Raw genomic sequence first — 57,671 nt, 5'->3', positions numbered from 1 at the left:
GCCGAGAACCGACAGGCTGAGGGACGGTGCGATGGCGACGCCGGCATCGATGCCGAAACCGCCGCCGAGATCCGGCAGGACGGTGACGTGCAGCGACCCGCTGGCCTGTACCGCCGCCAGACCGGCGATCGTGGCTGAGGCCGTCACCGTCAGGGTAAAGTCGTCGAGGCTGTCGGCCGGCGGGGTCAGGCGCAGACCGAGCAACTGGGCGGCCGTCAGGGTCCAGCTGCCGTCCTGGTTGTGGATGCCGGCCGACAGGCTCGCCCCGACCGGCAGGCCCGCGACGGTGAGGCTGACGTCGGCGGCGAGGCCGACCCCGGCCAAGCCGACCCCGAGGTCGAGCAGGGCCGAGCCATGTTCGACCACCGTCAGGTCGGGCAGCGAGAGGTTGGGAGGGGCGATCTCCGGCTGGATATGGACGGTCAGGGCGGCGCTGGTTTCCGCCAGCGACTGGTTGCAGGGACCGATGCCGCCGTCGAGGGCATGGGCGGTGACGGTCAGGTGGAGGTCGCCGGAGACGCTCCCCGCGGTGTGGAGCTTCAGTCCGGTGAGCTGGGCGGCGGTCAGGGTCCAGCTGCCGTCGCCGTTGTTCAGCCCGGCCGACAGGCTCGCCCCCGCCGGCAGTCCGGCGATGGTCACCGACAGCACTTCCGAGCCGTCGGTGTCGCCGAGCGCGGCGGTGATGCCCAGCGCGATGTCGTGGCCCTGGTGGCCGTTGCAGTCGGCGACCGTCAGCAGCGGCGCGTCGGCGACTGGCTTCACCGTCACCGACAGCGACCCGCTGGCCGAGGCCGGCGCGGCGGTGCCGTCCTTGGCGGTGGCCGTCACCGTCAGCGACAGCGTGCCCGCATAGTTGGCCGGCGGTGTCATGGTCAGGCCGACCAGATCGGCCTTGGTGAGGGCGTAGGCGCCGTTGCCGAGCGCGGTGCCGTGGTTGAGCGTCGCCCCGGCCGGCAAGCCGGAGATCTGCAGGCTGGTGATGGTCTCCGACCCGTCGATGTCGCCGGCGGCGGCGCCGATGGTCAGCGCGATCGGGCTGTCCTCGGCCCCGACCGCGGCGGGTAGGGCGAGGATTGGAGTGTCGGTGACCGGGGCGATGGTGATCGTCACCGGCTTCACCGTCACGCCGGCTCCGCCCAGCAGTTCGCTGGAGACGGCAGCGACGGTCAACGAGATCGTGCCGCTGAAATCCGGCGGCGGCAGGATGGACAGCCCGACCAGTTCCGCGGCGGTCAGCGTCCAGGCCCCGGTCAGCGGGTTGACGTGTCCGGCGCTGAGCCGGGCGCCGGCCGGAACGCCGGCGACGGTGAAGGAGAGGGATTCCGACCCGTCAAGGTCGATGAGGCTGCCGGAAATGCCGAGCGAGACCGGCTGGTCCTCGGTGCCGGAGATCGTCGCCCCGACGGTGAGGGTGGGAAGGTCGGCGACCGGGGTGACATGGACCGCCAGCGTCTTGTTGATGGTGATCAGTCCGCCGACCAGCTTGACCGTCGCACCCAGCTGGAAGTCGCCGGAATAGTTGGCGGGCATGGTGAGCGTCAGGCCGCTCAGCAGGCTGGCGCTGATGCTGCCGGCGCTGACGGCGACCCCGCCCGACGTCAGGGTGGCCCCGGACGGGATGCCGGTGAGAGCCACGGTGGCGATGCTGCCGAGGTTGAGCGACAGCAGCGTCGCTCCCAGGTTGATGCCGACGTCTTCGGTCCCGGTCGCCGCCACCTGCGAGGCGAGCGTGGCCAGAAGGGCGGCGCTCGGCGCGGCGACGCTGACGGTCAGCGCCTTCTGGACCGAGGCGACGGCGCCGTTCGCCTCCTGCGACACGGCGGTGACAGTGACCGGCAGGCTGCCGGAGAAACCGTAGGGCGGCGTCACCGTCAGGCCGGAGAGCTGGGAGGGCAGGACGGTCCAGGTGCCGTCGCCGTTGTCGATGCCCGCCGACAGGTGGGCGCCGGTGGCGACGCCGATGACGTAGTGGAGATGCTCGGTCCCGCTGGTGTCGGTCGGCGCGCCGGCGATGGTGAGCGGGATCGCCAAGGCATAGGCGCCCGCCGAGCCGGACACCGACAGGGTCGGCGCGTCGGCGACGCCGGCGACCTGGACGCCCAGCGTCGCCGAGACGCTCGCCCCGAGCTGGCTGCCGCCGAGGTTGACGGTGGCGCTCAGCGAATAGCTGCCCGAGAGGTCGTGCGGCGGGATCAGCGCCAGGCCGGCCAGCTGGGCCGGCGTCAGCAGGTAGGAGCCGTCCGCCAGCTTCACGCCGGCGCTGAGCGTGGCGTTGCCGACGCCGGTGACGACCACCGAGTCGATGGTGGCGGAGCCGAGCAGGGCGGTTAGCCCACCCAGCAGGTTCAGCGCCACCGGGGTGTCCTCGACCCCGGCGACGACGCCGAGATTGAGGGCCACGCCGGCGGAGATGCCGCCGCCGCCCGATGCGGTCACCGTCACCGGCACATGGACCGCGGCGCTCGCGGCGCTGTCGCCGTCGGCCTCGGTGGCGACCGCCCGGACCGTGAGGTCCATCACGCCGGTGTAGTGGCAGGGCGGGGTGATGGTCAGGTCGGCCAGCTGGTCGGCGCCGACCGTCCACACGGTGAAGCCGCCGGCCGAGCTGGTCAGAACGCCGTGCGACAGCCGTGCCCCGGCGGGGATGCCGGAGATCCGGACCGACACCGTTTCGGAATGGTCGATGTCCTGGCTGAGCGCCGACAGGTGGAGCGGGATGGCGGTATCGGCCGCTCCGCTGGACGCCGAAGTGGTGAGCAGCGGCGTGTCCGCCACCCCGGTCACCGTCACCGGCAGGCTCAGGCTGGTGCTGGCGCTGGCCCCGGCGGCGCCCGTCTCGGTCGAGCGCGCGGTGACGGACAGGGTGAAGCTGCCGCTGAAGTCCTTGGGCGGGGTGAGGGTGAGGCCGGAGAGCTGGGCGGCCGTCAGCGTCCAGGTTCCGTTGCCGTTGGCGGTCCCGGCCGAGAGCGTCGCCCCGGTCGGAACGCCGGAGACGATGACGCCGAGCGTCTCGGAACCGTCGATGTCGGCGAGATGGGCGGCGATGGTCAGGCCGATCGGCTGATCTTCGCGGCCGTAGGCCGGCAGCAGGGCGAGGCTGGGGGTGTCGGCTTCGGGAGCGAAGGTGACCGTCAGGGCTTCGGTCCGGCTCGCCTGGGTGCCGTTCACCGACGCGGTGGCGGTGACCGCCAAATTCAGGGTGCCGGAGAAATTGGCTGGCGGGGTCAGGGTGAGGCCCGAAAGTTGGGCGGGCGTCAGCGTCCAGCTGCCGTCGCCGTTGTCGGTGCCGGCGGAGAGCATGGCGCTGGTGGGCACGCCGCTGACGATGACGCTCAAAACCTCGCCGGCCGCTGGATGGGTCAGGCTGCTGGCGATGGTCAGCGCGATGGCATGATCCTCGATGCCGGCGGCGTTGGTGACGGAGAGGCTCGGCGTATCGGCTTCCGGAGTGACGGTGACCGTCAGGAGTCTGCTGCTATTCGCCTGGGTGCCGTTGATCGAAGCGGTGGCGGTGACCGTCAGGGCAATCGTGCCGGAGAAATCGGTCGGCGGGGTCAGCGTCAGGCCGGTGAGCTGGGCGGGCGTCAGCGTCCAGGTTCCGTTGCCATTGTCGGTGCCGGCGGAGAGCGTCGCTCCGGCCGGAACGCCGGCGATCACGACATTCAGCACTTCGCCGGCCGCCGGACTGGTCAGGGCGGCGGACAGGGTCAAGGCAACCGGATGATCCTCGCGGCCGACGGCGTTGGCGACCGAGAGGCTTGGTGCATCGGCTTCCGGAGTGACGGTGACCGTCAGGGCTTCGGTCCGGCTTGCCTGGGTGCCGTTGACCGACGAGGTGGCGGTGACCGTCAAGGCAATCGTGCCGGAGACATTGGCCGGCGGCGTCAGGGTGAGGCCTGTGAGCTGGCCCGGGGAGAGGGTCCAGGTGCCGTCGCCGTTGTCGGTGCCGGCGGAGAGCGTGGCGCCGGTGGGCACGCCGGAGATGAGGACGCTGAGCACTTCACCGGCGGCGGGGCTGACCAGACTGCTGGACAGGGTCAGCGCAATGGCATGATCCTCGACGCCGGCAGCATTGGTGACCGAGAGACTTGGTGCATCAGCTTCCGGAGCGACGGTGACCGTCAGGGCTTCGGTCCGGCTCGCCTGGGTGCCGTTCACCGATGCGGTGGCGGTGACCGTCAGGTTCAGCGTACCGGAGAAGTCGGCGGGCGGGGTCAGCGTCAGGCCGGTGAGCTGGGCGGACGTCAGCGTCCAGGTTCCGTCGCCGTTGTTGGTGCCGGCGGAGAGCATGGCGCCGGTGGGCACGCCGCTGACCGTGACGCTCAGAACCTCGCCGGCGGCCGGATGGGTCAGGCTGCTGGAGACGGTCAGCACGATGGCATGGTCCTCGATGCCCGTGGCGTTGGTGATCGAGAGGCTCGGCGCATCGGCTTCCGGGGTGACGGTGACCGTCAGCGTCTCCGTCCGGCTTGCCTGGGTGCCGTTCACAGACGCGGTGGCGGTGACGGTCAGGCTCAGGGTTCCGAAGAAGTCTGCCGGCGGCGTCAGGGTGAGGCCGGTGAGCTGGGCAGGCGTCAGCGTCCAGGTTCCGTCGCCGTTGTCGGTACCGGCGGAGAGCGTGGCGCCGGTGGGCACGCCGGAGATGAGGACGCTGAGCATCTCGCCGGGCATGGGGGTGGCGAGGGAAGCGGCGATGGCCAGGGCGACGGCATGGTCTTCGCTGCCGCTCGCATCGGCGAGGTTCAACAGCGGGGGCTCGGCGACTGCCGCTTCGGGAGCGATGGAGACGGTCAGCGTCTCCGTCCGGCTGGCCTGGGTGCCGTCGATGGCAGAGGTGGCGGTGATGGTCAGGGCAATCGTACCGGAAAAGTCGGCTGGCGGGGTCAGCGTCAGCCCGGTGAGCTGGGCGGACGTCAGCGTCCAGGTACCGTCGCCGTTGTGGGTACCGGCGGAGAGCGTCGCACCGGCGGGGACGCCGGCGATGACGATGTCCAGCACCTCGCCGGCCGCCGGATGGATCAGGCTTCCGGCAATGGTCAGGACGACCGGCTGATCTTCGGTGCCGAAGGCGTCAGCCACGGTCAGGTTCGGCGCGTCGGCCTCTGCCGTCACGGTGACGGCAAGCGTCTCTGTCCGGCTGGCCTGGGTGCCGTTGACCGATGCGGTGGCGGTGACGGTCAGGTTCAGCGTGCCGGAGAAGTCGGCCGGCGGGGTCAGCGTCAGGCCGGTGAGCTGGGCGGCCGACAGAGTCCAGGTACCATCGCCGTTGTCGGTACCGGCGGAGAGCACGGCACCTGCGGGGATACCGGCAATGACGACACTCAGCACCTCCCCGGTTGCTGGGTTGGTCAGGCTGCTGGAGAGGGTCAGCGCGACGGCATGATCCTCGACGTCGGCGGCGTCAGCCACGGTCAGGCTCGGTGCGTCGGCGTCCGGAGTGACGGTGACGGTCAGCGCCTCCGTCCGACTGGCTTGCGTGCCGTTGACCGACGAGATGGCGGTGATGGTCAGAGCCAAGCTGCCGGAGAAATCGGCGGGTGGCGTCAGCGTCAGGCCGGTGAGCTGGGCGGCCGACAGAGTCCAGGTACCATCGCCGTTGTCGGTACCGGCGGAGAGCGTCGCGCCAGCGGGGACGCCAGCGACGACGATGCCCAGCATTTCACCGGCCGCTGGAGCGGTCAGGCTGCTGGAAAGAGTCAAGGCGACGGCATGATCCTCGATGCCGACAGCATCAAGCACAGACAGGCTCGGCGCGTCGGCGTCCGGAGCGACGGTGACGGTCAACGTCTCGGTCCGGCTGGCCTGGGTGCCGTTCACGGACGAAGTGGCGGTGACCGTCAGGGCAATCGTGCCGGAGACGTCGGCGGGCGGAGTCAGCGTCAGGCCGGTGAGTTGGGCTGCGGACAGGGTCCAGGTTCCGTCACCATTGTCGATACCGGCGGAAAGCATGGCGCCGGTGGGCACGCCGGCGATGACGATGCTCAGCACTTCTCCGGCCGCCGGGTTGGTGAGGCTGCCGGAGACGGTCAGGGCGATGGCATGATCTTCGATGCCGGTGGCGTCGGCGACCGAAAGGCTCGGTGCATCCGCTTCCGCAGCAACCGTGACGGTCAGTGTCTCCGTCCTGCTGGCCTGGGCGCCGTTGATCGAAGAGGTGGCCGTGACGGTCAGAGCGATCGTGCCGGAGAAATCGGCCGGCGGGGTCAAGGTGAGGCCGGTGAGCTGGGCTGCGGAGAGTGTCCAGGTACCGTCGCCGTTGTCGATGCCGGCGGAGAGCATGGCACCGGCGGGTACGTCGGCGATGACGACGCTCAGCACTTCGCCGGCCGCCGGTGTGGTCAGGCTGGCGGACAGGCTCAAGGCAACGGGCAGATCTTCGGTTCCTGCAGCATCGGCGACCGACAGGCTCGGCGTATCGGCGTCCGGATTGACGGTGACGGTCAACGTCTCCGTCCTGCTGGCCTGGGTGCCGTTGACCGAGGAGGTGGCGGTGATGGTCAGAGCGATCGTGCCGGAGAAATCGGCCGGCGGGGTCAGCGTCAGGCCCGAGAGCTGGGCGGACGTCAGCGTCCAGGTGCCGTCGCCGTTGTCGGTACCGGCGGAGAGCGTTGCACCGGCGGGGATGCCGGCGATGACGACGCTCAGCACCTCGCCGGCCGCCGGATAGATCAGGCTTCCGGCGATGGTCAGGGCGACCGGCTGGTCTTCGGTGCCGACGGCATCAGCCACGGCTAGGCTCGGCGCATCGGCCTCCGCCGTCACGGTGACGGTCAGTGTCTCCGTCCGGCTGGCCTGCGTCCCGTTCACCGATGCTGTGGCGGTGACCGTCAGGTTCAGCGTGCCGGAGAAATCGGCCGGTGGCGTCAGCGTCAGGCCGGCGAACTGGGCAGCGGACAGAGTCCAAGTGCCATCACCGTTGTCGATTCCGGCTGAGAGCATCGCACCGGCAGGCACATCGGCAACGACGACACTCAGCACCTCGCCGGTTGCTGGGTCGGCGAGGCTGGAGGACAAGTTTAGGGTGATCGGCTGATCTTCGCTGCCGGTGGCGTCGGCGACCGACAGGCTCGGTGCGTCGGCCTCGGGAGTGACGGTGACGGTCAACGTCTCGGTCCGGCTGGCCTGGGTGCCGTTGATCGTGGAGGTGGCGGTGACGGTCAGCGCCAGGGTGCCGGAGAAATCGGCCGGCGGGGTCAGGGTCAGCCCGGTGAGATGGGCGGGTGACAGGGTCCAGGTACCGTCGCCGTTGTCGGTGCCGGTGGAGAGCGTTGCACCGGCGGGGACACCGGCGATGACGACGTTCAACACCTCGCCGGCCGCCGGAACGGTCAGGCTGCTGGCGATGGTCAGGGCGATCGGCTGGTCTTCGCTGCCTGTGGCGTTGCCGACCGACAGGCTCGGTGCGTCGGCGTCTGGAGTGACGGTGACGGTAAACGTCTCCGACCGGCTGGCTTGCGTGCCGTTTACCGAGGAAGTGGCGGTGATGGTCAGAGCCAAGCTGCCGGAGAAATCAGCGGGCGGGGTCAGCGCCAGGCCGGTGAGTTGGGCGGGCGTCAGCGTCCAGGTCCCGTCGCCGTTGTCGGTACCCGCCGAGAGCGTCGCACCATTGGGCAGGCCGGCGATGACGACGTTCAACACTTCGCCGGCTGCCGGATTGGTGAGGCTGCTGGAGACGGTCAGCGCGACGGCATGATCCTCGATGCCGGTGGCGTTGGTGATCGAGAGGCTCGGCGCATCGGCTTCCGGGGTGACGGTGACCGTCAGCGCCTCCGTCCGGCTTGCCTGGGTGCCGTTCACAGACGCGGTGGCGGTGACGGTCAGCGTCAGGCTTCCGGAGAAGTCTGCCGGCGGCGTCAGGGTGAGGCCGGCGAGCTGGGCAGGCGTCAGCGTCCAGGTTCCGTCGCCGTTGTCGGTACCGGCAGAGAGCGTCGCACCGTTCGGGAGGCCGCCGACGACGATGCTCAGCATCTCGCCGGGCATGGGGGTGGCGAGGGAAGCGGCGATGGTCAGGGCGACGGCATGGTCTTCGCTGCCGCTCGCATCGGCGAGGTTCAACAGCGGGGGCTCGGCGACTGCCGCTTCGGGAGCGATGGAGACGGTCAGCGTCTCCGTCCGGCTGGCCTGGGTGCCGTCGATGGCAGAGGTGGCGGTGATGGTCAGGGCAATCGTACCGGAAAAGTCGGCTGGCGGGGTCAGCGTCAGCCCGGTGAGTTGGGCGGACGTCAGCGTCCAGGTCCCGTCGCCGTTGTCGGTTCCGGCGGAGAGCGTCGCACCGGCGGGGACGCCAGCGATGACGATGTCCAGCACCTCGCCGGCCGCCGGATGGATCAGACTTCCGGCAATGGTCAGGGCGACCGGCTGGTCTTCGGTGCCGAAGGCGTCAGCCACGGTCAGGTTCGGCGCGTCGGCCTCTGCCGTCACGGTAACGGTCAACGTCTCGGTCCGGCTGGCCTGGGTGCCGTTCACTGAGGCGGTAGCCGTGACGGTCAGGGCAATCGTACCGGAAAAGTCGGCTGGCGGGGTCAGCGTCAGCCCGGTGAGCTGGGCGGACGTCAGCGTCCAGGTCCCGTCGCCGTTGTCGGTACCCGCCGAGAGCGTCGCGCCATTGGGCAGGTCGGCAATGACGACACTCAGCACCTCCCCGGTTGCTGGGTTGGTCAGGCTGCTGGAGAGGGTCAGTTCGACAGCATGATCCTCGACACCGGCGGCGTTAGCCACGGTCAGGCTCGGTGCGTCGGCGTCTGGAGTGACGGTGACGATCAATGTCTCCGTCCGGCTTGCCTGGGTGCCGTTGACCGACGAGGTGGCGGTGACGGTCAGAGCAAAGCTGCCGGAGAAATCGGCCGGCGGTGTCAGGGTCAAGCCGGTGAGCTGAACGGCCGAGAGAGTCCAGGTTCCGTCGCCATTGTCGGTGCCGGCGGAGAGCATGGCACCGACGGGAACGCCGGCGATGACGATGCTCAGCGCTTCACCCATTACCGGCGAGACGAGCGCTGCGCCGATGGTCAGGGCAACAGTGTGATCCTCGACACCCGTTGCATTGGCGATGGACAGGCTCGGTGCGTCGGCCTCCGGAGTGACGGTGACGGTAAGCGCCTCCGTCCGGCTGGCTTGCATGCCGTTCACAGACGCGGTGGCGGTGACGGTCAGGTTCAGCGTGCCGGAGAAATCGGCCGGCGGGGTCAGGGTGAGGCCGGCAAGCTGGGCTGCGGACAGAGTCCAGGTGCCATCGGCGTTGTCGATTCCGGCGGAGAGCATCGCACCGGGGGGCACGCCGGTGATGACGACGCTCAACACCTCGCCGGCCGCCGGGTTGGTCAGGCTACTGGCAATGGTCAAAGTGATCGGCTGGTCTTCGGCGCCTGCGGCACTGGCAACCGACAGGTTTGGCGCGTCGGCTTCCGGGTCGACGGTGACGGTCAATGTCTCCGTCCGGCTTGCCTGGGTGCCGTGGACGGAGGAGGTGGCGGTGACGCTCAGCGTCAAGCTGCCGGAGAAATCGGCCGGCGGGGTCAGGGTGAGACCAGCGAGTTGGCTGCTGGAGAGTGTCCAGGTTCCATCGCCATTGTCTGTACCGGCAGAGAGCGCCGCACCGGTGGGGATGCCGGCGATGACGACGCTCAGCACCTCACCGACCGCCGGAGCGATCAGGCTGCTGGAAAGAACCAGGGAAACGGCCTGATCCTCAAGGCCGGCAGCATCGAGCACAGCCAAGGTTGGCGCGTCGGCTTCCGGAGTGACTGTGACGGTCAGCGTCTCGGTCTGGCTGGCCTGGGTGCCGTTGACCAAAGCGGTGGCGGTGACGGTCAGGTTCAGGGTTCCGGAGAAGTCTGCCAGCGGCGTCAGGGTCAGGCCGGTGAGCTGAGCTGCGGACAGGGTCCAGGTGCCATCGCCATTGTCGGTTCCGGCGGAAAGCATGGCACCATTCGGGATGCCGCCGATGACGATGCTGAGCAATTCGCCAGGGGACGGGCTGATCAGGCTACTGGAGATGGTCAGAGCGACGGCATGGTCCTCGACGCCGGTGGCATCAGCCACAGAAAGGCTCGGTGCGTCGGCCTCGGGAGTGACGGTGACGGTCAGCGTCTCCGTGCGGCTGGCCTGGGTGCCGTTGACGGTGGAGGTGGCCGTGACCATCAAGGCGATCGTGCCGGAAAAATCAGCCGGCGGGGTCAGGGTGAGGCCCGAGAGCTGAGCCGGCGTCAGCGTCCAGGTCCCGTCGCCGTTGTCGGTTCCGGCGGAGAACATCGCACCGGGGGGCACGCCGGCGATGACGACGCTCAACACCTCGCCGGCCGTCGGGTTGGTCAGGCTGCTGGCAATGGTCAAAGTGATCGGCTGGTCTTCGGTGCCGGTGGCACCGGTAACCGACAGGTTTGGCGCGTCGGCTTCCAGATCGACGGTGACGGTCAACGTCTCGGTCTGGCTGGCCTGGGTGCCGTTCACCGATGCTGTGGCTATGACCGTTAGGTTCAGCGTACCGGAGAAGTCGGCCGGCGGCGTCAGAGTGAGGCCGGCAAGCTGGGCGGCCGACAGTGTCCAGGTGCCGTCACCATTGTCGATGCCGGCGGAAAGCATTGTACCGGCGGGCATACCGGCGATCACGACGTTCAGCACTTCGCCGGCCGCCGGATGGGTCAGGCTGCTGGCAATGGTCAGCGCGATGGCGTGATCCTCGACACCCGTTGCATCCGCGACCGACAGGCTCGGGGCATCGGCTTCCGGAGCGATGGTGACGGTCAGTGCCTCCGTCCGGCTTGCCTGGGTGCCGTTGACGGCGGAGGTGGCCGTGACCGTCAACGCGATCGTGCCGGAAAAATCGGCCGGCGGGGTCAGGGTCAGGCCGGTGAGCTGGGCGGGGGTCAGGGTCCAGCTGCCGTCGGCGTTCTGGGTTCCGGCGGAGAGAGCCGCCCCGGCGGGCACGCTGCCGATGACGATGGTCAGCACCTCGCCGGCCGCCGGGGTGGCGAGCGACGTGGCAATGGTCAGGGGTACGGCATGGTCCTCGGTGCCGGTGGCATTGCTCACGGCGAGAGCCGGTTCATCGGCCGCCGCCGGCGGAGCGACGGAGACGGTCAAGGTTCCGCTGCGGCTGACCTCGGTGCCGTTGAGGGACGAGGTTGCGGTGACGGTCAGGGCAAGCGTGCCGGAGAAGCCGGCGGGCGGCGTCAGGGTGAGGCCGGCGAGCTGGCCGGCGGACAGGGTCCAGGTTCCGTCGCCGTTGTCGGTGCCGGCGGAAAGTGTCGCCCCGGCTGGCACGCCACCGATGACCACGCCGAGCGTTTCTCCGGCGGCCGGGCTGACCAGACTGCTGGACAGGGTCAGCGCAATCGCCTGGTCGCCGGTGCCGGCGGCATCAGCGACCGACAGGTCGGGCGCGTCGGCCACGGCCGTCACGGTGACGGCCAACGTCTCCGTCCGGCTGGCCTGGGTGCCGTTGACCGTGGAGGTGGCGGTGACGGTCAGGTTCAGCGTGCCGGCGAAATTGGCGGGCGGGGTCAGGGTGAGACCGGCCAGTTGGGACGGGGAGAGGGTCCAGGTGCCGTTGCCGTTGTCGGTGCCGGCGGAAAGCACCGCACCGGCCGGGACGCCGCCGATAACGATGGCCAGCGCCTTGCCGGCTGCCGGGTTGGTCAACCCGGCGGACAGCGTCAGGGTGACCGGCTGGTCTTCGGCGCCGGTGGCGGCGGTGACCGACAGGCTCGGCGCGTCGGCTTCCGGAGCGACGGCGAGGGTCAGCGTGCCCGTCCGGCTTGCCTGGGTGCCATTCACGGAGGACGTGGCCGTGACGGTCAGTGCAAGCGTGCCGGAGAAGTCGGCCGGCGGCGTCAGGGTCAGGCCGGCGAGCTGGGCGGCGGACAGAGTCCAGGTTCCGTCGCCGTTCGCGGTCCCGGCGGAGAGGGTCGCACCGGCCGGAACGCCGCCGATCACCATGCTCAGAACCTCTCCCGCGGCGGGCGTGACCATGGCGGCGGCGATGCCCAGGGAGATCGGCTGGCCTTCGCCGCCGGTGGCATTGGTCAGGGTCAGCGTCGGGGCATCGGCCTGGGGGGAGACGGTGACCGACAGCACGCCCGAGGAGGTCGCCTGGCGTCCCGAGCCGTCGGTGGAGACGGCGGTGACGTTCAGGCCGATCGTGCCGGCGTAGTCCGGCGGCGGCAGCAGCATGAGGCCCGGCAGATCGGCCTGAGACAGGCTCCAGGTGCCGTTGCCGAGATCGACGCCTGCCGACAGCGACGCTCCCGGCGGAAGGCCGGCGACCGTCACGGCGGTCGTGGAGCCGGCGGTGCCGGCCGAGAGGCCGATCGTCAGGGCCAGCGGCGAATCCTCGGCACCGCTGCCCGCGGTGATCTCCAGGGTCGGCGCGACCGGTGCCGGGTCCGCGCCGGAGGAGCCGCCTCCGGAGGGGCCGGTTCCCGTGGAGCTGTCCCCGCCGGAACCGCCGCCGGTCGGTGTGGTCGCCGGTCCGTCGGTCGTGCCGCCGCCTGTCCCGCCTCCCGTCCCGCTGGAGGGCGGAGCATCGGTGATCGGCCCCTCGGTCGTGGAGGGCGAGGACGGGGCGGTGGTGGCCGTGGTCGTGGGAGTGGTCGTTGCGGGTGTCGGTCCCGGGCCGGCCGGGCTGTCGACCGTCGGCGTGACCGTGCCTCCGGTGGTGCCGGTGCCGCTGTCTGTGCCAGTGCCTGTTCCGGCGGTGCCCGTACCGGTGATGACCGTTCCAGTCGTATCCCCGCTGCCCTGGTTCGTCGTGGCGGTGACGGGCGCGGTCATCTGGTCCTGGTTCGCTACGACTGTGTTCGCCACGACCGCGTTCGTCATGGCCGGATTGGTCATGGATTGCATGGCGGCGGTGAGGGCGGAGGCGTCGGCGGAAGCCACTTCGTTGCCGGAGGCGCCCGTGCCGGCGGGGATGCTCGCCGCGGCCTCGCCGGAGGTGGCCCGGGACACGGCCTCCTCCCCGGCGCCGCCGAACTCGGGCATGACGGCGACCGGCACCGCGATGGGGATCGCCGACAGGGACGCTGCGATGCCGTCGGCAGACGGAGCGCCGAACTCCGGGGCGATTGCCGAGGGACCATCGGCAACCTGCCGGGTCTCCGCCGCCGGCGCCGTCTGCGCCCCGCCGCCGGCCGCGGCCGCGGTCCAGGGCCGTGCGGAACCCGGCCCCGCGCCGGCGGAGACTGCCTGGGCGGCGGTCGTTCCGGCGCCGACGGACCTCAGGGTGTCGGCGGCCACGGCCTGGGGGTTGACGGCCTCCTGCCCCGCGGTGACCGGATCGGTCCGGCTGCCGCTGTGCAGGTTGGTCAAGGCGTCGGGGATGTCGCGGCGGGGTTCCGCCGGCGGGAGGTTGGGCCGCTCCAGGGCGCCCAGGCGCTGGGGGGCGAGCGCTTCCGCCGCCGTGCTTTCGGTCGCCGCGCGGGCCGCTTCTCCCTGGGTCGGGGAGGAGGCCGGAGTTGCGGAGGGAGAGGCCTTGTCGGTGGTGGTCTCGGCCATGACGGGTCCTGTGCGGCGAAAGGGCGGGGGAGAAGGCGGTGCGGCGTGGGCGGGAAGCCGGGGCGGGGGGTGCCGGGATCAACGTTCGCGCAGCGCGCCATCCAGGGTGGTGTAGATCGGCTTCAGCAGATACTGGAGGACGGTCTTCTCGCCGGTGCTGACGTCGGCCTCGACCGTCATGCCGGGCAGCAGCAGATGCTGGCGTTCGCCGTCGCCGACATGGTTGGCGGCGAGCGTCACCCGGCCCTGGTAGTAGGGATTCTTGTCCTTGTCGAAGAAGGTCGTCGGCGACACCGACTTAAGCGTCCCGTCCAGCCGGCCGTAGCGCGCATAGTCGAAGGCGGCGATCTTGACCTTGACCGGAAGGCCGGGGGTGACGAAGCCGATGTCGCGGGGGGAGACGCGCACGTCGACGACCAGCTCGTCGTCGATCGGCACGATCTTGGCGACCATGCCGCCGGGGACGATCACGCCGCCTTCGTTCTTGACCGGCAGCTCCTGGACGATGCCGCGGACGGGGGCGGTGGACACCAGCCGGTCCACCCGGTCGCTCTGGGCGACCAGCTGCTTGTCCAGCTCGGCCAATTCGGCGCTGACGGAGCCCAGCTTGTCGAGGGCCTCCTGCCGCAGCCTGCCGGTCAGCTCGCGGATGCGGGCCTCGGTTTCGGCAATGCCGTCCTTGGTTCCGGCGATGACGCCGTCCAGCCGGTGCAGCTCGCTGCGGGCGGCGGCCAGCTCGCGCTGCGCCTCGATCACCATCAGCTTGGAATTGAAGCCCTTGCTGGTCAGGTCGTTGCGCATGCCGACCTTCCATTCCAGCAGGGGCACGTTGCCGGCGACCTGGTCGCGCTGGCTCTTGGCGGCGGCGAGCTGCGAGCGCTGCTCGGCGATCTGGCCGTTCAGCACGCGGCGCTGGTTCTCGCGCCCCTCGATCTGCGCCGCCAGCATGCGGGCCTGATCGGCGGCAAGGTCCGGGATGCCGGCGAAGGGTGCGAAGTTGGCGGGCCGGTCCCCGGCGAAGGCGGCCAGCCGCTCGGCCTGGATCGACAGGGAGGTGCGGCGGGCCTGCAGCTGGTCATGACCGGATTTGGTGCTGACGCTGTTGAAGCGGACCAGCGGCTGGCCGGCCTCGACGACCTGGCCCTCGCGCACCAGGATCTCCTGGACGATGCCGCCTTCCAGATGCTGCACCGTCTGCACGGCGCTGACCGGGACGATCTCGCCGAAGGTGACGGCCATCTCCTGCACCGGCGTCACCGCGCTCCAGGCGACGGCGCCGACGACCAGGCAGCCGACGATCAGGGCGGTCGCCTGGACCAGCGGGCTGACGCCGGGATCGCCGGCCAGTTCCTCGGTCGCGAAGTCGGTGGCGGCGATGCCGCCGCCGAACAGGGCGCGCAGGCCGCGGCGGCCGATGGCGCCGCTGCTTGTCATCTCGGTCATCATCTCGGTCATCAGATCATCCCCTTCGGAATGCGGTCGCGGACCTTTTCCGCCGGACCGAAATAGCGGGTGGTGCCGTTCTCGATGATGAGCACCTTGTCGGCCATGGCCAGATGGCCGCGGCGGTGGGTGACGAAGAACACGGTGGAGCGCCCGCGGAAGGCATGCACCGCCGAGGTGAAGGCGAACTCGCCCTCGAAGTCGACGCTGGCCGCCGGTTCGTCGAGCAGGACGATCGGCGCGTCCCGCAGATAGGTGCGGGCCAGCGACAGCCGGGCCAGCAGACCGGCCGGCAGGGCGGCGTCGCGCGTGTCGAACCGTGTTTCCAACCCTTCCGGCAACTCGTCCACCGCGTCTAGCACGCCGGCGCGGTCGAGCGCGTCGCGCAGGTCGGCCTCGCCGGCGGCCGGGGCGAGCAGCCGCAGATTCTCGGCCAGCGTGCCGTCGAAGAACTGGGGCACCTGCGGCACGAAGGCGATGGAGCGGCGCAGCGCCATCGGGTCGAACTGGCGGATGTCGCGCCCGTCGATGCGGACCGAGCCGCCCTGCGGGCTGTAGAGGCCGGAGATCAGTTTCAGCAGGGTGGATTTCCCGCCGCCGTTGCGGCCGACGATGGCCACCACCTCGCCCGGGGCGACGTCGAAGGCGAGGTTGGCCAGCACCGGTTCGGCTTCCCGGCCATAGCGGAAGGTGACATGGGAGAAGGTGACCTGGCCGCGGATGTCGGCGGCCCGCTCGGCCCGGACCGATTCGCTGCGCTCGGGCGGCGTCGCCATCAGCGTCTCGACCTGCTTGAGCGAGGCGCGGAGCTGGCCCAGCCGGGTGCTGGCGAGGAAGGCGCTCTGCACCGGGGCCAACGTCCGCCACACCAGCATCATGGTGCCGATCAGCCCGCCGGTGGTCAGCGACCCGGACAGGACCTGGCCGATGCCGAGCCCGAGCGTGCCGAGGCCGGTGAGGGTGGTCAGCGTCTGGCTGAAGGTGGAAATCAGGGTCGCCGTCTGGGCGTTGCGGAAGTTGGCTTCCGCCATCCGGCCGGCGACGGCGTCGTAGCGGCTGCTCCAGGTCGCGGTGGCGCCGAGCGCCCGGATGGCCGGCATCCGCTCGACGATCTCCAGCAGCAGTTCCTGGCGGCGCGCCCCGGCGGCGGCGGCGCTGGCGACGCGGGACCGGGTCATGGCGTTGCCGAGCCAGGCGGCGGCGGCGTAGAGGACGATGGCGGCCAGCGGCACCAGCACCAGCCAGCCGGACAGGACGGCGATGGCGACCAGGAAGATGACGGCGAAGGGAAGGTCCAGGCAAGCCTGTGCCGGCGGACCCGTCAGCAGGTCGCGGACACGGTCCAGGTCCTTCACCCGGGCGACCTGGGCGGCAACGGCGACGCGCTCGGTCATCTGGCTCGGCAGGTGCAGCAGGCGGGCCAGCACCGCGTTGCCGACGACATAGCCGAGCCGGGCACCGCCATGGGCCATGATGCGGCTGCGCAGGCGGCGCATGACCAGTTCCAGCAGCAGGGCGCCGACCGCGCCGATACACAGCGCGACCAGCAGCCGGAGCGATCCGGCGGCGACGACCTTGTCGTAGATCGTCATCACGAACAGCGGGCTAGACAGCGACAGCAGGTTGGCGGCCAGCGTCAAGGCGAGGGCCGATCCGACCAGCGGTGTGGCGGCGGCCATGCGGCCCCGCATCCAGGCCCGGCGTTCGCCGGCGGGCGGCGCCCATTCGGCGTCGGTGGCATCGGCCACGATCAGGCTGCCCGCCGGCAGGGCCTCGCCGACCGGCTCCGGCGCCCGGTTCGGGCGCTGCAGCTGCAAGCGGCCGTCGACCGTATCGAGGAGACCGGCTTCCCCGGCAGGGTCGTTCCCGCCGCCTGCTGTGCTCGGGACGTAGAGCACGGCGCCACCGCGGCCCGCGGCTTCCGCCAGGATGCGGCGCAGTTCGGCGGCGGGAAAGCGGCGGGGGCCGTGGATGCGGCTGCCGAAGCCGAGGCGGGCGGCCACGTCGCGCAGGTCGGCGACCGGATCGCCGCCGGCCGCCCAGGGCAGCGCCTCGGTGACGTCCTGCGGCCTGCCGACCCAGCCCAGCCGCCGCAGCAGCAGGAGCAAGGCCGTAGTCAGGTCGGGGCCGGCCCGGTCCGGCGCCCGGAGCGCGGGAGGAAGGGGGCTGCCGGCCGGGGCGGATGGCGTGATCCGCCCGTTCATGCCGCGGTCGAGCAGGTCGGGATCGAGGATGTCGGTCATGCGGCAAGCTCCGGCTTGCGGTCGAGATGGCCGTCGGACAGACGGAAGATCGAAGTGGCGTGCTTCAGCATCAGCGGGCGATGGCTGACGAACAGCATGGCGCAGTCGGCGCGCATCTCCGCCATCAGCGAGAGGAGGACACGGTCGCCCTCGTCGTCGGCGGCGGCGTTGGCGTCGTCGAACAGGACCAGCCTGGGCTTCTGCACCAGGGCGCGGGCAATGGCGATGCGCTGGGCCAGCCCGCGGGGCATCGGTTCGGTGGCGCCGTCGCCGACGATGGTGGCGAAGCCGTGCGGCATGGCGTTGATCGCCCCGACGATGCCGACCCGCTCCGCCGCGGCCATCGCCGCCGGCAGGACGTCGGGCCGGAACATGGTGATGTTGTCGATCACCGTGCCGCGGAACAGGGTCTCGCGGTGGGACAGCAGGGCGATGCTGCGGCGCAGGGTGAGGGGGGCGTAGACCTCCAGCGGCAGCCCGTCGAGCAGCACCCGGCCGGCGGTGGGGCGGTAGAGGCCGGTGGCGAGCGCCAGCAGCGTCGACTTGCCGCCGCCGGTCGGGCCGACCAGGGCGACGGCCTCGCCCTGGCCGACGGCGAGGTTGATGCCGCGCAGCACCGGACGGTCGGCGAAGGCGAAGCCGACCTCCTCGAAGCGCAGGTCGGGCCGGGCGGTGGCGGCGTCGAGAATGCCGGTGGACGGCGGCTCGACGGGGAGGGCGAAGAGTTCCTCCAGCTTCTTCGTCGCCACCTTCATCGGCTGGCGGCGCGACCACAGGGCCATCAGCCCCTGCGCCGGCGCCAGGGTGCGGCCGACCAGCAGGGTGCAGGCGGACAGCCCGCCGACGGTCAGCGCGCCGTCCAGCACCAGCAGGCTGCCGAAGGCCACCGTGGCGAAGCTGCTCAGCTGCGCGACGAACTGTCCGGCCTCGGTCAGGTGCTGCGCGTCCAGCTCGGCCGTGGCGTGGGCGGCAAGGCGGCGCGCCTGCAGGGCCTCGTAGCGGCGCAGCAGCGGCAGCTCCAGCGCCATCGCCTTGACCGACTGGATGCCGGAGAAGACGCTGATAATGAAGCCCGACCGCTCGTCTTCGGCGCGGGCGACGTCCGCCTGCGCCAAATGGGCCGACCGGCCGACCGCCACCGCCAGCAGGGCCATCGCCAGCAGGCCGCAGCAGGCGACCGAGACGAGAAGGCCACCGAAATAGGCGATCAGCACCAGCGAGGCGACGGCAAAGGGAATGTCATAGAGCGCCAGCAGGGTCTGGCCGGAGGCATGGTCGCGCAGGGTGGCGACGGCGCCCAGCCGTTCCAGATGGGTGCCGGTTGACTGCGACTGGAAGGTCTTCAGGTCGGTGGCGAACAGATGGGCCACCGCCCGGCGGTTCATCACCCGCTCGAACCGGGTGGCGATCCGTCCCAGGATGTGCGAGCGCGCAATGCGGAGCACCGCCTCGGCGAGGACGGCGAGCGTCACCCCCGCCACCATCACCGCCGCCGTCTGTTCCGAATGGTTCGGGATGATGCGGTCGTAGACCTGCAGGACGGCCAGCGGCATTCCCAGGGCCGCCAGGTTCACCACGGCCGACATGGCGACCACCTGCGCATGGAGCGTTGCCTTGTTGCCCTTGGCGACCGGTGCGGTGTCCGTTGCTGTCATCGGCATGGCGATCCTGTTCAGCCGGAGGGAAAGACCGTGACCATGGCCTCGGGTCCGGCAGACCGGGGGCGTTCACGCCCGGATCCGTCCGGGCGCGGCATGGCCATGTGAGGCGGCGTGGTGGTCGGGTCGACGTTGCCGGTGTTGTGCCGGCGGAGGGCGGGCGGCCAGTTGGTGGAGAAGACGATTTCCGCTCCGATTGATACCCCTTCCGGATGGGCTGCGTCGCGGGCGGCAGGGGATAGCGCGGTCGGGAAAACGGATAGGTGGTGGATAGTTGCGGGTCTACGCAATCGCCTGCCGGCCCCATGCGACGGGTCAGGAGCGCTGCAACTCGCGGCGGATCACCTTGCGCAGCTCGTGCAGAGATACCGGCTTGCCGAGCAGGGTGGCCCTTGCGTCGGCGGCGGCGGCCCTGGCGGATGCCGAAAAATCGGCGCTGATGATCACCGCCGGCAGATCGCTGCCGTACCGCTCCCGAACGGCGGTGATGGCGGCATTGCCGCTTTCGCCGTCACCGAGCCTGTGCTCGGCGATGACCATGCCCGGCCGGCGGCCGGCGAGCGACTGGAAAGCCTCCTGATGCGACGCGGCCTCGACCACGTCGAATCCCCATTCGGTCAGCACGGTGCACATCGCCGTGCGGACGTAGAGTTCATCGACGATCACCAGCAGCGGATTGCGCGTGCCTTCCGCATCGGGGACGAGAAGGGCCTGCAGATCGGCGCCGGGGCTGTACCGGGCGGCGGATCGGCGGCCGGAAGGCAAGCGTCCGGCCTCCATCGCCGCGACCGAAAAGCGGGAGCCGCGGCCGGGGCGGGAGGACACCTCTATCGGGTGTTCGAGTGCGGCGGCCAATCTCCGCACGATTGCGAGCCCCAGCCCGGTGCCTCGCTTGCGGTCGCGGCCGGGGTTCTCGATCTGGAAGAATTCCTCGAAGATGGCCTCCAGATGGTCTTCGGCGATCCCGTGACCGGTGTCGACAACGTCAATCCGGATCATCGCGCCCCGGCGTCGGCAGCCGACGAGAACCCCGCCCCTGTCGGTGTATTTCAGTGCATTCTCAACCAGATGCCGCAGGATGCGCGTCATCAGCAGGATATCAGTGCGGATGGTGACGTCGCAGGCCAGGACGCGCAACGAAAGACCGCGGGCGGCGGCCTGATCCTCGAATTCAGCCTTGATGTCCCGCAGGATCGAGCCAAGCTCGACCGACACCAGATCGGTGCGGACGAAGTTCGCGTCGATCTTCGAGATGTCGAGGATGCCGTTCAAAAGGATGTGCAGCGAATCCGCCGCCTGCTGCAGGGAATCGACGAGCGGGGCGGCGGGATGTCCGCGCAGCTTCATCTTCAACAGCTCGACGAACAGCAGCATCGACTGTGCCGGCTGCCGCAGGTCGTGGCTGGCCGCGGCGAGGAAGGCGGTCTTGGTCCGGCCGGCCCGTTCGGCTTCGCGCCGGGCAGCCTCCACCTCGCTCCACGCTTTGCGGAGCTGCTGCTCGGTGCTGCGCTGCTGCTCTTCGCGGTTCCGCAGGTGCCGCTCCGAAGCGAGCAATGCATCGCGGGCGGTCCTCAGCTCTTCGACGGTGAAACGCTCCTGGCGGGCCGCCCGCCCGGCATCGCCGGAGGCCCAGGCACCGAGCGCCCTGGCTTCGATGTCCAGCCTGCGGATCGGCGGCAGCGCCATCGCCATCGCCGTTGCGAGCGCCGCAAGAACCATGACGAAGGCGAGGGCGTAGGAATGGCGCAGGATCGGGTCCGGATCGCCGGACGGCGCCAGGCAATAGACCCGCCAATCCGGCATCGCCAAGCTTTCGAACGCCGCAAGGTCCCGGCCGATGGCCGGAAGTTCGGCGAAACCGATACCGCCGTCACGATAGCTCGCGGCGTCGATCCGTTGGTCGAGGGTATCTGTCCCGTCGGACCGCGCGATGACGGTACCCCGGCGGTCGGCGACGGCGATGACCCAGCCATCGGGCCGATCCTGTGCGCGCAGCAGCGTCGATAAGGCCTGCACCGGAATCGTGGCGGACAGCGAGCCGACCAGCTGGCCGTTCGACTGCAGCGGAACCGTTACCGCCAGGATTTTCTCGTTTTGGACCAGTCCGACGAAAGGGTCGGAGATCATCGGCCGCGGATCGTTGCGGATCGCTTCGTAGAGGCGGAGGGAGCGGTTGAAAGGCAATTCCATGTGCGGGGATGCTGCCGTGTGCATCAGCATCTTTCCGAACGGGTCCGCCAGTACCACGGCGGTCAACAGACGCTGTCCCTTTATCAGCAGCCCGGCGACACGGCGCATCTCGTCAGGATTGATGATCCCTGATGTTTGGGCCACCCGCAAATAATCCAGCAACGATAAAGTGTCGCCAAGCTCCTGCGCGATGGTCGCTGACGCCGTACTTGCGACGCCATGCAATCTTTCGTCGAAATTTTGCTGCTCCTGTGCAATCAAAGAGCTGAAAAGGTAAGAAATGAGAACGAGCAAAGGCAAAGTTGAACCGAGAAGGGCCAGAGTTATTCTGGATCGAATTTTCATTTTTACCAATATCCTTGCAGAATATCGTCAAATTTTTCCGGATTACGCACTCCATACCGATATCGGCATCATGGGAGAAAGGCTTGGAACGTTAAAGCTTCCTCCACAAAGGATTTCTGGACATTCCTGTGCGCTGGGCCGAGGATTCGCAGATCCTGAGATCCTCAATCATCTGATGCGTAGGCGTCTACCGCGGCAAGGTCATATCACCGCAGAAAGAAGGTCGCGATATTGAAGTATGATATAGGCGGTAGAAGTGAATGACCCAGTCATTTTGCAGCGCAACGCATGCGCTGCCATGACTGCCGCCTACCGCTGCCCAATGCGCACGATGCATACTATTGTATGCAACGGGATGTCGCCTTCGTCCCGCTTTGCTTCCGTTCGGCGTATTTGTCTGGAAAATACTGAACTTCCCTTTGTATGATGATCCGGCAGCCTTTTGCATAAATACCAGAGTCCAGCCGACGGAAGAGAGGCGCGGATGAATGATCGGGATCCATATATCGACCACAACATCCATGTTTATGGCTCTGGTCCACAAACTGTCGTATTCGCGCATGGTCTTGGACTTGATCAGAATTGCTGGAATTCGATAACGAATAATTTCAAACAATTCCGTGTTGTCGTCTATGACTTGATAGGGTTTACGGAAAAATCCAGCCAACACTTCGATCATCATAAATATCGATCAATGGAGAATTATGCGGAAGATCTGGTAAGGATCATTAGGCATACGAATTCGAGGGATTGCTATTATGTCGGGCATTCAGTCAGTGGAATGATCGGTCTCCTGGCCGCGATAGAGCATCCCTCATTGTTCCGGAAAATCGTGACCATCGGGCTGTCGCCCTGCTACATGAACAAGGACAATTACGCAGGCGGCTTTGACAAGAAGGACATCGACGAGCTGATCGATGCCATATCATCCAACTATGTGGAATGGGCCGTCGAATTCTCGAAAGTGGCAGTGGCGAAGCCCGCCAATCATCCGGCCGTGCAGAGGTTTGCCGATGGACTTATGGGGATGCGGCCGGATATCGCCCTGTCCCTGGCCCTGATGATCTTTTCCTCCGACTTCCGCGATGTTCTGGGCAAGGTTACCGTGCCCTGCCACCTGATCCAGACGGTCGGCGATCCTGCCGTTCCCGTCAGGGTCGGCGAGTATGTGCAGTCCCGGATATCCGGAAGCACTCTGGAGATCATCGATGCTGAAGGACATGTTCCGCAATTCACTCACGCCGATGTGCTTTCAGACGCAATTCTGCAGGCGTTGCAGGGCTGATCCGGTTTCGGGATAGCGGATTGGCCCATGAAGGTCATTGGCTGGCGGCATCCGCTTCGCGAGCGGTTCCAGTATGCTCCCCCCGAAGCACGCCGAGGCCTGCGGCGACGGTTGCGCCGCGAGGTGCGTCATCCGACCAGGCTGTGGGAGATTACCTTCACCTTGTGGGTGGCGTCGTTCGCCACGCCGGTCGCGATCGCGATCTCGTTCATGCTGTCGCGAATGCCGCCGACGCCCGTCGCGGCCTCCTGCATGTTGGCGGACATCGCGCGGGTGACGATCGTCTGCTCTTCCACCGCCGAGGCGATGGCCGCGGAAATCTCGTTCATGTGGGCAATGACACCGGACACATCGCCGATCGACGTCGCCGCGTCGCTGGTCGCCTTCTGGATGCCGGCGATCTGGGCGGTGATCTCCTCGGTCGCCCGGGCGGTCTGGCCGGCCAGCGTCTTTACCTCGCCGGCGACCACCGCGAAGCCCCGGCCAGCCTCGCCGGCCCGGGCCGCCTCGATCGTCGCGTTCAGCGCCAGCAGGTTGGTTTGCTTGGCGATCTGCTGGATCAGGCCGACCACGTCGCCGATGCGGGACGCCGCCTCGGTCAGGCTGGCCATGATGGCGGCGGTTCGGTTCGCCTGCTCCACCGCCCGCACGGTGACCTCCGCCGCATCGTTCATGCGCCGGCCGATCTCGTCGATCGCCGCCGACAGTTGCTCCGCACCCGCCGCCGCCGCCTGAACGTTTGAGGACACCTGAGTCGAGACCGTGGCGGCATTGGCCGCCTGCCCGTTGGCGGTGGAGATGGCGCTGGTGATCGCGCCGAGATCGGTATCGATCTCCGTCTGGAGTTCGCAGCGCTGCAGGCGATCCCTGACCTGAGCGGTGATGTCGGTGGCAAATTTCACGATCTTCACCGGCCGGCCGTGAGGGTCGAAGATCGGATTGTAGGTCGCTTGGATCCAGACCTCCACCCCGTCCTTGCCGATCCGCCGATATTCGGCGGTCTGGAAGCGGCCCTGGCGCAGATCCTCCCAGAAGCGGCGGTAGGCGGGGCAGTCCCGTTCGGCCGGATCGACGAACAGGCTGTGGTGGCGCCCCCGGATTTCCGCCAGGCTGTAGCCGAGGGTCTGCAGGAAGTTGCCGTTCGCGTCGAGGATGGTTCCGTCCATCGCGAACTGGATAACCGCCTGGGACTTGTTGATGGCGTCGATCTGACCCTGGAAATCGGCGGCCTTGACCTTCTGCTCGGTGACGTTGGTGGCGAACTTCACCACCTTGGTCGGCTTGCCGTTGCGCCCGACGATCGGGTTGTAGGTCGCCTGGATCCAGATGTCCCGGCCGTTCTTGTCGATCCGCCGGTATTCGGCGGCCTGGAAGCGGCCCTGGCGCAGATCCTCCCAGAAGCGGCGGTAGGCGGGGCAGTCCCGTTCGGCCGGATCGACGAAGAGGCTGTGGTGGCGTCCCCGGATTTCCGCCAAGCTGTAACCGACGGTTTCGAGGAAGTTCTGGTTGGCTGTGATGATGGTGCCGTCGAGATTGAACTCGATGACCGCCTGGGACTTGTCCAGAGCATTGAGCTTGGCCGTCCGTTCCAACCCGCTTTGGAAGCCCATCATGACCCAACCCTTTCCACTGTGAATGCCGTCGAATGGGGAAAGGCCGTCGATCGGCCTATCATATGCAGCAGCCGGAGCCTTTGTCGGGCAGGAGAGGCTCACCGCTGCACGGCTGGCAGTGTCGCCCCCTGGCGTAAGCTGCTCGTGGGGCAAGTTAAACGTTCGTACTACAACCGTGGCAATAAGGGTTGCCCCGCATCTTCGGGACGGTACCTATCCCATGGCATCGCAATGCGGATCGGCTCCCCAAATTTTTCCAGCGAATGCGGAAACGGTATTTTTCCGTCTATAGTCAAAGGCTTGTGGCGGATGGCGATGGTCATTCCCGCACCAGTCCGGCATCATCCCTTTCCGTCGGTTCGATCAGAGCGACGACATACACCTATCCTATTTTTCGCACCCTAACTGATCAGATAGTTCCCTTCGTCGAAGTTCTGTGGCAAGGCTCCGTTACTTATCCATTTTTCCGGCATTGCCATACCGAGGCGCAGGAAGGTGGGCCGATCGTCTCCGGGGTGTTGCCCATCACCTCGATGGCCGAGCGGAGGATCGCCCCGGCGGCAGTCTGATCGCGGTACAGACACTCAGTCAGTGCCTTGGGCCGTATCTTCCCTCGAAACTGATGAATGGGGAGGCAGCCTTCTGGGCGCGCAATCGTATTGTTGAGTTACCCATGATAACAGAGTCAATGCCATCCCAGCGAGTGCGTCAAACCTCCACCGCCGGCAGCCGCAATTCTCGGTGGTTGCGCGCCCCCGCAACCAACGACAGTTGACAGCCCGCCTCCAACGAGGCGGGCTGTCGGCGTTTCGGGTCCGCTTCGGCGCACGCCTCCAGGATCGCCAGCAGGTCGCCATGAAGCTGGGCCTCCAGCCCGGCGCCCGAGGGGCAGGGGGACAGCACGACGCGGTCGACCATGGACCGGATCATCTCCATCGCGGCCATCCCCTCGTCGCCATCACCGAGCACGGACTCGAGCTCCGCGATCTTCCGCCGGTACAGCTCCGGCAGGTTGGCCGGCAGCAGCATCTCCGGCGCCTCCGTCCCCAGGGCGCCGATCTCGGTGGCGAGCGCGGCACGCTCAGCCTCCAGTGCAGACAGCCGCGCGTTCAGCGATGGGCTGTACAGTCCCTTCTCCACTGCTTCCAAAATCGACGCGATCTTCCGGTCAACCTCGGCGAGGGCGCGCTCCCGATCCCCGCGCCGGTTCCGCGCCTCGGCCTGATCACGCCGTTGCGCCACGACCATCTCCTCAATGAAGGCGGCGACCACGTCGGCGCCGAGCAGGCGCTCCTTCAGCCCGGCAAGAACACGGCCCTCGATCGCCTGCCGGGTGATGGTGCGGTCGTTCGGGCAGGTGCCGGAATTCCGGTGGCCGGCGCAACCGTAGCGGTCCTTGCCCATGATGGTGTAGCGGCCACCGCAGACGCCGCATACCAGCACGCCGGACAGAAGGAAGCGCCGCCGATGTCCGCGGTTCAGAGCGTTGCCCTGCTCATCCCGACCGATCTCGGTGGCAACCGTCTCCTGTCGCACCTTGACGCGGTTCCACAGAACGTCGTCGATTGTCAATCGGCTTGAGATTGGGACCCTGGATCGGCGCGGAAAAGGGACCCCGTTGAGCTGGTGAGGACTTGTCGCCCAGGTCGTCCATGGAGGGGACCCGCGCGTGCCGCGCAGTGCCCTCATCTGCGACGGAGCGGCACGCGCGGGGAGGCGCTGTGGGCGACCTGGGCGACCCAGGTCAGGCGCGGTTTTTGAAGCGCCAGCTTTCGTTTCCGGTCTCAAGGATCTCGCAGTGGTGGGTAAGCCGGTCGAGCAAGGCGGTGGTCATCTTGGCGTCACCGAAGACGGACGGCCATTCCCCGAACGCCAAGTTGGTGGTGACGATCACGAAGCTGCGCTCGTAAAGCCGGCTGATCAGATGGAACAGCAGCTGACCGCCGGACTGGGCGAAGGGCAGGTAACCGAGTTCGTCGAGGACGATGAAATCCATCCGCGCGAGATAATCGGCCAGGCGCCCCTGCCGGCCGGCCCTGGTTTCAGCCTCCAACCGGTTGACGAGATCGACGACGTTGAAGAAGCGTCCCCGGGAACCGGCCCGGATGCAGGCCCGGGCGATCGCGATGGCGAGATGGGTCTTGCCGGTCCCGGTGCCGCCGACCAGCACGACGTTGCGCTGCTGGGCCAGGAAGGCGCCGCCGGCGAGATCGCGCACCAGGGTTTCGTTGACCGGCGTGTCGTCGAAGGCGAAATCGTCGATGTCCCTGGCGCGCGGCAGCTTGGCGATGGTGATCTGGTACTTTATCGAGCGCGCCTGCTTCTCGGAGATCTCGGCGGTGAGCAGGTCGCCGACGACCCGCTGCGGCTCGTGCTGGCGCTTGACGGCGGTGGCAATGAGTTCATCGTAGGCGGCCTTCATGCCGTAGAGCTTGAGTTCGCTCATGGTGGCCAGGATCTCGGCACGCTCCATCACAGGGGTCTCCTCAGGCTGTCGTAGCGGGCGCAATCGGCGGCCGGCTCGTGCCGGAGCCGCAGGGCATCGGAGGTCATGATCGTGATCGCCGCCGCCGGTTCCCGGCGCCGCGCGAGGATATTGAGGATGACGGCGGCGGAATGAACGCCCTCGCGCAAGGCCTCGGCGCAGGCCGCCTCGACGGCTGGCAGTCCGTCGCTCAGCACGGCGCCGAGAATGTCCACCATCTGCCGGTCGCCGTCCTCGACGGCGGCGAGTTTGCGCCGGACGCGTTCCAGACCGGCCGGCAGGACCCAATCCTTGAACGGTGCCCCATTGCGCAAGGCCCCCGGTTTGCGCGCCAGGACCGGGACATAGTGCCAGGGATCGAACACCGTTCTGTCGCGCCCGAAGCACCGGGCGTGTTCACCGACGATCCGTCCATCCTGGCGCAGTTCGATCCGCTCGGCATAGGCGCGGATTTCCACCAGACGGCCCACCGCGCCGGCCACGACCGAATACTTGTTGTTGTCGAAGCGCACCAGACAGGTCTTGGACACCGAAGCCGGTACGGCATGGAAGCCGTCGAAGCGCCCGGCATAAGGAACCAAGCTCGGCCGCTCTGTCTCGAACATCTCCCAGACCGTCCGCTCCCGCATTTCAGGATGGCGATATGCCTTGGCGTGGGCGACGCAGCGGTCCAGGAGCAAGCCGTTGAGTTCGTCGTAGCTCTTCACCCGCAGCCGGGGGGTGAAGAAGCGCTCGCGGACCAAGCCGACCTGGTTCTCGACCTGTCCCTTTTCCCAGCCCGATGCCGGGGTGCAGGCGACCGGATCGACCAGATAGTGGCTGCACATCTGCAGGAAGCGCCGGTTGTAGACACGCTCTTTGCCGGCGAAGATCGTGTCGACCGCCGTCTTCATGTTGTCGTAGATGCCCCGCGTACAGGCTCCCTTGAAGAAGGCAAAGGCCCGGTCGTGGGCGTCGAACACCATCTCCTGGCTTTCGCGCGGATAGGCCCGTACGAACAGCATCCGGCTGTGGCACAGGCGGACATGGGCCACCTTCACCGTGACCGTCGTTCCGTTGATCAGGACGACCTCATGGCTCCAGTCGAACTGGTAGGCCTCGCCTGGCGCAAAGCTCAACGGCACGTAGGCTTGGGCGACGGAGGGGCCCTGCTCCTGCCGCCAAACCCGGGCATAACGACGGACAGCGTCGTAGCCGCCTTCATAGCCGCGGGACCGTAACGTTTCGAACAGCCGGACCAGCGTCAGGCGCTCGCGTGATGCTTTCCCCTCGTTGGCCAGCAACAGAGCATCCAGCTCTTCACGCCAGGGGCCGATCTTCGGCAAAGGCTGGTTCGTGCGCGTGTAGCGGAACTCCGTGGCCTCCGACCGGATCACCTTCCGCACGACCTTCCGGGAAAGCCCGAACTCCCGGCAGATCACCTTGATCGGCTTCTGCTGCACGAAGTAGGCACGACGGATCTTCGCGATCGTTTCCACAATCAGCATCCCTCGACAGGCCTCCATGTCCTCCATGGCGGCCAGTGTGGACCCAAAGCATCGGGGGTCCCGTTTGGATGCCGATCACCCCCTATACGGGGTCCTTATTCCATGCCGATTTACAGTCAGCGAGCAGGAGGGCGGTCGCCTTGGCCTTCATCGGGCCGCCACGATCGGCGTGCAGGGTCAGCCGACCGGGCGGAACGGCGTGTTTGGCCAGCGTCTCCTCGACCAGCGCCTTGAACAGGGTGGCGCTCTCGGCATCGGCGACGCACCAGCCGATCACCCGGCGGCTGAAGATGTCGAGGATGACGTAGAGATAATAGTAGGACCACTTCATCGGTCCCATCAGCTTGGTGATGTCCCAGGACCAGACCTCGTTGGGAGCTTTGGCCAGCAGTTCAGGCTTCCGGTAGGCCGGATGGCGGAGCTGGTCGCGGCGTTCCCGGACCTCATCATGCTCGGCCAGCAGGCGGTACATAGTGCGGATGGAACAATGATAGACGCCCTCATCGAGCAGAGTGGCGTAGACTTCCGCAGGGGCAAGATCGACGAAGCGCGGCTCACGCAGAAGGGCGAGCACCGTCTGGCGCTCCTGAACCGCGAGCGCTCGCGGCGGGCGTGGCCGGGGGCGAGGCGCCGGTTCCCGGCCGGCCAGCCGAACCCGGCGTCGCGTTGCCGGCGCCAGTCGGTCAGGGCCGACGAATAAAGACCTTCCCGCCGCAGGATCGCGGCGATCCCGCCGGTGTCCGCCGCCCGATCCGTCTCGGCCAGGATCCGAAGCTTTTCCGCCGCCGTGAAGGTGCGACGTTTGGGACGCGCCGACATCTCCGGGGAGACTGCAGCGGGCGCAGCAACAACCCGCGGCGTCTCACCAGCGTCTGCAACTGCCTCCGATACGGTGGGCATCTTGTTGGGCATGACCACGAAATCAATTTCCTACGCCCTCAAGCTTAAACTTCCGGAGGGTTGATGTCTCAGCGTCATTGGCACAGAGGGGGCCTCGACGTTCCGGGTTGGGAAAGTCCGACAACTCATCGCGATCAGCCGAACGGCTTCTCGCTTGAACTCTTTGGTCACCTTACGACGTTGACCATTACCCATGCCAAACCTCCCAGTCTCTCAGGCTATGGATGGAATTGCAGGAGTTGGAATATCTTTCCCCTGGTCGTGTCCCGAGGCGTGGTGTAGGAGCCGGGGCGCTCATCTGGTCTCCGGCAGTTCTGGCCGGGACGGTCACGCGGCCGCAGCGGGCAACGTGAGGGCAAGATCATCGCGCAGCGGGGCGATGGTTTCCAGGGTCATGTAACGCGCCCGCTGCACCGCCCATTCGTCGTTCTGTTCGAGCAGGATGGCACCGATCAACCGGGTGATCGCCGCCTCGTTGGGAAAGATGCCGACCACCTCGGTGCGCCGCTTGATCTCGCCGTTCAGGCGTTCCAGTGGGTTCGTGCTGTGGATCTTGGCGCGGTGCTCCTTGGGGAAGGTCATGAAGGCCAGCACGTCGTCCTCGGCCTCGTCGAGCAGGGCGGCCAGCTTCGGCAGCTTGGGGCGGACCTGATCGGCGACTTGGCGCCACTGCGCCTTGGCGGCGCCGGCGTCGTCCTGGGCAAACGCCGTGGCAATGAAGGCCGACACCACGCGCCGGCCGCTCCGGCCGGCATGCGCCAGCACGTTGCGCATGAAATGCACCCGACAGCGCTGCCACGTGGCGCGGAACACCTTGGACACGGCGGCCTTGATGCCCTCGTGGGCGTCGGAGATCACCAGCTTCACGCCGGCCAAGCCGCGGCGCTTGAGCTTACGCAGGAAGTCGATCCAGAAGGTCTCCGCCTCCGAGGCGCCGATGTCCATGCCCAGCACCTCGCGCCGGCCATCGGTGTTCACCGCCACCGCGATGGTGACGGCGACCGAGACGATGCGGCCATTCTGGCGGACCTTCACATAGGTGGCGTCAATCCACAGGTACGGCCAGTCGCCTTCGATGGGGCGCTCCAGGAAGGTCTTCACCCGCTCGTCGATCTCTTCGCACAGCCGGCTGACCTGGCTCTTGGAGATGCCGCCCATGCCGAGCGCCTTGACCAGGTCGTCCACCGAGCGCGTCGAGATGCCGTGCACGTAGGCTTCCTGGATCACCGCGGTCAGCGCCTTCTCGGCCATCCGGCGCGGCTCCAGGAAACCGGGGAAGTACGAGCCCTTGCGCAGTTTTGGGATGCGCAGCTCGACGGTGCCGGCGCGGGTTTCCCAGTCGCGCTCGCGGTAGCCGTTGCGCTGGACCAGCCGCTCGGCGGAGCGCTCGCCGTGGGCAGCACCAGTCAGGCCCTGCACCTCCAACTCCATCAGCCGCTCGGCCGCGAAACCGATCATCTCGCGCAGAACGTCGGCGTCAGGGCTCTTCTCCAGCAGCGCGCGAAGCGCCATCATCTCGTCGGTCATCGTGGTCATCCTTCGGTCGGGTTGAGGTGTGGTGACCAGACTCTACCGAAGATCCACGATGACCGCCCCGCTGTGGGGAACCGGCCCGCCTACGCCAGCCATGTGAAGGCGCTTCGGCGGGCCGCTTACCCACAGTTCCTACACCACGCTCTGGGACGTGACCTTTCCCCTTCCAAATCGGAAACGCGACCGGTTGTAGTGCTTCCATATGTTGGCGCTACCAATATGAGAAAACTGACTCCCCGTCAGCGTGCATAGCCATTGCTTTTGTCCAACTGCAAATCGCTGGCCAAAAGCTCATGCTCTACGGGAAACCTGATTAAAGGGAGCGGCGGATGTCCCAAAAGCTGCTGAACGACCGTCGTGTCCTCATCGTTGAGGACGAGTTCCTCGTCACCGTCGTTCTGGAGACGGCGGTCCAGGAGGCAGGAGCCAGTGTGGTTCGGCTTGCCGCTTCGACCGTGGATGCTCTTGCGCTGATTGAAGCCGAGCCCTTCGATGTTGCGCTTCTGGACGCCCGATTGGATGAAGAGCCGGTCTCTGACGTTGCCGAAGCTTTGGAAAAACGAGGCATTCCATTCGTTTTCCATTCGGGATATGGCCCAGAACATCTTCCAAGCAGCCATCGTCATCGCCCCCTGCTCCGTAAGCCATCACTTTCATCCAGTGTCGTCCATGCACTGTACGAGGCAATGGAATAGCTGGAACCGGGCGGAAGGCCCATTGCAGCGAAAGACGCCGACTCTCTGCCGGCCTCTTATGGTTCGGTTATGTCCCCCATCATCGTTGGGTCGACGGTGGACACGGCCATCCGGCGCCGTGCCTTTCACGGTTTTCCATTTTGATGGGCTCGTCGGTGCCCGTTCATGCCATGGCGGTGCACAACATGCGAACGATGGCAGCGGGGGCGCAGGGCTTCCGAAGCAACGGTCTGTGTCGGTGTTGTTGCGGAAGGAGTTCCACCCCGTATCCCGAGTGGAAGACAAATGGCTTCGCGCCGGCTTCGAGCGCGTCGGCGACGGCAGTCACCCGCTCATCGTCGAGCCGGACATCCAGGATGGCGGCATCGAAATCTTCCCGTTCGATCAGCGCCAGGGCATCCGCCACGCAGCTGGCCATGCCGATGATGGTGGCTCCCGCATCCTGCAGGATTTCCTCCAACGCCATGGCGATCAGCAATTCGTCCTCGACGATCATGATCCGGCAGCCTTCCAGATGCTTTCCGGTCATGAAGCATTCTCAAGGGGGGGCGGGGCTTTCGTCGTCGCTCCTCGTCTGGGCGACCGGTACGGTGAACGTCGCCTGGAGACCGGTCGGATCGTAATCCACCATGACATCGCCGCGCAGTTCATAGCGGATTTGCTGGGTGATCAGCTTGGAGCCGAAGCCATGATGGGTGGGAGGCGACACGGGGGGACCGTCCATCTCGCGCCAATGGACAAGCAGCACCGCATCGGCATCCCTTTGCCCGAATTCCCAGGTCACGACGACGCGCCCTTCCGCCACGGACAGTGCGCCGTATTTCAGCGCGTTGGTCACCAACTCGTGGATCACCATGCCGAGCGCCAACGCGGCCTTGGGCCGGAGTTGAACGGCAGGTCCGTCAACGGCAAAGCGTCCTTCGCTGGTGGCATAAGGCTTCACCTCATTGAGCACGACGTCGCTGAGGAGAACGTTTCCCCAACCGTCACGGGTCAGCAGATCGTAGGTGCTGGCGACCGCCTGCAGGCGCCCGAGAAACGCCGTGCATTCCGGTGCCTCGGCAATCGCCTTCAGAGTCTGCTGGGCCAGGGCGGTGACGACGGCCAGCATGTTCTTGACGCGGTGGTCGAGTTCACCGATGAGCTGGCGCTGCTGCTCCTCGGCCTCCTTGAGTGACGTCACGTCGACGAAGGTCAACAACAGGCCTTCCAGATCGTTGCGGGCCTTCCGGTAAGGCAGGATGCGCATCATGTAGTGCCTGGTCCCGTCCCTGGACCGAACCGCCTTTTCCACGGTCGCCGGGTCGGTTAGCGCATGTCTCAGATCCCGATCCAGATCGACCTGGTCGAGATGGCTGACGATATCGGTCAGCGGACGACCGCGGTCGGTCGCGATCAGATTGAAAATCTGGGTGATCGCCGGCGTGAAACTCCGGATCAGCAGGGATCGGTCCAGGAAGATGATCCCGATCTGGGTGCTGTTGAACAGATTCTGGAGATCGCTGTTGGACTGGTCCAGCTCCTCGACCTTGCTGTTGAGTTCGATATTGACTGCGTGAAGCTCCTCATTGACGGATTGCGTTTCCTCTTTGGCTGTTTCCAGCTCCTCATTGGTCGATTGCAGTTCCTCGTTGACCGAGATGAGTTCCTCGTTGGCGGACTTCAGTTCCTCCAATGAGGTTTCATACTCTTCGATCGTGCTCTGGAGACGCTCCTTGGTATCGCGAAGTTCACGTTCCAGCTGCTCCACCGCACCGGGATCCTGGCCCCAGTGACGCTCCTTGCCGTAGATTTCCTCCGCAGGACTTGGATCTCCGACATCGGAAAACAGGACCAGGAAGAAGGGTTCCCCGTCGCGGTCGAACGGCTCGATCGTCAGATCGAGCATTTGGACACGATCGTCCACCTCCACCGCCAGGTGCTTGCGGGTTACCGGCTTGTGGGTCTGCATCGCCTCGTGCAGGGCGCCGCGAAGATCGAGCCGAAGTCCCTTGCGGGCCATCGCCAGAAGCTGGCGGTTCGGGGCGCCGGGCGGCGCCTGAAGGTATTTGCCGGTGTTGGCGGAATAATAGACCACCTCACTGTTTTGATTGACGACGACATGGGCCGGAGCGAAACGCTCCAGCACGCGCGCCTCCACATGCCCACGCAGATTGGCGGCATTGGACTGGATCGAGCGGGGGGTCTCGGCCGATCCGCGAGGCGTGCGGCCGCCATGCTCCGCCATGGCGAAGGGAATGGTCACGGAAACCGCATCCTGCCGGCGGAACAGGCGATGTTTTTTGTCTATGGGCACGAACAGCGTCTGATGTTGCCCGATGGTCTCGGCCACGCCGAGGAAAAGATAGCCGCTGGGGCGCAATGCATAGTGGAACATTGGGATCACCTGATCCTGAAGTCCCATCCCCAGGTAAATGAGCAGATTGCGGCACGAAATCAGGTCGATGCGTGAAAATGGCGGGTCACGGACGACGCTGTGCGACGAGAAGATGCACAGGTCGCGCACCTCCTTGCGAACGAGATAGCTGGTGCCGTTTTCAGTGAAATGGCGTTTGAGACGGTCCGCCCGCACATCCCGCACCAGATTGGCGGGATAGCGCCCGGTGCGTGCCACTTCCAGGGCATGCTCGTCGATGTCGGTGGCGAAGACCTGGATCTTCGGCACGCTGTGGAGGGTTCCCGCATATTCGGACAGCAGCATGGCGATGGAGTACACCTCCTCGCCGGTGGCGCAGCCCGGCACCCAGACGCGCACCGCATCGCCGACGCTTTTCCCGGCGAACAGATGCGGGATGACGAGTTCCTCCAGCGCCCGGAAGGTCTCGCCGTCGCGGAAGAAGGTGGTGACACCGATCAGCAGATCGCGAAACAGTGCCGCGGCTTCGGTACGGTCCTCACGCAGGTGTTCGACATAGCTGTCGATGTCCGTCAGCCGCAGGGCCTGCATCCTGCGTTGGACACGGCGCAGGAAAGTGTTGTGCTTGTAGCCCTGGAAATCGTGCCCGATCTGATTGCGCAGAATGGTGGTGATGCTTCTGCGTGCCGATTCCAGCCGCGCATCCTCTTGAACATCCTTCTCACCCGTCAGATCGCCCAGCGACGTGGCGGTTCGCGCGTAGTCCACCAGCGTCGCCGCCATCGTTTCGACCGGCGCGACAAGGTCGACGACGCCGGTGGCGATGGCGCTGTTCGGCATGCCGTCATGGCGGGGAATTCCGTCATGCCCCTGGGCGATGGTGAAGCCGCCCCGTTCCTTGATCGCTTTGACGCCCAGGGTGCCGTCGCTGCCGCCGCCCGACAGGATGATGCCCACCGCTCTTTCACCGCAGTCGCTGGCGAGCGAGCTGAGGAAGAGGTCGATGGGGTTGCGCTCGCGGCGGGAGGCGCTGTCCGGCCGGACATGCAGCCGGCCGCTGTCGATGGTCAGCAGGGTTCCCGGCTGCAGGGTGTAGATGCGGTTTGGCTCGACCAAATCCCCGTCGCAGGCCTGATGCGCCGGCGTGGGCGTGCATCGGCCGATGATGTCGGCCAGCAGGCTTTCGTGTTCCGGTGACAGATGCGTCACGACCACGAAGGCCATGCCGCTGTCGGCAGGAACGGCGCCGAACAGCCCCTCCAAGGCCTCCACCCCGCCAGCGGATGCGCCGATCCCGACGATTGGGAAGGATGCCTTGTCGCTCATGCTGCTGCCCTTCCACAGATCCTGACGATCCGGATCGATGTCGTTTGAGGATGCCGGGGATGGCGCTCTTGTCGGCGATGAGCTTTTCTACAGTTCAACTGGAGCAACCCCTCGGGACGATGGCCGGCCGTCCCTGGTGGCGTTCTTCCTCACAGTCGATGCCAAATTCTGACGCGGACGGTCAACTCACTCTCTAGCACCTTCCTTTGGTTGGGCACCACCGTCATCGTCCCAGTTGCGAAGCAGAGTGCTACGCTCCCGCTGGAGTAGACGCTCATCGCCGATCCTTGCGGTCACCGGTGGCACGGACGCGGTTTCAATGAACATTTTCCCGTTCAGGAAATGGACTGACGACGAACGATGTTTCAGTTGTACGGTTTGCATGACGACACATCCTCTGCGGTAAAGTTCGGTGCGGAACGGCTTTCCGCGATAGACGGAGCATTGCTCCGCCCGGTCCTCGCAACAATGTTCATCCGGGCAGGAGAGTTGCGTTTCCCGCCGGTTCCAGGAGCCGGTCCAGTTCATCGGGGTCGATGAGCACCGTCTGCTCCATGGCCATTCCGCGATTGGAATGCGGAAGACGGAGCCAGGTCGCGCTGCGCCGATACACAGGGAAGGAGAGCGAGTCGATCAACTCCTCGTCGGTCTCCACAATGTAGCTTCCCGCCGGTTGCACCCCGTCGACGCCGCTCAAGGCAAAAGGATGGGCGAACGTTACGGTCCTGCTGGTGGTGCGGGTGAATGCGTTGGTCATCGAAGGGTGCTCCCATTCATGTCCGGCGGATTTCCTTGAAAGCAGCTGTCTATCCGCCCGAACTGGAGAACAGCAGCCCGGCAAGAAAGCCGACTGAGACGCCAAGTGTCAGATAAGCCATGTTCTTCCATTTCGGCGCGGACAAAGCCCAGGCGGCACGCTCTGAAACCATCCACTCCGACAACGTCCCGTGCGTGAGCGACATGGCGATCTCCTTCCGGATATTTGCTTCGAAATATGGTGCCGCCAAATTTTATTACAATGGAGAGGGGCAAATAATTACATTGATGCTTATTTGATTCGGACTGCCGCCAGCCTCCGCTGGACAGGATCCTCTACCTGGATGATTCTTGAGCGTCCCTCAGGCTGCCTTCTCACCATTTGGTGCGATGGAGCAACGACTTGCATGTCAAAGCACGCGGCAAAAACCTGCCATACGCGGCCCTGACCGATGTGAGCCACGGCTCAAAAAAACATGGACCGGACCGCCTCGACCGACTGCCAGACGGTGATCGCCGTGGCGATGAGAACGGCGGCGGCCATCGCCAACGACACTGCCAGCAACACCCCGTCCTCTTCCAGATAGGCCAAGGCGATCAGCATGATCGTCACCGCCGGGACGACATTGCTCAGCGGAATGGGAACGAAGAAGACGCCTGCCAGCACGAGGACGACCAATCCGACCACGCGCGTCGTCGTCTCGAACGGCATCTTCCAGCGTGGGCGTATGACCGTCTCCATGCGCCTCAAAACCGGCACGGTACGATCGACCATACGGACCAGGCGCTGTGTCGAGAAACGCCGCGACATGATCGTTCTGGGAAAGGCCGGAGTTTCCCGCGCGAGGATCATCTGGAACGCGGGAATGGTCAGCAGCAGCCCGACGACCGGCGATGTTCCCGGAGTCAGCCCGATCAGTGCCAGCAACAGCAGAACGACGCCGAAGGAGCGCTTGTGCAGCCTGTCCAGCAGCCAGCCGAATGTAACGCCCTCGGCCGGAGCTTCTGCGAGCAGGCCACGCAAAACCTCGGATGTCGGGATATGCGGGGGCAAGACCGCGGTCATGACCGCATCGCTCCGGCCGTTTCGGTGGGGCGACACCTGCCTGTCATGCCGGGATCGACACCGTAACGGTCGTGCCGGCGCCGGACCTGACGGTCAGACCGCCTTTGACCTGCTCGGCCAGCAACTCCATCAAGGTGAGGCCGAGCGACCCCGTGCGTCGTTCGTCGGCCATGCCGATGCCATCGTCACTGATGCTCATGCGCAGGACTTCGTACGAGATTTCCCGGAACGAGACGGCGATGCGGCCGGATCGCCCGTCCGGGAAAGCGTATTTCAGCGCATTGATCATCGCCTCGTTGGCGATGAGGGCCAGCGGGATGGCCCGATCCGGTTTCAGGAACACCTCGTCGGCTTCGACATCCAGCACCACCCGCAAACTCTGTGCAGGCTCGAAGGACATCAGCAGGTCGCGGCACAGCATCCGCAGATATCCCCCGAACTCGATCTCCTGCAGCCCCTGCGTCCGGTAGAGCGTCTCGTGGATCTCGGCCATGCGGTCCAGCCTTTCCACGGCGCTGTGCAGCGCCTCCTGCACGGCCGGCTCCCGGCCATGTGTGAGGTCCAACCGGATGCGCAGGAAGGACGAGGCCATCTGGAGGGTGTTTTTGACGCGGTGGTTCACCTCCTTCATCAGGTTGTCCTTGTCGCGCAGCAGCACGTCATTGTCGGCAAGGGTGTTGCGCAGCACACGCTCCACCTCGGTGCGGCGCTCAACTTCGGCGGCAAGTTGGCGATTGAGCTCATCCAGCCGCGCGGTGCGCACCGAGACACGGTGATCGAGTTCTTCGTTGAGCTGGCGCAATCCGTCTTCCGCCGCCTTGCGCTCGGTGATGTCGACAAAGGACACGAAATGGTGGCGGATACGGTCTTCTTCGAAAACGGGTGCGACATGCTGGAGCACCCATAGCGGCTTTCCATCCCTCCGATAGAGACGGACCTGACGCACGATGGCCTCGCCGGCGCGGAGGGCAAGGCCAATGGCGCGCGCCACCTCCGGGTCGGTGCCGGAGCCGGACAGCAGATGATAGCTCTTGCCCAGAATCTCTTCGCGCGCATAGCCGCTGAGCCTGGTGAATGCGGCATTGGCGAAGACGATCGGGATATCCGGCAGGGTGGGATCGGCGATCAGCATGGGCATGAGGGTCGTTTCCGCGGCCACCACGAAGGGACCTCCGCGCGCTGCCTCCATCCTGACCATTCTCTCTGCGTCCTGTTGGTCGCGGGGATTATCGGGCATGCAGCGCTCCTTCGTCCGATCCATTATTCGAAAAGGATATAGCCGCTGAATGCAGCCTTCCCAGGCGAAGAAGTGGCAGAGCCCGTTCGCTGGTTTTGCGTCGAATGGCAAAATATACCGATTGATCCACGGCAAAAATCTCCTGACCTTCTTACGTATGTAAAATATAGAGTCACGAACACCAAAAGAACATCTCCTTTATATTCAGCAATTTATAGTTCCTAATTTCAGTTTATGTTTTCAAGGCCATTGATATTTTGCGGTGCGGCATAATATAGGATTAAGTCATCGAGGTAGAGCGCAGCGCTCCCTTTCAGCTCTCGCACCCCAAACAGTCATGGAGACGTCATGGACGACGGCACTCATCCCACCCCCACCATTCGCCCGACCAATCGCCCTACCATTCGCAGTGCCAGCGACGAAGCCGCGGCGGGTAACGACGCGCCGAAGGGCGCCGGCATCCGCAGCGCCAGCGAGGAGCACACGGCGAAACCTGCCCGCGAGCTTGGTCAGCAGCCGAGGCCCTGGCCGCCGAGGCTGCCCGGCGCTTCAGACAACCAGGGCTTTCCGGAATCCGTCCGGACCGCCGGCCAGAGATTTGACCGTGCTCTCAAAGACGGTCTCGACGAGGGTGGCGGTCGGGCCACGGCACTCGGCGGTGCCCTGATGGCAGGCTATGGAACGGCCATTTCAGAGGCGGTCTCCTTCATGGGCCAAGCCGCGGAACGCCAGAACGAACTGTTGGGCAGCATGCTTCAGGCCCGCGGCCCACAGGACATCATGACGGCAGGACAACGCTACCTGCTCGGCGGATGGCTGGCCTTCTTCGAGGCCAATGTCCGCGTCGCCCAGGCTGCGTCCCGGCTGTCGCAAGACACCGCGCACAGCCCGCCCCGGCCTGGCGCCTGAGGCCGCCGGCGCTCTTCAAAGCCGCATGACAATATTTCGGGAGGATCTCCGTTGACCGGTTCGGAAAAGGAGACGCAGACGCTTCTCACCGTCGAAGAGCAGGTGGGCGTCTGCAAACGCCGACAGGTCACCGGGGCCGTCCGCGCCAGCACCTTCAGCCATGAGCGGGAACAGGCGGTCGAAGCCGACCTGTCGACGGAAACACTGGAGGTCGAGCGGGTTCCCATCGGACGGTTCGTCGATGGCCCGATCCCCGACCGCCAGGACGGCGACACCACCGTCATCTCGGTGATCGAGGAGGTGGCGACGGTGGAGGTTCGCCTGAAGCTGGTGGAGGAGGTTCGGATCACCCGCCGCACCGCCAGTCGCAAGATGACCGACCAGGTCATGCTGCGCCGTCAGGAGGTCGTCATCGAACAGGATCCGTCTTTGGACAACCCCGTGACCTGAGCGGCCTGACTTACCTCAAGAAATTGAATACTTTAAATCCTACTGGAGACTATCATGAGCACGATCATCGTTGGACTTTACAAGGAAAGCGGTTCCGCCAAGAAGGCCTTCCAGGCCTTGGTCGCGGCGGGCTGCCAGGAAGCGGACATCGAGACCTTCGGCGGCGCCGATAGCGCCGACAAGGCCGCCCAGGGCCTGCTGGGGCACGGTTTCGACAAGGAACTGGCCGAGCAGTACGGTGCAGCCATCCGCCAGGGCCACACCCTGGTTGCGGCCGACATCGCCGACCAGGATGCCGACGCGGCGGAAGCCATCCTCGATGAAAACGGGTCCGTTGACCTGCCCGAGCCCCCTGCGGTGCGGAAGCCGGCCCAGAAGGCGGGCAATGGCGCCACCGTCGAGCAGGAAACCCTCCAGTCGGTGAAGGAGGAGGTCGAGATCGGCAAGCGCCGGGTCGCCAAAGGCGGATTGAAAGCCGTGTCGGAGATCACGGAAACCCCAATTCAGGAGACCGTAACGCTGCGCGACGAGGCGGTGGGCGTGGAACACCGCAAGGTCGATCGGCCTCTCCGCCCCGACGAGGAGAAGGCTGCGTTCGGCGAGAAGACCGTCGAGCTGACGGCGACCTCCGAAACGCCGGAAATCACCAAGGAAGCCCGCGTGGTCGGGGAGGTCGTGTTGTCCAAGACCGCTTCCGAACAGGAAAAGACCGTGGGAACCGTCGTCCGACGCAGCGATGTCAAGGTGGAGCCTGTCGGAAACAAGCCCGGCAACAAGCGCTGATCTGAAGCGTGCACAACAGACGGGGCGGCCGTTCGGCCGCCTCCCGCCGCAGCGGATACAACCTGCGGCGGAGCGATTGAAGGTCAATCGAAGTGACATCCAGATTCATTTCCCGTTTGTCGGGAGATTTATATCAATAGAAACACAAAATCGATTCCGAGACATTGAATGTCCACCGATGTATTTCGGCGATATCCCATTGTGGAAAACTCTGGGAACCCCCACTTTAATTATTCCAAAGCCACCCCACGCCTGCTCATTTTTACCGAGGATTGCAAATCCGAGGTGTTTCCTGGCGTGACTCGATCCGGATGGCATGGCTGCCGCCATTGCCGACAAACCGGTCCACATCGGAGACACTTTATGAATTCCCGGACAAGGCTGGCCTTCTTCATTCTTAAAACCCACGCCGGATGGATCGTCCGTGCGGACGGCTTCGTCTATCCGCCCTGCGCCGACCAGATCGATGCGCTCGCCAAAGCCATTCGGGAAGCGCAAGCAGCGGAACGTCTCGGCTTCGCCAGCGTCGTGCTGGCGCAATCGGCGGCAGGGGAACCCTGTTATGTCCGCTGGTGCTGTGCCGGCAATGACGGAGCGGCACAGGCGGTTATGGAGCCTCCATATCCGATAATTCCGGCCATGGCTGACATCCTGACGCCGACATCCGCATCGGAGGAACGTCCATGACCCCCCTTCTCCATTCCATCGAGGGGCGATGCCCCCGTGGCGCCGATGCGTTGCGTGAGCAGCTGCGCTGGATGAATGCCGAGCGCCGCTGGCATCCAACTGTCTATGGCGCATCGCCGGACCAGTTTCCCCCCGCCTTTACACCACCGAGCCACGTCAGCCTGCCGCAGGGTGCCACGCTGACCCGCCTTACCAGAGCCTGTGCCGCGGTTGGTGCGGACGCCATCAAGGAACGGATGATCTCATGAGCCTATCAGCCCATTATACCGTGTCGTGCCGTACAGACGGGTGGTTCGTCGGGCTTGAGGGGGAACGCTACGGCCCCTTTCCCAACGGACAGGTCGGTGCCCTGATCGCCGCTGTACAGGCCGCCAACCACGCCGGAAAGGACGGCCACGATGCCCGCGTGCTGTTGCGTATGGCGGATGGCCGGACCGACGCCGTCTGGATATTCGGCGTGAACAGCTACCCGTCGCCCTGGGTGGAGGAATTGCATCGGATTGCACAACTGCCGCGGCGCGACCGCGCGCGTGCACCGATCCCGTCCATTCTTTCAACAGATCTGCAAGCCATGATTCCGGATTCTGCGGTTGCTGGCCGGGCGTGACCGGGCCGGCCAGGATTTTCCTTGTTTGTTCAGGCACGAATTTCAGAATTTCCCCTTATTAAAAAATAAAAACTCTCCAAATAGCAGGTCGCCATTCCAATATTTTGAGCGCAATACTGCCGGATTATTTTAGAAATCTGGAGTATCCGGTAATGTCTCTTGTTTCCATATCAATGATAGACGCGAACAATCTTTTTCGCCAAGGATTGAAAGCCATGTTCGAGGAGCAGGGCTTTCACGTCGCCAAAGAGACTTCGTCTCTCAAGGCGGCACTCCAGGTCGTCCAGGAAGGCGACGCATCACAGGTCATTTTGATCGATCCTGTCGGCATCGGCGACTTCACGGATCTTATCCGGGCACTGAAGGTGGCCTGTCCGGACACGCATGTGGTGGTGCTTACCAGCACTCTGGACGCGGAAATCATGACGAAGGCCATCCAGGCCGGTGCGGACGGATTCTTGATGAAGGACATCTCCATGGAGGCGCTGGCGCAATCGTTGCGGCTTGTCATGATCGGCGAAACGGTCTTCCCCAGCGCCTTGGCCGCACTGCTGATCGACAGTCGCCTGAACGGCGCCGCCGATCTGGCGGCGCCGAACAAAGGTGTTTCCAAGCGCGAGGCGCAGGTTCTGCGCTGCCTGCAGAATGGCAGTTCCAACAAGAAAATCGCCAACCATCTCCGGATCACCGAGGCGACCGTCAAGCTTCACCTCAAAAGTTTGCTGCGCAAGATCGACGTCTCGAACCGCACGCAGGCCGCCCTCTGGGGCCTCAACAACGGCTTTGCGGATGCAGAGTGACCGGACTTTCTCTGACGGCATCATGGGATGGCCGCCGTGCCGGCCATGGACGGAAGCGTGAAGCCGGCGACGTGACACTCACCGCAAGGGACTTGGCGCCCTCCGGCCCATTGCGAAGCGGTTGGCCGCAGCCGGACAGATCAGCCGGTTATCCCGTTGGTCCAGGCACAGGTTCTGCCAATCTGTTGTCATAGAAGATGTGGCTGAGCCACATATTCACTGCATCGCGTCGATGCGCAATCAATATTTTGCTGTTCCGAGTGGTGTTCCTGTGCAGGATAACGCATCTATTTTTACCAAACCCCACATAGATAGAAAATAAAGAAGCTATAGAAATTATCGTTTGACAGATCGTAATTTTCGCGTTAATTTTATTCTTATTTCATAAGTTCCCTGAATTTGCCGCAGAGTTATGGGGGTAATTAATTTAACATCTGTCTTCTTGAGAGCATGTGCAAAATTTATATGTGCTCTAATTGTTTAGCGTCTACACGTTAATTTCATGCTCTCCTGCCATGAAATCCGGCGGGGCGAGGCTTGGCTAAGAATTTTCTCTGACTCGAATCGTCGTATTGGCGGAAAGCCGATCATGATGTCGGCGGGTGAAGGCACGGATCGTCATTGTCAGGACATTCCCAATATGGATCAGGATGAACAGCGGCGCATACGGCCCGGCCCTTTGGCGATCGTCGGTATCGGTGCCTCGGCTGGCGGCCTTAAAGCCATCACGGCCCTGCTTAGAGCAATACCGGCTGACAGCGGTTTGGCCTTTGTGGTGATTCAGCACCGGATCCCGAACAATGAACGATTGCTTGCCGACCTGTTGAAAAATGTGACGGTGCTGTCGGTCCATACGGCTCATGACGGGATTCCGCTGGAGGCCGATCACATCTACATCGCTCCGGCGGGTCGGTTGCCGACCATGGAGGCCGGCCAACTGCGCATCCACGAATCGCGGCAGTCTGTCGACGCGACCCTGCCCATCGACGTTTTCTTCCGCACACTGGCGACCGACCAGCAGGAGAAGGCGATCTGCGTCGTGCTGTCCGGTACCGGCGCCGACGGCACCAATGGACTGCGTTCGATCAAGGAATGCGGTGGGCTGGTGGTCGTGCAGGATCCGACGACCGCCGACTTCGACGGCATGCCGGGCAGCGCCATCGCCACCGGCATGGCCGACTATATCCTGCCGCCGGAGCGCATGCCTGGCGCCATCGTCGATTTCGTCCACCAACCCTATATCGGCCCGGCAACGGTTCAGAAGGCCGAAGCGCCGGACGGCGCGCTGGGCGGCATCATCGATCTGCTGAGCGCGCACACCAAGCGCGATCACAGGGCTTACAAGCCGCGGTCGCTGACCCGCCGCATCGAGCGGCGGATGGGGATTCACCATATCGCCGATATGACGGAATACCGGGCGTTTCTGGGCACCCACCCGGCCGAAATCGAACTGCTGTCCCGCGACATCCTGATCAGCGTGACGCGCTTTTTCCGCGATGGTCCGGCGTTCGACATCCTGGCCGGAGACTACATCGTCCCGCTGGTGCGGAACCAGCCGGCGGGCAAGCCGATCCGCGTCTGGGTCCCGGCCTGCGCCACCGGGGAAGAGGCTTACTCCATCGCAATCCTGTTGATGGAGGCCTGCGCACGAAGCGGCGTATCTCCCGGCTTCCGGGTCTTCGCAACCGACGTGGACAATCGGGCGCTGACCGTCGCCCGCACCGGCCTGTATCCCGAAACCATCACGGTCGACGTGTCGGTCGACCGGCTCGCCCGCTTCTTCACAAAGGTCGAGGGCGGCTACAAGGTCGCCAAGCCATTGCGCGATGTGGTTTCCTTCGCCCAGCACGATCTGCTCAGCGATCCGCCTTTTTCCAAGCTCGACCTGATCAGTTGCCGCAACATGCTGATCTATATCGAGCCGGACGTGCAGAAGGCCATTTTCGCCCTGTTCCATTTCGCCTTGTTGGATAATGGCGGCCTGTTCCTCGGCACGGCGGAGAACCTTGACACGCTCTCCAACCTGTTCGCGCCTCTTTCAAAAAAATGGCGTCTGTACCGGAAGATCGGTGCGACGCGCAGCAGTGCGATGGCGGTCCCGACGACGGGCGGGCGGTCCGCGGTCCCGGTGCCGACACCGCCCACCCCCTTGCGCGGCACCAGCCCGGCGGACATCATCCGACAGGCCCTGCTGCTTGAATACGCGCCGGCGGCAGTTCTGATCGACGGGCTGCATCGCATCCAGTATCTCTTCGGTCCGACCGGCGATTTCCTCGACCTGCCGACGGGAGAACCGCCCTGGGATCTGACGGCGATGGCACGCGGAGAGTTGCGCCTGCAGCTCCGCCGCGCCGTCGCACAGGTGCTCGCCGTGCACGGCCGGGTTCAAATCTCTGGAATCCGGCACAAGCGTCACGGCATTGTGGTGCCGGTGACCGTTCTGGTTATCCCGGTGCGTTTCCCCCGGGCCGGCAATGACTTGTTTCTGGTGACATTCACGGCGGACCACGCGGCGCCAAGTACACCGGTCGCCGAGACCGCGCCGCTGCCCGATGGAAATTGACGGCGTCGAACAGCTCGAAAACGAGCTGCGCATGACCCGTGAGGAGTTGAACGACACCATCGAAGAACTCAGTGCCACCAGCGAGGCGCTGCGGGTCGCCAACGAGGAGATCCTGTCGATCGGCGAGGAGTACCAGTCGACCACGGAGGAGCTGGAGACATCCAAGGAAGAGCTGCAATCCCTCAACGAGGAACTCAGCACGCTGAACTCCCAGCTGCATGAAAAGGTCGACGAGCTGGAGGCGACCACCAACGATCTGGGCAATCTGCTGAGCAGCACCGACATCGCCACGGTCTTCCTGTCGTCAGACATGCGGATCAAGCGTTTCACGCCGTCGGCGACCCGGCTGTTCGCTCTGCTGCCGCAGGACGCCGGACGCCTGATCACCGATATCGCCCGACATTTCTCCGATCCTTGCCTGCTGCCCGACATCCGGTCGGTGCTGTCATCCCTGATGCCGTTGGAACGGGAAGTGTCGACGGACGACGATGCGACCTTCCTTCGGCGCATCCAGCCCTACCGGACGCAGCAAGGCCGGGGGAGGGGGTCGTGATCACCTTCAGCGACGTGACGCCGCTGAAGCGCACCAGCCTGGCCATGGCTCTGCAGGCCCGCCAGTACAAGCTGATCGCCGATCTCGGGCGCAGGGACCTCATCGGAGCGGAAGGCCCGGAGATACTGGCGGAAGCGGCCCGTCTGATTGCCGAAGGGCTGGATGCGGACGGCGTCGCCATCCTCGGTCCCAGCGAGGATCCATCGGGCCGGCGCACCGGGGACGCTGACGATCTGATCCTGTTCGGCAGTGCCGGCCTCTCCGTTCCACAGGAGCCTGCCGTCAGGATCCCCAGCGACATGTCGACACTGGTCGGACGGGTGTTCCGGTCCCGGCAGCCGTCGATCGTCGAGGATTTCGCCACCGATCAACGTGTCCGCTCCTCCATGGCGCTGTCGGGCAGCCACTTCGTCAGCGGTCTGTCGGTTCCCTTCGGTGGCGCGGCACGCGGACCATCCGTTCTCGCGGTTCTGAGCCACAAGGCCGGACGGTTCAGCGATGCCGACCTGGAATTCGTCCACGCCATCGCCAGCGTGCTGGGGCTGGTCATCGAACGGGCGGGGGTGCTGCGCACGGCGCGGGCTGAGCGCGATTTCGCCCAGGCCATCGTCGACACGGTCCGCGAACCGCTGCTGGTGCTGGACGAGATGCTGCGGGTGGTCGGCGCGAGTGCGGCCTTCCACCGATCCTTCGCCACCACGCCGGACGGCGTGCTCGGCATCCAACTGGCCGAGACGGCCGGCGGTCTGCTGGCCGATCCCGAGCTGCACCGGGTACTGGAACGGATCATACCCGATGGCACGGTCATCGATGCGCTGGAACTGACCATCGGTCAGGGTGTCGGCGACCAAGGCGCCGGGGGACGCCGCACGCTGCTGCTGAACGCCCGCCGGCTCAATCAGGCGGGCCAGCTGATCCTGTTGGCGATGGAAGACGTCACAGAGCAGGTGCGCGTGCGCGAAGCCCTCGCCGCCGCCAAGGCTGCCGCCGAACTGGCAAGCGCCAGCAAAACCCGATTTCTTGCCGCTGCCAGCCACGACCTGCGTCAGCCGGTCCAGGCCCTGCTGATGTTCCATCATCTGGTGGCGATGCAGCCGCAGGGCGAGACGGCGGCAAAACTGCTGGTCAGCATGGGCAACGCGCTGGGCGCCATGACCGCCATGCTCGACGACATCCTGGATGTGTCGCGCCTCGACGCCGGCATCATCCATGTGACGCTCCGGCCATGTCCGGTCCAGACGATGATCGATTCGCTGTGCGCCGAGTTATCGCCGTTGGCCGAGGCTGCCGAACTGACATTGCACAGCGTTCGGACCAGCCTGTCGGTGCAGAGCGACCCCAAGCTGCTGGAGCGCATCCTGCGGAACTTCATCGCCAATGCGATCAAATACACCGACCAGGGTCGCATCGTGGTGGGCTGCCGCCGTGCCGGGCCGAACCTGCGCATTCAGGTCTGGGACACCGGGCGCGGCATTCCGCCGAACCAGTTGGCATCGATCTTCGAGGAGTTCCATCAGGTCGACAATCCGGAGCGTGACCGGCGGCAGGGGCTCGGGCTGGGCCTTTCCATCGTGGAACGCCTTGCCGCGCTGCTCCATCACCCGATACGGGTCAAATCGGCGCCAGGGCAAGGATCGATGTTCGAGATCCTGGTTCCGTTGGCCAGTCCGGACGATTCCCTTCCGAAGGACGAGGAGATGGTCGTATCCGACGGCGGCAACGGCGAGCGGGTGGTGGTGATCGACGATGACCCGACCGTCCTCGACGGGGTCGCCGCCTTTCTCCATGAATTGGGCTACGATGTGGTGGCTGCATCCGATGGCGACACGGCGGTGGAGCGGTTGGGGAACGGGGTACCGGATTTGGTCATCGCCGATTTCCGGCTGAAGGGCACGGAAACCGGATCGGAGGCAATCCGCCGGCTGGAGCGGCATTTCGCCGCCCGGCTGCCCGGAATCCTTCTGACCGGAGACACCTCGCCCGCGCGCATCCGGGAGGCGAGCGCCAGCGGCTTCCTGTTGCTGCACAAGCCACTGAGCCCGGAGCCTCTGCTGACCGCCATACGACACGCCCTGACGGACCGCTCCGTGGAGCCGGGAACCGCCTGATCCTCTACCCGGTTCCTCTGCCAAGGCTGGTCAAGCAACTCAGGGTTCCACCTCATCCGTCCAGATTTGGAACACTGTCAACTGAACACCTCGATAAACCACCTCTGCACGCGCGTTGAGGGCAGCGAAAGACCCGCGCTCGTGGAAAAGAAGCGTTCTTTGGAGACTGAACTCTCGATTTTAGTCCAAAAAATGGCGGGAATATGCGGCGTTATTGGTGATATGCGCGCGTAGTTCGCTTCTCAAGCCAGATCGGACGTCGGAAATTGTACGCGAGGTTGGCGATCCCGAACTCCACCGTCGCGTGAGCGAGGCCGATGGTGTGGCCCCGGTGTCGGCCGCCCCTTCGGCCTTTCGGAAATGCACCATGCTGCGGCGTCCCGCCGCCTCGATGGCCGCTTTGTTGGCTTCTGAACGGTAGGCGCTGTCCGCCCACACCCGGCTGTCGATGTTGATGTGCGACTTGTAGCCTACGAGCCGGCGCAGGACGTCCCTGGACACGCTGAGCGCCGGCCCCTCGATGACTGGCTGGCTGCCGCCCGCCGGAACGTCGCTGGAAGGCTTCGCGTCCGGGCTTCGGAGGACTTGGCGGCCGTACGGGCGCAGCATAATCGGCTGAGCTGACCTGAATATCGAGGGCAGATCAGCGGTCGTCTTCAAAATTTATAGGCGATGCATCGCTCGACTGACGGCATTAAACATCTACCGGCGGCAGAGTCAATTCTCGGTGGCTTCGCGCCCCCGCAACCAACCTTTTCGTAGCAAGCCGTTGAGATGCATCGCATTTCGACGGCTTTTCTATTCTGGCGCAACCACCGAGTTTTGCCTGATGCAGCAGGTCTGGTGCCAGTGGTCAAGGCGTAGCAGATCCGCTGCATCTGCATGATAGGCCGCCGCTCAGCGCGGCAGCCGGTGGCGCAGCACCCCGTCCAGCGACAGACTTCCCGGTCCGTGCACCACGATCGCCAGAAGCAGAAACATCCAATAGAAATGCTCGACGGAATCGTAGCTTGGGTTGGCGGCACCCAATACGAACTGGATCACCAGCGCCATGCCAAGCAGCGGCAGCGCCGCCAGCCGGCTGAACAGCCCAATCACCAGAAGCACCGGCATGCCCAATTCGAACATGGTGCCGAGCGTGGCCGCCACCTCGGGCGGCAGCAGAGGCACTTTGTACTCATCGGCGAACAGTAGAACAGTGGTGTCCCAGTCCTGAATCTTGGTCAGGCCAGAGGTGAAGAACACTTTGGCCATCCATAGTCTCATGCCGAGTTGCAGCACCGGTGCGCCCCAGGCGTTCAGCCGGCTGATAACGACGTCCACCATGTCAATGATGGGGACGAGCGGAGTGTGACGCGGACGCACGGGCGTCGTAGCGGCGAGATCGATCATCTCTCATTCCTCCAGAGGAAAGGAAAAGGCGGTGAAGGTGCCCAGTTGCAGATGGGCCAGAAGGGCAGCCTGCAGATCGAGGCCGGGATCGGTTCCGGCCGCGGCGGTGGAGGCGTGCCAAAGGTCCGCGCCCGCCGACAGGGCGAGCAGCAGAGTGAACTCGCCGCGGCCGATAGCCACAGCGCACACCTCGGCCAAGGGGCGGACGATCAGCACCTGTTCGCCGCCCGGCGGCGGGTCTATGGGCAACGGGCCGGGCGGCTGCTCGTCATGGCGCAACGCCTTCCACAGGTCGAGGACAGGGTGTGCCACGGTGAGCAGGTGCGCCGACGGGTGCAGCGTGAAGCGCAGCTCCGGGTAGCGGTGCTGGGGCACGGCGCGGAGATCCGCCGAGTCGAGCATCGGCGCGTCGGCGGCAAAGAAGGCGGCGTTCCACGCCCATTCGAAACGAGCCAATTCAGCCGCCTCCGGCATCTCGTCCAAGTGGTCCGGGAAGCGGTCGCCGAAGGCGAGGAGCTGCGGGACGTGTGGCGGATGCCGGCGGACGTAACCCGCCGCGGCGCGGCGGAACACCGCATGGCCGAGCAGGCATACCGTTGCCGGGAAAGCCGATTCCAGCGCCTCTACCAGCGAGCCGACGACGTTGTTCGCATGGACGGCGAACCGCACCGGGGCGGGGACGGCGTCGCCCAGGATTCCGGGTGGCGGAGCAGGGTGGGCCGACAGGAGCTGCCGGCGCATGGCCGCTTGCAGGTCACGCAGCATGGCGCATCTCCAGCAGGTGGTCGGCGCGCGCGGCTTCGGCCATCAGCACGGCAAGCTCCGGCACCCGCGTGTCCCACTCGACCAGCACCGGGCGCGGGCCGATGCGCTCCAGGGTGGACGCCAGCAGCGCCCACACGGCATCGGCCACCACGTCGCCATGGTCGTCGATGAGAAGCGTGCCGGTTCCCGTCTCGTGCACGGCGTGGCCGGCGACATGGATCTCTCCCACCGCCTGGGCGGGGACGTGCGCCAGGTATGCGTCCGCATCGAAGCCGAGGTTGCCGGCGCTGACGTACACGTTGTTGACGTCCAGCAGCAGGCCACAGCCGGTGCGCGCGGCGAGTTCGGCCAGGAACTCCCATTCGGGGATGGTGGACTGTTCGAAGTCCAGGTAGCGCGAGGGGTTCTCCACCAGGATCCGCCGGCCCAGCGTCTCCTGCGTGCGCTCGACGTTGCGGCGAACGAGGTCCAGCGCCTCTTCGGTGTAGGGCAGTGGCAGCAAATCGTTGAGGTAGGTGCCGCCGGTGATGCTCCAGGCCAGATGGTCTGAGACAAGGTCCGGCTCCAGGCGGTCGTACAGGGTGGCCAGCCGAGCGAGGTGCTCGGGATCGACTCCCTCGGCCGAACCGAGGGAGAGGCCGACCCCATGGCAGCTCAGCGGGTAGTCCCGGCGGATCGCCTCCAGGGCGCGCAGCCGGGGACCGCCGGCCGCCAGATAGGTCTCGCTGTGCACCTCAATCCACGCCACGCGCGGGCGGGAGGTGAGGAACTCCGCGACGTGGCGGTGCCGCAGTCCGATGCCCGCCTGGGAGGGCACGGGGAAGGACGCTTTGGCGGCATGGTTCGCGGAAATCGGGGCGGACATGGGAGACGTCTCCGGCGGCCGGCGGAACGGGGTGGGATCAGCCCTTCTTGGTCATGTCCTTGGGCGTTCCGATGCCGTTGAACGCTTCGGTCTTGCCACCGATCTCCTTGCAAACGCCGGCCTTGACCGCGCGCCACTCGCCGCCGTCGTAGTCCTTGGCGGACTGGCCGGCGCAGGAATGGGTGCCGGCGGCGTTGGCGCAGCTGTTCTGTCCGGCCTTGGAGACGCCGTAGCACTTCTCCAGCCCCGAGGCCTCGGCCGCGGCGGCGCTGTGCAGGGGGATCAGCGCAGCCATCGACAGGGCGCCGGCCAGCGCGGCGGCAACGGTCATCGTCGTGTTCATCTTGGCGGTCATGGTTTCTCTCCTCATGTGGGGCCTTCCGTTGTTGGAGGCGTCCGGTGAAGATCAAAGTATTTGTTGGACGACCTCGACGGAAATGCCTGGTGAGTATTTGTTGCATAGCCGCCGGCTATGGACGGATCACGTTCCCTTCGCGCCCTATCACAATGATGTGAAAGGTTGTTTACCGGCCTCCCCCAACTGAGCACCGGCATCGGCGGCGTCACAGTGTATGATCGGTCACGAAAGGGGGTCCGATCATGGAGATGCACCAGATCCGTTACTTCCTGGCCGTCGCCGAAACGCTGAACTTCACGCGCGCGGCGGAGCAGTGCAACGTCACCCAACCCTCGCTGACCCGCGCCATCCAGAAGTTGGAAGAGGAAATGGGCGGCCTGCTGTTCAGCCGCGAGCACCACAACACCCACCTGACCGAGTTGGGCCGGCTGGTGCTGCCGCATCTGGACTCCATCTATACGACCAACTCGGCCGTGCTGGCGGAGGCCAAGCAGTACCGCAGCATGGAGCGGGCACCCCTCAAGCTCGGTGTCATGTGCACGATCAGCCCCGGCCGCCTCGTCGGCTTCTTCGAGCAGTTGCGTGCCCGCATCCCCATGCTCGACCTGCAGATCCAGGACCTGCCGGCAAAGCCGCTGGTGGAGGCGTTGGTGGGCGGCGATCTGGACGTGGCGCTGGTGGCGCTGCCGTCGTTTCCCGAGCGCTGCACCGCGCGGCCCCTGTTCACCGAGCGGTATCTGATCGCATGCCCGCGTGGTCACCGGTTCGAGAGCATGAACGCCGTTCCTCTGCCCGAACTGGACGGCGAGGACTACCTTCAGCGCGTGCACTGCGAGTTCCGCTATCATTTCGAAGCGTTGAACGTGCCGAAGCGGCACGCTGTGAACATCCGCTATCACAGTGAGCGGGAGGATTGGGTCCAGGCGATGATCGCCGCCGGCATGGGCTGTGCGGTGATGCCGGAGAACATGGCAACGCTGCCGGGCGTGGTGACGCGCGCCATCGTCGAGCCGGAAGTGACGCGCACCATCCACTTGGTCACCGTTGCCGGGCGCCGCTTCACACCGGTGGAGCAGGTCGCCATCCGCATGGCGCAGACCTACCACTGGGATGCCGCCGAACCGACGCGCACGTCGATGAGATGGGAGGATGTCGCCGTGGTGGAGTGAACAGAAAATCCTCCCCCAGCGGGATTGGGGGAGGGCTTGAACGATCTACGCCGTCGCTTCCTGCACACTCTTCTCCTTCCAGTATTCGGGCACCTCCCGCCGGTATCGCCTCATCACCAGATTGGCGAGCAGGCCCGTCCAGCCGGTCTGGTGCGCCGCTCCCAGGCCCTGGCCGGTGTCGGCGTGGAAGTATTCGTAGAACAGCAGCAGATCGCGCCAGTGCGGGTCGTCGTGGAAGACCGGTTGCGCACGGTAGACCGGACGCCAGCCTTCGTCATCGGGGCGGTAAATGGACACCAGCCGGTCCGACACCAGCGTGGCGATCTCCTTCAGCGTCAGCCGCCGTCCGCCCAGGCATGGCACCGGCACGGTGAAATCGTCGCCGAGGAAGCGGTGGAACTTCTCCAGCCCCTGGACCAGCGTGTAGTTCACCGGCATCCACACTGGCCCGCGCCAGTTGGAATTGCCGCCGAACAGGCCGGAGGTGGACTCGCCCGGCGAATATTCGATCAGCGCCTGCCCGACGCCCGGCAGGTCGCCCAGATGGCGATGCTCGGCGTGGATGCGGCTGACGCTGCGCACGCCGTAGTCAGACAGGAATTGCCCCTGGTCGAGCAGGCGCTGGAGGATGCGCGGCAGCATGGTGTGATCGACCAACGCCAGCAGATGCTCGCCCCGCGCGTTCTCCCAGTCCGGGCAGGCGCAGACGGTGCTGCCCTGGAACTTGCCGCCCTGGTGCCGGGTCAGCAGGGCGCGGAAGCGCGGCACACATTCCAGGAGGCGGCGGTCGATCACTTCGGTGGCGAACAGCGGGATCAGGCCGACCATGGAGTAGACGTTGACGCGACTGACCTTGCCGTCCGGGCAGACGATCAGGTCCTTGAAGAAGCCGTCCTCGTCGTCCCACAGCGACACCGCACCAGGCACATGGCCACCGATGGTGTTGGCGACCGACAGGAACTGGCTGTAGATCTGGATCGCGATGTCCTCGTAATCGTGGTCCTCCCGCGCCAGTTCCAGCGCCATCACCACCATGTTGAGCGCGAACATCGCCATCCAGCCGGTGGCGTCGGCCTGCTTCAGGCTGTAGCCCGGCGGCAGTGGCTGTGAGCGGTCGAACACCGAGATGTTGTCGAGACCGAGGAAGCCGCCCTCGAACACGTTGTGGCCGTCCGTGTCCTTGCGGTTGATCCACCAGGCGTAGTTCAGCAGCAGCTTGTGGAAGACGCGGTGCAGGAAGTGCGTGTCGCCCTCGCCGCGCTGCACGCGCTCGGCCCGGAAGACCTTCAGCGCCGCCATGGCGTGCACCGGCGGGTTGACGTCGCCGAACGCCCACTCGTAGGCGGGGATCTGGCCGTTGGGGTGCAGGAAGCGCTCGCTCAGCAGCACCTCGACCTGGTCCTTGGCGAAATCGACGTCCGCCAGCGCCAGCGCCGCGCAGTGGTAGGCGAGGTCCCAGGCGGCGAACCATGGGTATTCCCAGGCGTCGGGCATGGAGATGACGTCGGAGGACTTCAGATGCTTCCAGGAGCGGTTGCGCCCTGACTTGTGGCTCTCGGGCGGGGAAATCTGGTCGCCGCCCAACCAGCGCTCCACGTCGTAGTGGAAGAACTGCTTCGACCAGATCATGCCGGCCTGCGCCTGACGCAGGATGCGCGCATCCTCCGCGTCGGCGTCGGGAGCCAAGTCGCGGTAGAAGGCGTCGGCCTCGGCCAATCGCGTGTCGAGGACGCGCCGCGTGCTGGCGAAGGGCCGGGCGAGCGGCTCACCGGACAGCACGAGGTTCACCGAGGCGGCGCCGCCGGCCGGCACCTCCAGCACGGTCCATGCCGCCGCCTTGGTGCCCTCGCCGGCCGGGTTGACGGCGGCCTCATCGCCGCCGACCACGCGGCGGTGGAAGGCGTCCTTGACGTAGGGCGTGGGGTTGGGCACGCCCCACAGGCGTTCGGCGTTGCTGTCGTTTTCGGTGAACAGCAGCTCGGCCGCTTGGGCGCCATACAGGCGGTAGTCGCCCAAGCCGGGGTGCGCGGCGCGGATCGCCCAGGCAGCCCCTTCCGGCGCCATGTCGCGTGCGAGGCTCGGGCGCTGCGTCCCGTCGCCCCACGCCCAGGTGTTGCGGAACCACAGGGTGGGAAGCAGGTGCAGGGTCGCGGCCTCGGAGCCGCGGTTGGATGCGGTGATGCGGATGTGGATCTCCCGCGGGCCGGCCTTGGCGTAGGTCACCTCCACGTCCCAGGTGCGGCTGTCGTCGAACACCCCGGTATCAGCCAGACCGAACGGCGGGTCGGTGCGACCGCGCGCGCGGTTCTCCGCCACCAGCCGATCGTAGGGATAGGCCGCCTGCGGGTATTTGTAGAGCGCGCGCAGGTGCGCGTGGCTGGGCGTGGCGTCGAGGTAGAAGTAGTATTCCTTCACGTCCTCGCCGCGATTGCCCTCGTTGCCGGTCAGGCCGAAGGCGCGTTCCTTGAGGATCGGGTCCCGGCCGTTCCACAGCGCAAGCGCGAAGCACAGCCGCTGCTCCGCGTCGCAGATCCCGACCAAGCCATCCTCGCTCCAGCGATAGGCGCGCGAGCGCGCCTGATCGTGGCTGAAATCCTCCCACGCCGTGCCGTGCGCGCTGTAGTCCTCGCGCACCGTGCCCCAGGCCCGCTCGGACAGGTAGGGGCCCCAGAGGCGCCAGTCCTCGGTGCCGGCCCGCTGGGCCTCCAGGCGTCGGCGTTCGGCGTTCATGGTGTTGGTGGTCATGGGATCGTTCCTCCTTGGATCAGGTTCGTTTGGCTTGTTCGAGCCGCCACCACGCTTCGAGCACGCAAGCGACCGACCAGGCTTGCGCCGGGGCTCCGCGCGGGGTGTGCGGCGGGGCGCCTTCGAAGATCTCGCTGACCTGGCCGAGCGCGGCGTCGGTCAAATGATCGGCGATGGGGGCCAGCAGGCGTTGCGCCGACGCGGCGTCGCCGGTCACCCGGAACGCGGCCAGCGCGTAAGGGCCGAGCAGCCATCCCCACACCGGGCCCTGGTGGTAGCCGCCATCGCGCTCCAGAACGCCGCCGCGATAGCTGGGTCGGTAGTCGGGATGACCGGGCGACAGCGAGCGGAGGCCATAGCTGGTCAGCAGTTCCCGTCGGCACTCATCGACGACGCGGGCCTGTGTCGCGCGGCCGAGCGGGCTGTGCGGCAGGCTGACGGCGAAGATCTGGTTGGGGCGGATGGTCGGGTCATCTCCTGCCGGGCCGTCGATCACGTCGAACAGGCCACCCCTGGGGCGCAGGAAGCGCCCGAACGACCCGCGCACGCGCTCCGCGGCGGCGTGATAAGCGTCCGCGGGCTTGCCCAGGCGCTCCGCGAATCCCGCCATGACGGAGAGCGCGTTGAACCACAGCGCGTTGATCTCCACCGGTTTGCCGTGGCGGGGTGTCACCACCCAGTCACCGATCTTGGCGTCCATCCAGGTGAGCTGAAGGCCCGGTTCCCCGGCGCGCAGCAGGCCGTCCGCCGGGTCCTCGCCGATGCCGTAGCGCGTGCCGCGCCGATGCCAGTCGATGATCTCCGCCAGGACGGGCAGGGCGGTCTCCAGCGCCGCGTCGTCGCCGGTGGCATCCACGTAGGCGCGCCACGCCTCGACGTACCAGAGCGCGGCGTCCACGGTGTTGTAGTCGGCGCGTTCGCCGGCACCGGGGAAGACGTTGGGCAGCATGCCCCGGTCCACGAAGCGGGCGAAGGTCTCCAGGATGCGGCGGGCGCTGCCGGCGCGGCCGGTCGCCAGCGTCAGACCGGGCAGGGCGATCATGGTGTCGCGTCCCCAGTCGCCGAACCACGGGTAGCCGGCGATGACCGACTGCCCGTCCGGCACGCCGGGCAGCGGCCGGGTGAACAGGTAGCTGTCGGCCGCCAGCACCAGCCGGTGCACCCAATCCGGCGCGTCGGCCAGCTCCGGCACGGTGGCGGAGGCCACGTCGAGCACCGCCGCCTCCGCACCCAGACGGCGCGCCAGCGCTGCCGGCAGATCGGTGGAGGCATCCTCTTCAAGGCTGCCGACGATGCCGACCCAGGCGCCGGGCGGCAGGTCCAGCAACGCCTCGCCGACGCAGAGATGGTGATCGTCGGCCGGTAGGCCGCGTTCCGCCTCGATGGGCAGGGCGAAGTCGGCGTGCCAGTCATGGCGTGGCTCGATCCGCCCACCGACCGCGGTGAGGTGAAGGATGAAGGCGGGATCGACGAGACGCAGGCCATGCCCGTCCACCGCCTCCACCACCGGGCGGAAGCCGCTGCGGTCGACGGTGCCGTGGTGGTCGCGGCCGTTTGCCAGCAGCGACACCCTCAGCCGCCAGGGCTCGCCGTCCGGGTCGAGGCGCCACGCGGCGTAGACTGTGTTGGCGCCCTGCTCCAGCCAGACGCGCGCCTCGATGCGGCGGCCGGCGATGGCGTAGGTCCACACTGGGACGCGGCCGTCCAACTCGAAGCTCTCCAGGTTCGCGTGGCCGGCCGGGGCGATGGTGCCGCTGCTCCAGCGGTTGGTGAACAGCGGGATCTCGTGCCCGTCGGCCAGCAGCGTGGCGTCGGCCTTGGCAAACACCAGCCGCCGGCCGAGCGGCGGCTCGACCGGCGCCACCAGCAGGCCGTGGTAGCGCCGGGTCAGGCTGCCGGCGAGGGTGCCGGCGGCGTAGGCGCCCAGTCCATTGGCGAGCCACCACTCCCGCCGCTCGGCCTGGGCGAGGTCGCCGCACACGGCGCGTCCGAAGCGGATGGGCATCGGGTCATTGTCCATGAGGCCGGAAACGGACTCCTCTTCGCGGATGATCGCGATGGTCATAGGATGGTCTCCCTTCAGGAGGCGGTTTCAAGAGCGCGGGGGCGCGCCGGCTCGGGCGTTTTCGGGGGTGCGGACGGGCCGGTGATCAGGCGGGTGCCCTGGCGCAGCGTCAGGTAGGCCCAGAACCACTCCAGAGCGACGCCGATGCGGTTGCGCATGCCCGACAGGAACAGCACATGCACCGCGCCCCACAGCCACCACGCGGCCGCTCCCGTCAGACGCAGCCGGCCGAAGTCGGCGACCGCCGCCTTGCGCCCGATGGTCGCCAGACTGCCGGCGTGGCGGTAGCGGAACGGGCCGGGGGCCGTCCGTCCGGCGATGCGCGCGGCGATCACCGCGGCGACGTGGATGCCGCCCTGCTTGGCCGCCGGGGCAAGGCCGGGGACCGGCTGGCCGTCCCAGCCGTCGGACGCTGCGGTGTCGCCTATCGCGAAGACGTTCGGCAGACCGGTGACCGAGAGGTCCGGCCCGACCTTGACCCGGCCCGCGCTGTCGGCGGGCGCGCCCAGCCATTGCGCGGCCGGTGAGGCCATGACTCCGGCCGCCCAGAACACGGTGCGCGCCGGGATGCGCCGGCCCGACACCGTGACGCCTAGGGCGTCCACCGTCTCCACGCGGCTGCCGGTCATGACGCGCACCCCAAGCGCTTCCAGGGATGCTGCGGCGCTGGCCGACAGCGGTTCGGGGAAGGTGGGCAGGACGCGGGGGCCGGATTGAACCAGCAGGATCTGCGCCTCGGCCGG

At 66.2% G+C, this 57,671-nt stretch carries 37 protein-coding genes and 2 pseudogenes (2 of these 39 only partly in view); 13 read left to right on the top strand and 26 right to left on the bottom strand.

Annotated elements, in window-relative coordinates:
• The 6 genes from ACWPN8_RS16655 to ACWPN8_RS16630 form a co-directional block, all read right to left on the bottom strand.
• A protein-coding gene (locus tag ACWPN8_RS16655) for a beta strand repeat-containing protein (protein ID WP_492241495.1) crosses the window boundary here: on the bottom strand, positions 1-13,491 show its 5' portion. Its footprint begins 546 nt before the window's first position; the window shows 13,491 of its 14,037 coding nt (coding positions 1-13,491); the start codon lies at positions 13,489-13,491; its stop codon lies off the left edge, out of view.
• Between the two features lie 78 nt (positions 13,492-13,569).
• On the bottom strand, positions 13,570-14,946 hold the full coding sequence (locus ACWPN8_RS16650) for an HlyD family type I secretion periplasmic adaptor subunit (protein WP_492241494.1): 1,377 nt from the start codon (positions 14,944-14,946) through the stop codon (positions 13,570-13,572).
• The gene (locus ACWPN8_RS16645) at positions 14,946-17,177 is read right to left on the bottom strand and encodes a peptidase domain-containing ABC transporter (RefSeq protein WP_492241493.1); all 2,232 of its coding nucleotides are present in this window, start codon (positions 17,175-17,177) and stop codon (positions 14,946-14,948) included. The genes ACWPN8_RS16650 and ACWPN8_RS16645 overlap by 1 nt, the downstream gene beginning before the upstream one ends.
• A complete protein-coding gene (locus ACWPN8_RS16640; RefSeq protein ID WP_492241492.1) occupies positions 17,174-18,832 on the bottom strand; it encodes a peptidase domain-containing ABC transporter in 1,659 nt (552 codons plus the stop codon). Before ACWPN8_RS16640 ends, ACWPN8_RS16645 begins: the two co-directional genes overlap by 4 nt.
• 318 nt (positions 18,833-19,150) lie before the next feature.
• Positions 19,151-21,370: a sensor histidine kinase gene (locus ACWPN8_RS16635; RefSeq protein WP_492242094.1), complete on the bottom strand. Its 2,220-nt coding sequence runs from the start codon at positions 21,368-21,370 to the stop codon at positions 19,151-19,153.
• Positions 21,371-21,557: 187 nt separating this feature from the next.
• Complete coding sequence (locus tag ACWPN8_RS16630; RefSeq protein ID WP_492242106.1) at positions 21,558-22,052, bottom strand: hypothetical protein; 495 nt, start codon at positions 22,050-22,052, stop codon at positions 21,558-21,560.
• Here ACWPN8_RS16630 and ACWPN8_RS16625 point away from each other — a divergent pair.
• On the top strand, positions 21,966-22,655 hold the full coding sequence (locus ACWPN8_RS16625; RefSeq protein WP_492242093.1) for an alpha/beta fold hydrolase: 690 nt from the start codon (positions 21,966-21,968) through the stop codon (positions 22,653-22,655). The genes ACWPN8_RS16630 and ACWPN8_RS16625 overlap by 87 nt on opposite strands.
• A gap of 128 nt (positions 22,656-22,783) precedes the next feature.
• Here the strand turns inward: ACWPN8_RS16625 and ACWPN8_RS16620 are convergent, their stop codons facing one another.
• The 7 genes and pseudogenes from ACWPN8_RS16620 to ACWPN8_RS16590 form a co-directional block, all read right to left on the bottom strand.
• Positions 22,784-24,268: a methyl-accepting chemotaxis protein gene (locus tag ACWPN8_RS16620; protein ID WP_492241491.1), complete on the bottom strand. Its 1,485-nt coding sequence runs from the start codon at positions 24,266-24,268 to the stop codon at positions 22,784-22,786.
• A gap of 167 nt (positions 24,269-24,435) precedes the next feature.
• Entirely contained in the window at positions 24,436-24,591 is a 156-nt protein-coding gene (locus ACWPN8_RS16615) for a hypothetical protein (protein WP_492241490.1), read from the bottom strand.
• 385 nt (positions 24,592-24,976) lie between these two features.
• Positions 24,977-25,804: a recombinase zinc ribbon domain-containing protein gene (locus ACWPN8_RS16610; protein ID WP_492241489.1), complete on the bottom strand. Its 828-nt coding sequence runs from the start codon at positions 25,802-25,804 to the stop codon at positions 24,977-24,979.
• A 208-nt stretch (positions 25,805-26,012) separates the two neighbouring features.
• A complete protein-coding gene (gene istB / locus ACWPN8_RS16605) occupies positions 26,013-26,741 on the bottom strand; it encodes an IS21-like element helper ATPase IstB (RefSeq protein ID WP_492241488.1) in 729 nt (242 codons plus the stop codon).
• Positions 26,671-28,240 (bottom strand): annotated as a pseudogene (gene istA / locus ACWPN8_RS16600) (IS21 family transposase). The gene istB and the pseudogene istA overlap by 71 nt, the downstream one beginning before the upstream one ends.
• Positions 28,241-28,355: 115 nt before the next feature.
• A pseudogene (locus ACWPN8_RS16595) lies at positions 28,356-29,158 on the bottom strand (transposase); the annotation flags it as partial.
• A gap of 309 nt (positions 29,159-29,467) precedes the next feature.
• Positions 29,468-30,667, bottom strand: coding sequence for an IS256 family transposase (locus ACWPN8_RS16590; protein WP_492240129.1), 1,200 nt, complete (start codon positions 30,665-30,667; stop codon positions 29,468-29,470).
• A 335-nt stretch (positions 30,668-31,002) separates the two neighbouring features.
• On the opposite strand from ACWPN8_RS16590, the gene ACWPN8_RS16585 reads away from it, so the two are divergent.
• A complete protein-coding gene (locus tag ACWPN8_RS16585) occupies positions 31,003-31,368 on the top strand; it encodes a response regulator (protein ID WP_492241487.1) in 366 nt (121 codons plus the stop codon).
• A 163-nt stretch (positions 31,369-31,531) separates the two neighbouring features.
• Here ACWPN8_RS16585 and ACWPN8_RS16580 read toward each other — a convergent pair whose 3' ends face one another.
• The 6 genes from ACWPN8_RS16580 to ACWPN8_RS16555 all read right to left on the bottom strand — a co-directional run bounded on the left by ACWPN8_RS16580 (position 31,532) and on the right by ACWPN8_RS16555 (position 38,010).
• Positions 31,532-31,897 carry a response regulator gene (locus ACWPN8_RS16580; protein WP_492241486.1) on the bottom strand — a complete coding sequence of 122 codons (366 nt, stop codon included), beginning with the start codon at positions 31,895-31,897 and terminating at the stop codon, positions 31,532-31,534.
• Positions 31,898-31,906: 9 nt separating this feature from the next.
• Entirely contained in the window at positions 31,907-35,050 is a 3,144-nt protein-coding gene (locus ACWPN8_RS16575) for a chemotaxis protein CheB (RefSeq protein WP_492241485.1), read from the bottom strand.
• 472 nt (positions 35,051-35,522) lie between these two features.
• Entirely contained in the window at positions 35,523-35,807 is a 285-nt protein-coding gene (locus tag ACWPN8_RS16570; protein WP_492241484.1) for a hypothetical protein, read from the bottom strand.
• Positions 35,808-35,856: 49 nt separating this feature from the next.
• On the bottom strand, positions 35,857-36,012 hold the full coding sequence (locus ACWPN8_RS16565) for a hypothetical protein (RefSeq protein ID WP_158279295.1): 156 nt from the start codon (positions 36,010-36,012) through the stop codon (positions 35,857-35,859).
• A gap of 260 nt (positions 36,013-36,272) precedes the next feature.
• Positions 36,273-36,872: an exopolysaccharide biosynthesis protein gene (locus tag ACWPN8_RS16560; protein ID WP_492241483.1), complete on the bottom strand. Its 600-nt coding sequence runs from the start codon at positions 36,870-36,872 to the stop codon at positions 36,273-36,275.
• A gap of 43 nt (positions 36,873-36,915) precedes the next feature.
• A complete protein-coding gene (locus tag ACWPN8_RS16555; RefSeq protein ID WP_492241482.1) occupies positions 36,916-38,010 on the bottom strand; it encodes a sensor histidine kinase in 1,095 nt (364 codons plus the stop codon).
• A gap of 447 nt (positions 38,011-38,457) precedes the next feature.
• On the opposite strand from ACWPN8_RS16555, the gene ACWPN8_RS16550 reads away from it, so the two are divergent.
• From ACWPN8_RS16550 to ACWPN8_RS16505, 10 genes are all read left to right on the top strand, one after another.
• Entirely contained in the window at positions 38,458-39,018 is a 561-nt protein-coding gene (locus tag ACWPN8_RS16550; protein WP_109050833.1) for a hypothetical protein, read from the top strand.
• 51 nt (positions 39,019-39,069) lie between these two features.
• Positions 39,070-39,468, top strand: a complete 399-nt coding sequence (locus tag ACWPN8_RS16545; RefSeq protein WP_492241481.1) for a YsnF/AvaK domain-containing protein — start codon at positions 39,070-39,072, stop codon at positions 39,466-39,468.
• A gap of 54 nt (positions 39,469-39,522) precedes the next feature.
• Positions 39,523-40,251: a YsnF/AvaK domain-containing protein gene (locus ACWPN8_RS16540; RefSeq protein ID WP_109095774.1), complete on the top strand. Its 729-nt coding sequence runs from the start codon at positions 39,523-39,525 to the stop codon at positions 40,249-40,251.
• A gap of 363 nt (positions 40,252-40,614) precedes the next feature.
• The gene (locus tag ACWPN8_RS16535; RefSeq protein WP_492241480.1) at positions 40,615-40,938 is read left to right on the top strand and encodes a hypothetical protein; all 324 of its coding nucleotides are present in this window, start codon (positions 40,615-40,617) and stop codon (positions 40,936-40,938) included.
• Entirely contained in the window at positions 40,935-41,186 is a 252-nt protein-coding gene (locus ACWPN8_RS16530; protein WP_109095776.1) for a hypothetical protein, read from the top strand. Before ACWPN8_RS16535 ends, ACWPN8_RS16530 begins: the two co-directional genes overlap by 4 nt.
• Entirely contained in the window at positions 41,183-41,545 is a 363-nt protein-coding gene (locus ACWPN8_RS16525; protein WP_109095777.1) for a hypothetical protein, read from the top strand. The genes ACWPN8_RS16530 and ACWPN8_RS16525 overlap by 4 nt, the downstream gene beginning before the upstream one ends.
• A 152-nt stretch (positions 41,546-41,697) precedes the next feature.
• Entirely contained in the window at positions 41,698-42,345 is a 648-nt protein-coding gene (locus ACWPN8_RS16520) for a LuxR C-terminal-related transcriptional regulator (protein ID WP_492241479.1), read from the top strand.
• 589 nt (positions 42,346-42,934) lie between these two features.
• On the top strand, positions 42,935-44,908 hold the full coding sequence (locus ACWPN8_RS16515; protein WP_492241478.1) for a chemotaxis protein CheB: 1,974 nt from the start codon (positions 42,935-42,937) through the stop codon (positions 44,906-44,908).
• The gene (locus ACWPN8_RS16510) at positions 44,898-45,461 is read left to right on the top strand and encodes a PAS domain-containing protein (protein ID WP_492241477.1); all 564 of its coding nucleotides are present in this window, start codon (positions 44,898-44,900) and stop codon (positions 45,459-45,461) included. Before ACWPN8_RS16515 ends, ACWPN8_RS16510 begins: the two co-directional genes overlap by 11 nt.
• On the top strand, positions 45,458-47,569 hold the full coding sequence (locus ACWPN8_RS16505) for a hybrid sensor histidine kinase/response regulator (RefSeq protein ID WP_492241476.1): 2,112 nt from the start codon (positions 45,458-45,460) through the stop codon (positions 47,567-47,569). Before ACWPN8_RS16510 ends, ACWPN8_RS16505 begins: the two co-directional genes overlap by 4 nt.
• 897 nt (positions 47,570-48,466) lie before the next feature.
• On the opposite strand, the gene ACWPN8_RS16500 is transcribed toward ACWPN8_RS16505, so the two are convergent.
• From ACWPN8_RS16500 to ACWPN8_RS16485, 4 genes are read right to left on the bottom strand one after another with little or no spacing between them, the layout of a single operon-like run.
• The gene (locus ACWPN8_RS16500; protein ID WP_247872755.1) at positions 48,467-48,961 is read right to left on the bottom strand and encodes a DoxX family protein; all 495 of its coding nucleotides are present in this window, start codon (positions 48,959-48,961) and stop codon (positions 48,467-48,469) included.
• 3 nt (positions 48,962-48,964) lie between these two features.
• On the bottom strand, positions 48,965-49,726 hold the full coding sequence (locus ACWPN8_RS16495) for an HvfC/BufC family peptide modification chaperone (RefSeq protein WP_492241475.1): 762 nt from the start codon (positions 49,724-49,726) through the stop codon (positions 48,965-48,967).
• Entirely contained in the window at positions 49,716-50,591 is an 876-nt protein-coding gene (gene bufB, locus ACWPN8_RS16490; RefSeq protein ID WP_492241474.1) for an MNIO family bufferin maturase, read from the bottom strand. Before bufB ends, ACWPN8_RS16495 begins: the two co-directional genes overlap by 11 nt.
• A gap of 37 nt (positions 50,592-50,628) precedes the next feature.
• The gene (locus tag ACWPN8_RS16485; RefSeq protein WP_199237466.1) at positions 50,629-50,946 is read right to left on the bottom strand and encodes a BufA1 family periplasmic bufferin-type metallophore; all 318 of its coding nucleotides are present in this window, start codon (positions 50,944-50,946) and stop codon (positions 50,629-50,631) included.
• A 245-nt stretch (positions 50,947-51,191) separates the two neighbouring features.
• Between ACWPN8_RS16485 and ACWPN8_RS16480 the strand changes: the two genes are divergently transcribed.
• Positions 51,192-52,118, top strand: coding sequence for a LysR family transcriptional regulator (locus ACWPN8_RS16480; RefSeq protein ID WP_492241473.1), 927 nt, complete (start codon positions 51,192-51,194; stop codon positions 52,116-52,118).
• Between the two features lie 45 nt (positions 52,119-52,163).
• Here ACWPN8_RS16480 and ACWPN8_RS16475 read toward each other — a convergent pair whose 3' ends face one another.
• The 3 genes in view from ACWPN8_RS16475 to ACWPN8_RS16465 are tightly spaced (at most 19 nt apart) and all read right to left on the bottom strand, a layout consistent with a single transcriptional unit that may run on beyond the window.
• Positions 52,164-54,863: an MGH1-like glycoside hydrolase domain-containing protein gene (locus ACWPN8_RS16475; RefSeq protein WP_492241472.1), complete on the bottom strand. Its 2,700-nt coding sequence runs from the start codon at positions 54,861-54,863 to the stop codon at positions 52,164-52,166.
• 19 nt (positions 54,864-54,882) lie between these two features.
• Positions 54,883-56,928, bottom strand: a complete 2,046-nt coding sequence (locus tag ACWPN8_RS16470) for an amylo-alpha-1,6-glucosidase (RefSeq protein WP_492241471.1) — start codon at positions 56,926-56,928, stop codon at positions 54,883-54,885.
• A gap of 14 nt (positions 56,929-56,942) precedes the next feature.
• Positions 56,943-57,671: the 3' end of an FAD-dependent oxidoreductase gene (locus ACWPN8_RS16465; protein WP_492241470.1), read on the bottom strand. The gene runs 1,479 nt beyond the window's last position; 729 of the gene's 2,208 nt are visible here — the last part of the coding sequence; its start codon lies off the right edge, out of view; the stop codon is at positions 56,943-56,945.

This window comes from Azospirillum sp. UENF 112521, from assembly GCF_058780665.1.
This window is presented reverse-complemented; position numbering and strand designations above follow the sequence as displayed.

Coding starts and splice junctions, on each gene's coding strand:
- ACWPN8_RS16555 (WP_492241482.1), bottom strand. CDS start 38,010: ATGCCCATGCTGATCGCCGATCCCACCCTGCCGGATATCCCGATCGTC.
- ACWPN8_RS16515 (WP_492241478.1), top strand. CDS start 42,935: ATGATGTCGGCGGGTGAAGGCACGGATCGTCATTGTCAGGACATTCCC.
- ACWPN8_RS16525 (WP_109095777.1), top strand. CDS start 41,183: ATGAGCCTATCAGCCCATTATACCGTGTCGTGCCGTACAGACGGGTGG.
- ACWPN8_RS16570 (WP_492241484.1), bottom strand. CDS start 35,807: ATGACCAACGCATTCACCCGCACCACCAGCAGGACCGTAACGTTCGCC.
- ACWPN8_RS16590 (WP_492240129.1), bottom strand. CDS start 30,667: ATGACCGACGAGATGATGGCGCTTCGCGCGCTGCTGGAGAAGAGCCCT.
- ACWPN8_RS16640 (WP_492241492.1), bottom strand. CDS start 18,832: ATGACAGCAACGGACACCGCACCGGTCGCCAAGGGCAACAAGGCAACG.
- istB (WP_492241488.1), bottom strand. CDS start 26,741: ATGGAGCGTGCCGAGATCCTGGCCACCATGAGCGAACTCAAGCTCTAC.
- ACWPN8_RS16535 (WP_492241480.1), top strand. CDS start 40,615: ATGAATTCCCGGACAAGGCTGGCCTTCTTCATTCTTAAAACCCACGCC.
- ACWPN8_RS16510 (WP_492241477.1), top strand. CDS start 44,898: ATGGAAATTGACGGCGTCGAACAGCTCGAAAACGAGCTGCGCATGACC.
- ACWPN8_RS16645 (WP_492241493.1), bottom strand. CDS start 17,177: ATGACCGACATCCTCGATCCCGACCTGCTCGACCGCGGCATGAACGGG.
- ACWPN8_RS16550 (WP_109050833.1), top strand. CDS start 38,458: ATGGACGACGGCACTCATCCCACCCCCACCATTCGCCCGACCAATCGC.
- ACWPN8_RS16650 (WP_492241494.1), bottom strand. CDS start 14,946: ATGACCGAGATGATGACCGAGATGACAAGCAGCGGCGCCATCGGCCGC.
- ACWPN8_RS16585 (WP_492241487.1), top strand. CDS start 31,003: ATGTCCCAAAAGCTGCTGAACGACCGTCGTGTCCTCATCGTTGAGGAC.
- ACWPN8_RS16615 (WP_492241490.1), bottom strand. CDS start 24,591: ATGACCATCGCCATCCGCCACAAGCCTTTGACTATAGACGGAAAAATA.
- ACWPN8_RS16495 (WP_492241475.1), bottom strand. CDS start 49,726: ATGCTGCGTGACCTGCAAGCGGCCATGCGCCGGCAGCTCCTGTCGGCC.
- ACWPN8_RS16540 (WP_109095774.1), top strand. CDS start 39,523: ATGAGCACGATCATCGTTGGACTTTACAAGGAAAGCGGTTCCGCCAAG.
- ACWPN8_RS16530 (WP_109095776.1), top strand. CDS start 40,935: ATGACCCCCCTTCTCCATTCCATCGAGGGGCGATGCCCCCGTGGCGCC.
- ACWPN8_RS16630 (WP_492242106.1), bottom strand. CDS start 22,052: ATGATGATCGAAGTGTTGGCTGGATTTTTCCGTAAACCCTATCAAGTC.
- ACWPN8_RS16620 (WP_492241491.1), bottom strand. CDS start 24,268: ATGATGGGCTTCCAAAGCGGGTTGGAACGGACGGCCAAGCTCAATGCT.
- ACWPN8_RS16500 (WP_247872755.1), bottom strand. CDS start 48,961: ATGATCGATCTCGCCGCTACGACGCCCGTGCGTCCGCGTCACACTCCG.
- ACWPN8_RS16480 (WP_492241473.1), top strand. CDS start 51,192: ATGGAGATGCACCAGATCCGTTACTTCCTGGCCGTCGCCGAAACGCTG.
- ACWPN8_RS16575 (WP_492241485.1), bottom strand. CDS start 35,050: ATGAGCGACAAGGCATCCTTCCCAATCGTCGGGATCGGCGCATCCGCT.
- ACWPN8_RS16635 (WP_492242094.1), bottom strand. CDS start 21,370: ATGAAAATTCGATCCAGAATAACTCTGGCCCTTCTCGGTTCAACTTTG.
- ACWPN8_RS16485 (WP_199237466.1), bottom strand. CDS start 50,946: ATGACCGCCAAGATGAACACGACGATGACCGTTGCCGCCGCGCTGGCC.
- ACWPN8_RS16565 (WP_158279295.1), bottom strand. CDS start 36,012: ATGTCGCTCACGCACGGGACGTTGTCGGAGTGGATGGTTTCAGAGCGT.
- ACWPN8_RS16560 (WP_492241483.1), bottom strand. CDS start 36,872: ATGACCGCGGTCTTGCCCCCGCATATCCCGACATCCGAGGTTTTGCGT.
- ACWPN8_RS16475 (WP_492241472.1), bottom strand. CDS start 54,863: ATGACCACCAACACCATGAACGCCGAACGCCGACGCCTGGAGGCCCAG.
- bufB (WP_492241474.1), bottom strand. CDS start 50,591: ATGTCCGCCCCGATTTCCGCGAACCATGCCGCCAAAGCGTCCTTCCCC.
- ACWPN8_RS16520 (WP_492241479.1), top strand. CDS start 41,698: ATGTCTCTTGTTTCCATATCAATGATAGACGCGAACAATCTTTTTCGC.
- ACWPN8_RS16580 (WP_492241486.1), bottom strand. CDS start 31,897: ATGACCGGAAAGCATCTGGAAGGCTGCCGGATCATGATCGTCGAGGAC.
- ACWPN8_RS16470 (WP_492241471.1), bottom strand. CDS start 56,928: ATGACCATCGCGATCATCCGCGAAGAGGAGTCCGTTTCCGGCCTCATG.